49 protein-coding genes, 1 pseudogene and 1 riboswitch (1 of these 51 cut by a window edge) are annotated in these 57076 nt (G+C 64.4%); of the genes and pseudogenes, 27 read left to right on the top strand and 23 right to left on the bottom strand.

All coding sequences use genetic code 11. The features are described 5' to 3' along the window. The 4 genes from Q7V46_RS03505 to Q7V46_RS03490 all read left to right on the top strand — a co-directional run. Positions 1 to 1879: the 3' portion of a DUF802 domain-containing protein gene (locus Q7V46_RS03505; protein ID WP_304912122.1), read on the top strand. Its footprint begins 557 nt before the window's first position; 1879 of the gene's 2436 nt are visible here — the last part of the coding sequence; its start codon lies beyond the left edge, outside the window; its stop codon occupies positions 1877 to 1879. Further along, the gene (locus Q7V46_RS03500; protein ID WP_304912121.1) at positions 1876 to 2577 is read left to right on the top strand and encodes an OmpA family protein; all 702 of its coding nucleotides are present in this window, start codon (positions 1876 to 1878) and stop codon (positions 2575 to 2577) included. The genes Q7V46_RS03505 and Q7V46_RS03500 overlap by 4 nt, the downstream gene beginning before the upstream one ends. Before the next feature lie 212 nt (positions 2578 to 2789). After that, positions 2790 to 3236, top strand: coding sequence for a DUF2894 domain-containing protein (locus Q7V46_RS03495; protein WP_304912120.1), 447 nt, complete (start codon positions 2790 to 2792; stop codon positions 3234 to 3236). 246 nt (positions 3237 to 3482) lie between these two features. Then, positions 3483 to 5534 carry a cation:proton antiporter gene (locus Q7V46_RS03490; RefSeq protein WP_304912119.1) on the top strand — a complete coding sequence of 684 codons (2052 nt, stop codon included), beginning with the start codon at positions 3483 to 3485 and terminating at the stop codon, positions 5532 to 5534. Between the two features lie 84 nt (positions 5535 to 5618). Here the strand turns inward: Q7V46_RS03490 and Q7V46_RS03485 are convergent, their stop codons facing one another. Both Q7V46_RS03485 and Q7V46_RS03480 read right to left on the bottom strand, forming a co-directional pair. Next, complete coding sequence (locus Q7V46_RS03485) at positions 5619 to 6410, bottom strand: Crp/Fnr family transcriptional regulator (protein WP_304912118.1); 792 nt, start codon at positions 6408 to 6410, stop codon at positions 5619 to 5621. 661 nt (positions 6411 to 7071) lie between these two features. Then, positions 7072 to 7929, bottom strand: a complete 858-nt coding sequence (locus tag Q7V46_RS03480; RefSeq protein ID WP_304912117.1) for a Crp/Fnr family transcriptional regulator — start codon at positions 7927 to 7929, stop codon at positions 7072 to 7074. A gap of 337 nt (positions 7930 to 8266) precedes the next feature. On the opposite strand from Q7V46_RS03480, the gene Q7V46_RS03475 reads away from it, so the two are divergent. From Q7V46_RS03475 to Q7V46_RS03460, 4 genes are all read left to right on the top strand, one after another. Next, positions 8267 to 8914, top strand: a complete 648-nt coding sequence (locus tag Q7V46_RS03475) for a heme-binding protein (protein WP_304912116.1) — start codon at positions 8267 to 8269, stop codon at positions 8912 to 8914. A gap of 730 nt (positions 8915 to 9644) precedes the next feature. After that, positions 9645 to 11816: a hypothetical protein gene (locus Q7V46_RS03470; RefSeq protein WP_304912115.1), complete on the top strand. Its 2172-nt coding sequence runs from the start codon at positions 9645 to 9647 to the stop codon at positions 11814 to 11816. Between the two features lie 8 nt (positions 11817 to 11824). After that, positions 11825 to 12130: a hypothetical protein gene (locus Q7V46_RS03465; protein ID WP_304912114.1), complete on the top strand. Its 306-nt coding sequence runs from the start codon at positions 11825 to 11827 to the stop codon at positions 12128 to 12130. A gap of 77 nt (positions 12131 to 12207) precedes the next feature. Further along, on the top strand, positions 12208 to 12363 hold the full coding sequence (locus Q7V46_RS03460) for a hypothetical protein (RefSeq protein ID WP_304912113.1): 156 nt from the start codon (positions 12208 to 12210) through the stop codon (positions 12361 to 12363). Positions 12364 to 12494: 131 nt separating this feature from the next. Here Q7V46_RS03460 and Q7V46_RS03455 read toward each other — a convergent pair whose 3' ends face one another. Next, positions 12495 to 13331 carry a phosphodiesterase gene (locus tag Q7V46_RS03455; RefSeq protein ID WP_304912112.1) on the bottom strand — a complete coding sequence of 279 codons (837 nt, stop codon included), beginning with the start codon at positions 13329 to 13331 and terminating at the stop codon, positions 12495 to 12497. Positions 13332 to 13443: 112 nt separating this feature from the next. Here Q7V46_RS03455 and Q7V46_RS03450 point away from each other — a divergent pair, with 112 nt between their 5' ends. From Q7V46_RS03450 to Q7V46_RS03430, 5 genes are all read left to right on the top strand, one after another. Then, a complete protein-coding gene (locus tag Q7V46_RS03450; RefSeq protein WP_304912111.1) occupies positions 13444 to 14229 on the top strand; it encodes a DeoR/GlpR family DNA-binding transcription regulator in 786 nt (261 codons plus the stop codon). Between the two features lie 73 nt (positions 14230 to 14302). Further along, positions 14303 to 15385 carry an ABC transporter ATP-binding protein gene (locus tag Q7V46_RS03445; protein WP_304912110.1) on the top strand — a complete coding sequence of 361 codons (1083 nt, stop codon included), beginning with the start codon at positions 14303 to 14305 and terminating at the stop codon, positions 15383 to 15385. A gap of 141 nt (positions 15386 to 15526) precedes the next feature. Continuing rightward, positions 15527 to 16750 (top strand): ABC transporter substrate-binding protein, encoded by a 1224-nt coding sequence (locus tag Q7V46_RS03440; RefSeq protein WP_304912129.1) that lies wholly within the window; start codon positions 15527 to 15529, stop codon positions 16748 to 16750. Between the two features lie 29 nt (positions 16751 to 16779). Continuing rightward, complete coding sequence (locus Q7V46_RS03435; protein WP_304912109.1) at positions 16780 to 17655, top strand: carbohydrate ABC transporter permease; 876 nt, start codon at positions 16780 to 16782, stop codon at positions 17653 to 17655. A 19-nt stretch (positions 17656 to 17674) separates the two neighbouring features. Continuing rightward, a complete protein-coding gene (locus tag Q7V46_RS03430; protein WP_304912108.1) occupies positions 17675 to 18493 on the top strand; it encodes a carbohydrate ABC transporter permease in 819 nt (272 codons plus the stop codon). Between the two features lie 36 nt (positions 18494 to 18529). On the opposite strand, the gene Q7V46_RS03425 is transcribed toward Q7V46_RS03430, so the two are convergent. Beyond that, positions 18530 to 18907, bottom strand: a complete 378-nt coding sequence (locus tag Q7V46_RS03425) for a VOC family protein (protein ID WP_304912107.1) — start codon at positions 18905 to 18907, stop codon at positions 18530 to 18532. 371 nt (positions 18908 to 19278) lie between these two features. Between Q7V46_RS03425 and Q7V46_RS03420 the strand changes: the two genes are divergently transcribed. Then, the gene (locus tag Q7V46_RS03420; protein WP_304912106.1) at positions 19279 to 19650 is read left to right on the top strand and encodes an RNA-binding protein; all 372 of its coding nucleotides are present in this window, start codon (positions 19279 to 19281) and stop codon (positions 19648 to 19650) included. 86 nt (positions 19651 to 19736) lie between these two features. On the opposite strand, the gene Q7V46_RS03415 is transcribed toward Q7V46_RS03420, so the two are convergent. Both Q7V46_RS03415 and Q7V46_RS03410 read right to left on the bottom strand, forming a co-directional pair. Then, positions 19737 to 20510, bottom strand: a complete 774-nt coding sequence (locus tag Q7V46_RS03415) for an ABC transporter permease (protein WP_304912105.1) — start codon at positions 20508 to 20510, stop codon at positions 19737 to 19739. Continuing rightward, a complete protein-coding gene (locus Q7V46_RS03410) occupies positions 20507 to 21520 on the bottom strand; it encodes an ABC transporter ATP-binding protein (protein WP_304912104.1) in 1014 nt (337 codons plus the stop codon). Before Q7V46_RS03410 ends, Q7V46_RS03415 begins: the two co-directional genes overlap by 4 nt. 301 nt (positions 21521 to 21821) lie before the next feature. Here Q7V46_RS03410 and Q7V46_RS03405 point away from each other — a divergent pair, with 301 nt between their 5' ends. From Q7V46_RS03405 to Q7V46_RS03390, 4 genes are all read left to right on the top strand, one after another. Beyond that, on the top strand, positions 21822 to 23492 hold the full coding sequence (locus Q7V46_RS03405) for a ShlB/FhaC/HecB family hemolysin secretion/activation protein (protein ID WP_304912103.1): 1671 nt from the start codon (positions 21822 to 21824) through the stop codon (positions 23490 to 23492). A gap of 75 nt (positions 23493 to 23567) precedes the next feature. After that, positions 23568 to 26054, top strand: coding sequence for a filamentous hemagglutinin N-terminal domain-containing protein (locus tag Q7V46_RS03400; RefSeq protein ID WP_304912102.1), 2487 nt, complete (start codon positions 23568 to 23570; stop codon positions 26052 to 26054). Positions 26055 to 26106: 52 nt separating this feature from the next. Further along, the gene (locus tag Q7V46_RS03395) at positions 26107 to 26823 is read left to right on the top strand and encodes a hypothetical protein (protein ID WP_304912101.1); all 717 of its coding nucleotides are present in this window, start codon (positions 26107 to 26109) and stop codon (positions 26821 to 26823) included. A 197-nt stretch (positions 26824 to 27020) separates the two neighbouring features. Beyond that, positions 27021 to 28118, top strand: a complete 1098-nt coding sequence (locus Q7V46_RS03390; protein ID WP_304912100.1) for a PA0069 family radical SAM protein — start codon at positions 27021 to 27023, stop codon at positions 28116 to 28118. Here Q7V46_RS03390 and Q7V46_RS03385 read toward each other — a convergent pair. From Q7V46_RS03385 to Q7V46_RS03340, 10 genes and pseudogenes are all read right to left on the bottom strand, one after another. Next, on the bottom strand, positions 28039 to 28254 hold the full coding sequence (locus tag Q7V46_RS03385; RefSeq protein WP_304912128.1) for an oxidoreductase-like domain-containing protein: 216 nt from the start codon (positions 28252 to 28254) through the stop codon (positions 28039 to 28041). The genes Q7V46_RS03390 and Q7V46_RS03385 overlap by 80 nt on opposite strands. 87 nt (positions 28255 to 28341) lie before the next feature. Continuing rightward, a pseudogene (locus Q7V46_RS03380) lies at positions 28342 to 28602 on the bottom strand (DUF1653 domain-containing protein); the annotation flags it as partial. Positions 28603 to 28647: 45 nt separating this feature from the next. Next, complete coding sequence (locus tag Q7V46_RS03375) at positions 28648 to 29562, bottom strand: universal stress protein (RefSeq protein WP_304912099.1); 915 nt, start codon at positions 29560 to 29562, stop codon at positions 28648 to 28650. Further along, positions 29559 to 31304 carry a cation:proton antiporter gene (locus tag Q7V46_RS03370; RefSeq protein ID WP_304912098.1) on the bottom strand — a complete coding sequence of 582 codons (1746 nt, stop codon included), beginning with the start codon at positions 31302 to 31304 and terminating at the stop codon, positions 29559 to 29561. The genes Q7V46_RS03375 and Q7V46_RS03370 overlap by 4 nt, the downstream gene beginning before the upstream one ends. Positions 31305 to 31459: 155 nt before the next feature. Further along, the gene (thiD, locus tag Q7V46_RS03365; RefSeq protein ID WP_304912097.1) at positions 31460 to 33025 is read right to left on the bottom strand and encodes a bifunctional hydroxymethylpyrimidine kinase/phosphomethylpyrimidine kinase; all 1566 of its coding nucleotides are present in this window, start codon (positions 33023 to 33025) and stop codon (positions 31460 to 31462) included. Positions 33026 to 33086: 61 nt separating this feature from the next. Then, on the bottom strand, positions 33087 to 33893 hold the full coding sequence (locus Q7V46_RS03360) for a thiazole synthase (protein ID WP_304912096.1): 807 nt from the start codon (positions 33891 to 33893) through the stop codon (positions 33087 to 33089). Between the two features lie 139 nt (positions 33894 to 34032). Beyond that, positions 34033 to 34260, bottom strand: coding sequence for a sulfur carrier protein ThiS (gene thiS / locus Q7V46_RS03355; RefSeq protein ID WP_304912095.1), 228 nt, complete (start codon positions 34258 to 34260; stop codon positions 34033 to 34035). Between the two features lie 24 nt (positions 34261 to 34284). Further along, a complete protein-coding gene (locus Q7V46_RS03350; RefSeq protein WP_370690273.1) occupies positions 34285 to 35640 on the bottom strand; it encodes an FAD-dependent oxidoreductase in 1356 nt (451 codons plus the stop codon). Positions 35641 to 35673: 33 nt separating this feature from the next. Continuing rightward, a complete protein-coding gene (gene thiC, locus Q7V46_RS03345) occupies positions 35674 to 37584 on the bottom strand; it encodes a phosphomethylpyrimidine synthase ThiC (protein ID WP_304912094.1) in 1911 nt (636 codons plus the stop codon). A gap of 116 nt (positions 37585 to 37700) precedes the next feature. Then, positions 37701 to 37815: riboswitch (TPP riboswitch) on the bottom strand. Positions 37816 to 37922: 107 nt separating this feature from the next. Further along, positions 37923 to 40532: a cation-translocating P-type ATPase gene (locus Q7V46_RS03340; protein WP_304912126.1), complete on the bottom strand. Its 2610-nt coding sequence runs from the start codon at positions 40530 to 40532 to the stop codon at positions 37923 to 37925. A gap of 305 nt (positions 40533 to 40837) precedes the next feature. On the opposite strand from Q7V46_RS03340, the gene Q7V46_RS03335 reads away from it, so the two are divergent. Both Q7V46_RS03335 and Q7V46_RS03330 read left to right on the top strand, forming a co-directional pair. Next, positions 40838 to 41062: a hypothetical protein gene (locus tag Q7V46_RS03335; RefSeq protein ID WP_304912093.1), complete on the top strand. Its 225-nt coding sequence runs from the start codon at positions 40838 to 40840 to the stop codon at positions 41060 to 41062. Beyond that, entirely contained in the window at positions 41055 to 41438 is a 384-nt protein-coding gene (locus Q7V46_RS03330; RefSeq protein ID WP_304912092.1) for a hypothetical protein, read from the top strand. The genes Q7V46_RS03335 and Q7V46_RS03330 overlap by 8 nt, the downstream gene beginning before the upstream one ends. 614 nt (positions 41439 to 42052) lie before the next feature. Here Q7V46_RS03330 and Q7V46_RS03325 read toward each other — a convergent pair. Beyond that, on the bottom strand, positions 42053 to 42982 hold the full coding sequence (locus Q7V46_RS03325; protein WP_304912091.1) for a ketopantoate reductase family protein: 930 nt from the start codon (positions 42980 to 42982) through the stop codon (positions 42053 to 42055). 21 nt (positions 42983 to 43003) lie between these two features. Continuing rightward, positions 43004 to 43303: a hypothetical protein gene (locus tag Q7V46_RS03320; RefSeq protein WP_304912090.1), complete on the bottom strand. Its 300-nt coding sequence runs from the start codon at positions 43301 to 43303 to the stop codon at positions 43004 to 43006. Positions 43304 to 43478: 175 nt separating this feature from the next. On the opposite strand from Q7V46_RS03320, the gene Q7V46_RS03315 reads away from it, so the two are divergent. Further along, complete coding sequence (locus Q7V46_RS03315; RefSeq protein ID WP_304912089.1) at positions 43479 to 44201, top strand: AraC family transcriptional regulator; 723 nt, start codon at positions 43479 to 43481, stop codon at positions 44199 to 44201. 21 nt (positions 44202 to 44222) lie between these two features. On the opposite strand, the gene Q7V46_RS03310 is transcribed toward Q7V46_RS03315, so the two are convergent. Beyond that, a complete protein-coding gene (locus Q7V46_RS03310; protein WP_304912088.1) occupies positions 44223 to 44618 on the bottom strand; it encodes a VOC family protein in 396 nt (131 codons plus the stop codon). A 113-nt stretch (positions 44619 to 44731) separates the two neighbouring features. Here Q7V46_RS03310 and Q7V46_RS03305 point away from each other — a divergent pair, with 113 nt between their 5' ends. The 5 genes from Q7V46_RS03305 to Q7V46_RS03285 all read left to right on the top strand — a co-directional run bounded on the left by Q7V46_RS03305 (position 44732) and on the right by Q7V46_RS03285 (position 50632). Then, the gene (locus Q7V46_RS03305; RefSeq protein ID WP_304912087.1) at positions 44732 to 46003 is read left to right on the top strand and encodes an amidohydrolase family protein; all 1272 of its coding nucleotides are present in this window, start codon (positions 44732 to 44734) and stop codon (positions 46001 to 46003) included. Between the two features lie 245 nt (positions 46004 to 46248). Continuing rightward, on the top strand, positions 46249 to 47646 hold the full coding sequence (locus Q7V46_RS03300) for an APC family permease (protein ID WP_304912086.1): 1398 nt from the start codon (positions 46249 to 46251) through the stop codon (positions 47644 to 47646). Next, the gene (locus Q7V46_RS03295) at positions 47643 to 48488 is read left to right on the top strand and encodes a cyclopropane-fatty-acyl-phospholipid synthase family protein (RefSeq protein WP_304912085.1); all 846 of its coding nucleotides are present in this window, start codon (positions 47643 to 47645) and stop codon (positions 48486 to 48488) included. The genes Q7V46_RS03300 and Q7V46_RS03295 overlap by 4 nt, the downstream gene beginning before the upstream one ends. 319 nt (positions 48489 to 48807) lie before the next feature. Then, a complete protein-coding gene (locus Q7V46_RS03290; RefSeq protein WP_304912084.1) occupies positions 48808 to 49026 on the top strand; it encodes a YdcH family protein in 219 nt (72 codons plus the stop codon). Between the two features lie 460 nt (positions 49027 to 49486). Further along, positions 49487 to 50632 (top strand): alpha/beta fold hydrolase, encoded by a 1146-nt coding sequence (locus Q7V46_RS03285; protein WP_304912083.1) that lies wholly within the window; start codon positions 49487 to 49489, stop codon positions 50630 to 50632. On the opposite strand, the gene Q7V46_RS03280 is transcribed toward Q7V46_RS03285, so the two are convergent. Both Q7V46_RS03280 and Q7V46_RS03275 read right to left on the bottom strand, forming a co-directional pair. Further along, positions 50623 to 51330, bottom strand: coding sequence for a GntR family transcriptional regulator (locus Q7V46_RS03280; RefSeq protein ID WP_304912082.1), 708 nt, complete (start codon positions 51328 to 51330; stop codon positions 50623 to 50625). The genes Q7V46_RS03285 and Q7V46_RS03280 overlap by 10 nt on opposite strands. A 28-nt stretch (positions 51331 to 51358) precedes the next feature. Further along, positions 51359 to 53092: a thiamine pyrophosphate-binding protein gene (locus Q7V46_RS03275; protein ID WP_304912081.1), complete on the bottom strand. Its 1734-nt coding sequence runs from the start codon at positions 53090 to 53092 to the stop codon at positions 51359 to 51361. A 186-nt stretch (positions 53093 to 53278) separates the two neighbouring features. On the opposite strand from Q7V46_RS03275, the gene Q7V46_RS03270 reads away from it, so the two are divergent. Next, positions 53279 to 54838: a class I adenylate-forming enzyme family protein gene (locus Q7V46_RS03270; RefSeq protein ID WP_304912080.1), complete on the top strand. Its 1560-nt coding sequence runs from the start codon at positions 53279 to 53281 to the stop codon at positions 54836 to 54838. A 446-nt stretch (positions 54839 to 55284) separates the two neighbouring features. Here Q7V46_RS03270 and Q7V46_RS03265 read toward each other — a convergent pair whose 3' ends face one another. Both Q7V46_RS03265 and Q7V46_RS03260 read right to left on the bottom strand, forming a co-directional pair. After that, entirely contained in the window at positions 55285 to 55920 is a 636-nt protein-coding gene (locus Q7V46_RS03265; protein ID WP_304912079.1) for a L,D-transpeptidase, read from the bottom strand. A gap of 672 nt (positions 55921 to 56592) precedes the next feature. Beyond that, a partial coding sequence (locus Q7V46_RS03260; protein WP_304912078.1) for a DMT family transporter occupies positions 56593 to 57076 on the bottom strand: 484 nt, incomplete at its 5' end.

The following is a 57076-nucleotide window of genomic DNA, read 5'->3' as shown; positions in this document are numbered from 1 at the left end:
CGGCACCTCGGTGGCGGGTGTGGCCACATCGGCCATGCTGGGCCTCATGGCGGCGCTGGCACGGCGCGAGCGCGTGGCCGTGGTTCGTGCGCTGGACGCCAAGATCACAACCGACTTTCGCCCCTTCTCGCAGGCGCAACAGCGCCATGATTCTTTCCGCGCGCTGCAGCAGCAGGCAGAAGCGTTGCCCCAGGTGGCACATGGCCTGCAAGCCTTGATGGAACAGATGGAAAAGCGCGGCCAGCAGCTGGACGAACAACTGCTGGCCCGCCAGGCGCAGTTCCACAGCGAAGCCGCCGCAGCCTACACCGGGCTGGCGCGTTCGGTGGAACAGTCATTGCGCGAAAGCCTGGCCGCCAGCGCCAGTGCAGCCGGCGAAAGCCTGCGTCCCATCGTCACCACCGCCATGGCGGGCATGGCCGCAGAATCCACCCGCCTGCACGAACAGGTGATTGCTTCCGTGCAGGTCCAGCTGGATGGCCTGACCACCCGCTTCGCCGCCACCTCAGACCAGGTCGCCGGCCACTGGCACAGTGCGCTGCAGCAACAGGCAGAGACCAGCGAACGCCTGGTGGGCGGTCTGGAGCGTTCGCTCAATGGTTTCACCAGCAGCTTTGAAGCACGCGCTGCCGCGCTGCTTGCCGGCGTGCAGGAAACCGCTTCACAAGCCCAGGCCGCACAAGGCGAAGCAGCCACCGCGCAGCAAACCGCGTGGGCCGATTCGCTGCAAACCGTGGCGGCAGACCTGCAGGCCCACTGGCAGCGGGTGGGCGAACAAACCCTGGCGCAGCAACAAGCCGTGTGCCAAACCCTGGAACACACCGCGCAGGCCATCACCGAAGGCGCCAGCCAGCAGGCCAGTCGCAGCATGGAAGGCGTGGCCCGCTTGCTGGCGCAGAGTGAAGCGCTGGTGCAGGCACGCGCTGAATCGGAAGCGCAATGGGTGCAGCAACAAGGCCAGCGCATGGATGAAATCGCCGGCCTGTGGCGCAGCGAAATGGCCGCCCTGCGCGACGCCGAAGCCGCGCGCGCACAAGCCGTGGTGGACCGCCTGGCCACCCTGCAGGCCGACATGGCCCGGCACCTGCAAACCCTGCGCACAGACGAGAACGATCGGGGCCAAGCCGCCGCGGATCGCGCCACCGAATGGCAATCCGCCTTCGCAACCCAGCTGGAAGCCCTGCGCAGCAATGAAGCCACGCGCAGCCAGGCTGCAGTGGACCGCCTCAGCGAACTGCAGGCCGCGGTGAGCAACCAGGTCAGCACCCACCTGGCCACACTGGGTACGGCGCTGGAAGCGCCCATGGCCCACCTGATGGAAACCGCCTCTGAGGCGCCCAAGGCCGCGGCCGAAGTGATCGCCCAGCTGCGCCAGGAAATGAGCCGCCTCACCGAACGCGACAACCTGGCCTTGCAGGAACGCAGCGAACTGGTGGCGCACATCGGCAACCTGCTGCAGAACGTGCAACTGACCACCGGCGAACAGCGCGCCGCCATCGAAACGCTGGTGGCATCTGCCACCGACGTGCTCAACCGCACCGGCGAACAGTTCGCGCAGACCATGGGTGCACAAGCTGGCCGCGCGGAAGAACAGGCGGCCGACATGGCCCGCAGCGCCACGGAGCTGGCTGCCCTGGGCGAAGCATTCCAGCAAGGCGTGCAGCTGTTCAGCAGCACCAACGAGAAGCTCGTGGAAGGCCTGCAGCGCGTGGAAGGCGCCCTGGGCCAGTCCATGGCACGCAGTGACGAACAGCTGGCCTACTACGTGGCTCAGGCGCGCGAGGTGATCGACCTCAGCATCAGCGCGCAGCAAGGCATTGTGGAAGACCTGCGCCACCTGCGCAGTCACCCGGCCAAGCTGGTAGAGGGCACCGCATGATCGCCGAGCTGGACGATCGCAACCTGGGCCACTCCGGCGAGCAAGAAGACGACGGCGTGGAATCCACAGCGCCCGTGTGGGCCGTGTTCGGTGACCTGATGGCTGGCCTGGTGGGCGCGTTTGTGCTGGTGCTCATTGGCGTGTTGCTGGTGCAGATGGATCTGGTGAGCAGTTTGCAGAGCGAAGTGGCCAAACGCCAGCAGGAAGAGCAGCGCCGCATGGCCCTGGAAAAAGCCCTGGCCATTCCGCTGCAGAGCGGCCGTGTCACGCTCAACGACGGGCGTATCGGCATCAGCGGCAGCGTGCTGTTTGCACTCAACTCCGCCGAGCTTCGTCCCGAAGGCCGGCAACTGCTGCAAAGCCTGGTGCCACCGTTGCAGGTGTACCTGGGCGAACGCGACGAGATGCTGATGGTCAGCGGTTTTACTGACGACCGGCCCATTCAGCAGGGCAACCTGCGTTTTGCAGACAACCTCGAACTCTCGGCCCAACGCGCCCTAACCGTGACCCGCGCGCTCATCAGCGAAGGCATGCCCCAGCAGCGCGTGTTCAGTGCTGCCTTCGGCGCCGAGCAACCCGTGGCCTCCAACGCGGAAGAACAGGGCAGGGCGCTTAACCGTCGCGTGGAAATGGCGCCTGTGCCGCGTGCCGCGCCCACACCCAGCACGGCTGCGCTGGGGCCAAACGCCAGGCCATGAGCAAGAAGGTGCCCAGCACATCGGCGGTAGCAGAAGCCGCCGTGCGAAGTGCCCCCGGTTCACTCCCTCCTCCGCTGGGGGAGGGCGGGGGTGGGGGCGGCTGTTCGGTGTCTCTCTCTGGGCACAGCCCCCATCCCAACCTTCCCCCAAAGGGGGAAGGAGTCAATACCGTGCAGCGGATAACAACACGTCCGCCCGCACGCGGCGATGCCTTGGCTCCTTCCCCCGCTGGGGGAAGGTCGGGATGGGGGTCTCCGCCCGCCAAGCCATCCCCCCTGGCCACCCTCAATACCCACATCGCCCAAGCCACCCAACTCGCCAGGCAGCAAATCGCCAACACCACCACAGGCGAACCCCAAACCACCCCCTGGCCCACCCTGCGCAGCGCCCAGCGGTTCCAGGAAACCTGGTCGCGCATCAGCGCAGAAACCGAAGTGGTCAAAGCCGAACAACGCGCCCCAGACAACGCCGGCCCACTCAATTCCCACAAGCTGGTGCTGCACACCCTGAGCCTCATGCGAAGCCTCTCGCCGGACTACCTGCGCGGTTTCCTGGCACAGGCCGAAAGCCTGCTGTGGCTGGAAAAAGCCCATGCTTTGCCCCGGCAGCAAGTGTCAGGGAAGGGTGGGGCGGTGAAGGGGGCGCGGAAGAAGAAGTGAAGGCGCGCAATCCGCTCTTGATAGAGGCTGACCGAGTCACTTCGAATGATCTGACTGAAGCGTTCGCCGCCACCCTTCAGTCAGATCAGTACCCAATACCAATCGGGCTGAGCCGGTCGAAACCCAGCGTGTGCATGCACTTCGACAAGCTCGGTGCGAACAGACGTTCATTCCTGACCAAGTCCCATCTGGCGTGTCCATATTCAACCGCTACGATGCACCTTTTCTCCCGTGGTGCAATGCAACATGCCTGAAGTTCTACAAATATCAGATCCCGTCGCCGTCTTTGCGCTGGTCGCCTTCCTGATCCTGCTGGCGCCCATCGTCATGGGTCGCTGGCAGTTGCCAGGCACGATCGGCCTGCTGATGGCCGGGGCCATTCTTGGACCCAATGCGCTGGGCGTGCTGGCACGCGACCAGTCCTTCATCCTCTTTGGCACAGTCGGGTTGCTGTACATCATGTTCACCGCCGCGCTCGAGATCGACATGGTGGTGCTCAACCGCTCCAAGTTCCACAGCATGGTGTTTGGTTTGCTCACGTTTGCCATACCCATGAGCGTGGGCATGGTGGTGGGGCGCTACCTGCTGGGCTTTTCCTGGCCGGCGGCCATATTGCTGGCTTCCCTGTTTGCCTCGCACACCCTGCTGGCATACCCCATCGCCAGCCGTCTCGGCATTGCGCGCGACACCGCCGTGACCACGGCCGTGGGCGGCACCATCATCACGGACACCCTGGCCCTGCTGGTGCTGGCGGTGATCGCCGGTTCCGTTCGCGGCGATGTGGATGATTATTTCGGGTACCGTCTGGTCGCAAGTCTGGGGCTCTACATATTTGCCATCCTGTATGGCCTGCCCAAGCTGGCGCGCTGGTTTTTCCGCAACGTGGGGCGTGACGGCGTCACCGAATTCGTCTTTGTGCTGGCCGTGGTGTTTGGCTGCGCCAGCCTGTCTCACGCTGCGGGTTCGGAACCCATCGTGGGCGCGTTCCTGGCAGGTCTTGCACTGAACCGGCTGATCCCGCACAACAGCCCGCTGATGAACCGCATCCAGTTCACGGGAGAGGCGATCTTCGTGCCTTTCTTCCTGCTCTCGGTGGGCATGCTGCTGGACGTACGGGTGTTCCTTTCGGACTGGCGCGCCCTGATGATCACCGCCGCCATGGTGATCACCGTGATCGTCACGAAATGGCTGGCCGCCCAGATCAGCAGCCTTTTTCTGGGCTACAACAAGGCGCAATCGCGGGTGGTGTTCGGGCTCAGCGTGGCCCAGGCCGCCGCCACCCTGGCCGCCACGGTGGTGGGCTATGAGATTGGGCTTTTCGACGATGCGGTGGTCAACGGCGCCATCGTGATGATCCTGATCACCTGCGTCATTGCCCCATGGCACGTGGAGCGCTATGGCCGCAAGATGGCCCAGCACCTGGCCAGTGCCCCGGAACCAGCGGGTGCAGAGCAACAACGCATCCTCACCGCACTGGCCGAGCGCGCCCCCAACCACCACCTGCTGGACCTTGCCATGCTGCTGCGAAAACCAGAGCATGGTCAGGCGATCTACCCGATCACCGTGGTGCAGGACAACGGCGACACCACCGCTCATGTGTCCGGTGCCGAGCGGGTGCTGGGCGATGCGGTGGGCTATCTGTCTCAGGCCGAGGTGCCGTCCACGCCGCTCACGCGCATCGATCTCAACCTCGCTTCCGGCATCCTGAAGGCGCGGCGCGAACTCAATGCGACCGAGGTGCTGATGGGCTGGAGCGAAGAGAGTCGCGCTCCCGAGTTTTTCTTCGGCTCGTTGATGGAAAACCTGCTGCGCGACCGGGATTTTTCGCTGATGGTGCTCCGGCCCCGTGAGCCACTCAACACCACCCGCCGCCTGCTGCTCGCCGTGCCACCGGAGGCGGACCTGGAACCCGGTTTCAACAACGGCATCAGGTTGGTCAAGCAACTTTCCCGTCAGCTCAGCGCCACCGCGCTGGTGATGACACCCGACAAGGGCTCGGATCGCATGTTCAAGCGCATGCGGTCGCTGAGCCCTGACTGCGAAATGAGTCTGGGCAAGACCAGCACATGGCCCGCATTGACAGGCGCTCTCAAGGAGCAGTACCGAGACGGTGACCTCATCGTGTTGATGGGCGCCAGGCAAGGTGGCCTGACCTGGAAATCCAGCACGGCCCGCCTGTCAGAAGAACTTGCAGCGATGTTCCCCAAGGCCAACCTGGTGGTGCTCTACGCAGGCGAACCCCGCACGGACAGCCCGACGGCGGTGGTGAACCCGGAGGCTGGAACGCGGATGGTCTGAATGGGGTATTGCGCAGCGGCGTGATTCGAAAACGGGCAAGCCAGTACGCTCACCCGTGTGCCCGGGGCCTGTTCCAGGGCGCTCTCAAACGAGTGGCCGAGATGGAGGATGTCCGTCTCCATACAGATCAGCCAGCCTGGCCAGCGCCTTGACATTCCGAAGGTACAGGCGACCATCCTTGATCTCGTGAAAGCCGCGCTTCTCCAGCTTGCGCATCGTCTTGTTGGTGTGGGTGAGAGACAGGCCCAGCGCGTCTGCCAGATGCTGCTGCGTGAGCGGCCAGACCACACCGCTCTTGCCGAGATCGCTCTGCAGCGCGGCGGCGCGCTTGAACAGCAGTACCAGGGCGCTGGCAAGCCGCTCCTCTGCGGTCCGCTGCCCCACCGAAAGAAGTGAGTCATCCACCAGCGATTCTTCATGGGCGGTGAGCCAGGTCACGTTGAAGCCCATCGTGGGCGAGCGGCGGTGGATCTCCCACAGCGCGTCTCTCGGGAAAACACAAAGGCTGACCGAGGTGAGCGTGGTCACGCCATGTGCGGCTGCATCCCCCATCTTCTGCTGCACGCCGATGAAATCCCCGGAGAGAAGAAAGCTCAGGATCTGACGTCGCCCGTCGCTCAGTGTTTTGAAGCGAAAGGCCCAGCCTTGCAAAAGGGTGTACAGCGGTGCGTCGTCCTGACCCTCATGAATCAGGGTCTCGTTGGCTTCCATGCGCAGGGAACGTCGTTTGAGTGATTGAACCAGCTCAAGCTCTTCCGGGGTGTGCTTCACAAACAGCGGCAATGGGCGCAATGGGCACTCGGTGCACGGCATGGCACTGGGCGGTGCCTTGTCTGGCCATTCAAGTTCGCTCAGGGCTGGAATGTTGGTGGTCATTTCTCTTGTTGATGTGAGCAGGCCCTGTGTTGTGGAAGCCGTTTGCAGCGCGCTCACGCCGGGGCCACCCCCAGGGCAAGTGCAACAACCCTCCTCGGCCCCAACTGGCCTGCTGAATATATGGCGATTCTATGCACCCAGCGCGAGAGGGGTTTATGGCCAACAGGGAGCCCCGTACCGCTTTTTCCCGAAGGGATGGCAGACAAGCGGTCGTGGCCTGCCATTTGGCCTCATCGGATCACAATGTCCAGTGACCAGCCGCGCCGAAAGACTGGCGGCGCCCGTTGCCTTGCCTTCCTCTGTGTTGCTGATCAGATCGAACCACGGGCCTTGATCACCGGCAGGCGTGCTGAGTCGGCTTTCTGTTTGTCCGCCGACGAAGTCGATGGAGACCACATCGCGACCCATGCGCTCCATGGTGGGCTCGAATCAACCGGTATCTGCCGCTTCTGGGTTCGACATGCAGTCGTGTTTGCCAGCACAACCACCGCTTGGGATGCAGCGCGCCCCGCCTTTCAGGTGGGCACTTCGATGAACAGAGCGTGGTGGCCGTCAACGCTGTCCAGTCCGTCAAGCCCCCTGCCGGGCATCTGCGGTGAAGTGACGCCACAGCATGCCAGCCGCAGATCGCCCGTATGGGATCGTTCGACCCCGGTTGCCTTCAATGCATGCTCGAGTCTGCGCCAGACGGTGTACCGGCGCGACCAGGGACCCGGGTTTGTATCGCCTGATCGAATTCAATGCCCTGCATCAGCGGAGCCTGCAGCACGGCGTCGTTCTTCAGCCTTTCGTATGCGCTGCGAATCACGTCGTGACACTCGCAGGTACGGGCCTCCAGGCCTGCGCGGTCCAGCACCGAAATCTGTCCCCGGCCGTTTCGGATGACACCGGCCTTCTGGAGTCGCAGTGTTCCGGTGGTCACGCCTTCCCGTCGCACGCCCAGCATGCTGGCAATTCGCTCCTGGGTGATGTGCAACTGGTTGTCCGGTTGGCGCTCCAGGTGTGCAAGCATCCAGCGGGCCAGTTGCTGGTCAATCGAATGGTGGCGGTTGCAGGCCGAGGTTTGCGACATGTGGAAGAACAACGTGCGGGTGTAGTTCAGCAACTGGTGCATGACCTGTTCCGACCGCTTGGCTTGGTGGGCAATGGCTTGTGCCCTCATTCGGTAGCCGTACCCACCCCGCACCACCATGGCCGAGTTTTGCGCCATCACCGTGCCGGTTGCAGGCGTGCCATTGTTGGCGCTGCTGCTGCCCATGAAGGCATCCACGCCCACCATGCCTTCACTGCCCACCACCGCCACTTCCACCGTGGCGCCGTCCAGCATGGTGGAAACCAGTGAAACCACTGCAGTGACAGGAAAGTACACGTGGCGAAGGCTGTAACCGGCCTCCTGCAAGGTGCTGCCCGCCGGCATTTCGACCCATTCGAGATGGGATTCGATGTGCCCCCAGTCGTCGATGGATATGGCCGCCAGCAACTGGTTTTTCTCGCGGTGTGAGAGGAATGACGATGACATTCAATGCGCCTGATGTTTGTTTTCTTGCTCGACCCGGTTGCCGTGAGGCGTCCGGGGGAGTGCAATGCGCGCCTCCCTAGGGAGGGGGTAAATTGCACACCGTGGCGCAATGTAGGTGGGCGGGATTGGCCGTCATATGTCAAATGACACAAGGCGATGTATCTCTTTCGTAAAGCCGAACCGGCGCTTGCGTCGGCTCTCTCGTCTACACACTTTCGGGCTATATGACGCGTCCGCTGCAAACGTTTTGGCCTATTCAGCCCATGTGGTGCGGCGGCGTTCAGGGGCATTCGCATGGCGGCCCAATGCCCAGGGTCAAAGGCACTAACCTGCGGGCATGACGCACTTGCAGCCCAGCCAGAACCTCTTTGCCATCCTCCTTCGGCCCATGCTGTGGCTTTCACTCGCAGCGGTGCCCCTTTCCAGCCAGGCCGTTGAAGAGCCCTCTTATGAAGTGCTTCGTGCGTTCGGCCACGTGGAGCTTCGCCAGTACGCCCCCTATGTGGTGGCGGAGGTGGTGATCGACGACACAGAGGGTGATGCGGGACGTGCTGCGTTCCCCCTTCTGGCGGGCTACATCTTCGGAAAAAACAAGGGCGAGAAGAAGTTCGAGATGACCGCGCCCGTGACACAGACGGCAGCGCCCGTGAAGATGGCCATGACCGCGCCGGTGACGCAGGCCGATGCGCCCGGTGGTGGCAAGCTGATCCAGTTTGTGTTGCCCAAGGGCGTGACGCTCGAATCAGCCCCGGAGCCACTGGACCCTCGAGTGCAGTTGCGCCTGGTTCCCGCAACCCAGTGGGCGGCCATCAAGTATTCCGGCACCTGGTCGCAAGCCAATTACGACGAGCATCTGGCGCTGTTGAGGGCGGCGCTGGAGAAGGAAGGTGTGGCCACGCAGGGTGAACCTGTGCTGGCGCGCTACAACGCGCCGTTCACACCCTGGTTCCTGCGGCGCAACGAGATCTGGCTGGCTTTGCGCTGACAGCAGGCGCCGAGGCCTTGCCGGTACAGGAGGTCGCGCGGCTTGCATTCAGCGCCTCCCTGGCGTTGGCGCTGGTATTCGGCCAGTTCGCATGAGCCTGCGGTGCGCGGTTTGTGTCACCCGCTTTGTGAGCAACCCACAGCTTGGCGGGTTCGCGGTGTTGCTTCCGCTCAGTGCCTTGCTTGTGCCGTACCGACGCGCCGCACCCATGGGCGCACTGCAGTCCAGGGTGAACGGCAGTTTTGCGCTGTATCTGGTGCAGGTGATGCGGGCCGAAGCGTTCAACGGTGGTGGCCTGAACGGCTTGCGTGCTGTGCACGCCCCAACGCTGCACCGGTGCTGTGCCTCTCGGAACATGAGGGGCAGTGGAAGTGGATGTGTGCGAGACAGAAGCGGGACGGTTGGCGCCCGATTGTCTAAGGCACCGTCCACTGCGGTCGCCATCGGCTGAAGGTCGGTCGGCAGGCGTCCATGCTCACTGCGTGGGAGGAAAAAACCGGTGAACCAGAAACAAATGGGTGCAGGCCCACAGACTTGTCACCGAGGGCTCTGTATCTGCTTGTAAAACCTGTAGGGATGGGCCGTCCGGTCATCCGTTCAGGGGATGGCGTTCTCCCATGCGGGGGATGTCGCAACGGCTGGTGAATCGCACACTGAGGACGGTTGTTTCCCATGGGGCATGTGGCCACATGCGGAGCGATCCGCCCACCCAGATCACCAAGGAGTCGCCATGGCAAAGACACCAAAACCCAGCGCGGGCAGTGATGCCCGCGTCACCACGTCGCACACCCGCCCCACTGCTTCGGCTGGGGGCGTGGATGCTGCTTTTGACGCCGCCGAATCAGCGGTCATCGGCAAGCTCGGCGCTGCGCGCCTGGCGGCACTCAGCGGAGTTCCGGAGCCTCGCCTGGCGGGTCAGCCAATCGCCAGCCTGAAGGCCAAACTGGGTCATGTGCTGGACCCTCGCATGTTCTTCATGCAGCGGGTGTGCGGCAAGGTGGTGCGCACCGATGCGAGCACGGGCCGCCAGATGCCTGTGCCGCTGGCCACCGTTCAGGTGGAAGACACCGACTGTTCGCTGTTCGCCTACCATCCGGTGGGTTCGCAGTGGAGCTGGCTTTTTCCGTTCAATTGCCGGCGCGAGGTGATCGCCACCGTGAAGACGGACGCGTGTGGTCGTTTCTGTGTCTGGATTCCGCGTTTTGATATCGACTGGGTGCTGCGCTGGCGCACCCAGCGGCTGTGCTTTCCGGTGATCTTCGAACGCCCGAACTGGCGCGAACTGCTGGACGATTTGCGGGAGCGCATTCCGGAACTGATCGAGCGCGGTCCGCGCGGTCCTGTACCCGGGCCAGACCCGCTTCCGGACTTCGCCGTGTTGCAGCGCACGGCCTCAATGAGCGATTCACGCATCGGCGAAGCGCTGACCCGCTTCGAGGCACTGCCCGGCAGGGCCTTCGGAGAGGACACTTCCGCACTCGAGCAGGCGCTGGACGCGCCAGCAGCGCTGCGCATGGCTCCGCCGCTGCCTGCGGATTTCCTGACCGACGTCGGTGGCAAGAAGGGCGTGCCCTCGCGCCTCGCATTGGATACCGTGGCCGCACAGCTGAGGCTCGACCCCAAGGTACTCGAAGGATTTGACCCGCGCCACTGGATCGGTCCGATGCGGCGCTGCGTGAACATTCGTGTGCCGGAGTGGGCCCCCATCATTGACGTGCCCGACATCACGTTTCGCGTGCTGCAGGATGTGGATGGTGACGGTGTGGAGGAAGTGATCTACGGCGAGCGTCACTTTGAAGTTCGCTGGAACGCAGGGAATCTGCCTTTCGTGACCCTGGAAGCGGACCCCAGCGCCCGCGTCGCACCCGACTGCGTGCCCGATGTGCAGATCCCTTGTGGCAATGTGCCCGCCATCGTCACCGCAGGGCGCCTTCCGCTCACAGGCGATACGACCACCTTCGACAGTGCCACCGGATACAACTTGCGCACCAACCGTCCGCATCCGTCGGGCACCAGCGTCGATGCATTGCCCAACCCGGCTGCGCGGTCCCCGACCTACGGAAAGCTGTCCCTGTTTGGCTGCCATCGCACGCACCCGCAGGCCACGCACTACCGCGTGCTGTACCGCCACCGCGCACCTGGCAGCATGGCCTTCGGCCCTCAGACGCCGTTTGTGGGTGTGAGCTGGTGGCTCTATCGGCTGAACGCCGCTGGTGTGGGTGAGTGGCATGCCCCCACCAGCAATGCCACCGGCTGGTACCCGATCAACCTCCCCGGCGGCCCCAACCCCTGGCTGCCCAGTGAACAGCTGCTGCTCGACTGGCCCACCGGGGGCAACTACCCCGACGGCACCTACGAGCTGGCGCTGCAGGTCGGCACGCTGCCCGGCGCTGTGTTGTCGAGTTCTGCCCCGGTGGCGGTGGTGGTGGACAACCGCGCACCAGGATTCGCTTTCGACATTGCGTGGCGCAAGGCGGGCGACACCAACTGGCTCCCCATTGGTGGTAACTGCCCGGTGGTGCGCCGCGGCGCTCTGCCGGTGGCGGTGGAGTTCCGGGTCACGCTGGATGTACACAGCGAGCACTTCCGCAATGCCTACTTCCACCCCACCGCCTGCGGCAATGTGGGCATGGTTCGCACGAGCGGCAGCGGTGGCACGGACGGCCCGCTTGGATTCGAGCACTGGCACACTTCGGTGGGTGATCAGGGTGGGCTGATGCAGGCGGTGTACACGCTGCCTGCGAACGCGGCCCAGGGAACCTACGGTTTCTTTACCCGCAGTGTTTCGCGTGCCTTCGACACCACGCAGGTGATGGCGCCACCGACACCGGCATTTGAATACGAAGCCATGCGTGTGTACCAGGATGCAAGCCGCGTGTTTGCGGTGTTCAACGCCGATTGAGGCTGTTCATGGTCGCTGGCTTTGGACCGGAGCCACCGTGGTTTGAAGCGGTGCTCTCGGTGCTGGCCGTGTGGCGACTGGCCCGGTTGGTGGCGCGTGAACGGGGTCCGTTCGACCTGGTATCTCGCCTGCATGTGGCCGCAGCCGAAACGCCTCTCTCTTTGGGCCTGGCTTGCGTGCACTGCCTTGCGATCTGGCTGGCGGCAGTGCCCGCTGCCTTGCTGGCGCCTGGATGGGCAGCCGGGCTGCTGCTTTGGCTGGCCGTGGCAGGTGGTGCCAGCGTGATCGAACTGGCTTTGGGAGAAGCATCATGAGCTGTTGCCAACGACCAAGTGTGCCTGTGCCTGATCGCTGGGCTACTGTCGAACCGGGACAACCACAGACTACTGTCGTGCCCGGGCGCCTGCGCTTCATCGGCGCCCGGGCTCTGAGTCTTTCGGTGGGCCATCATCGGGTGCTGGTTCAGCCCGGAGAGGAACTGCGGGCATTGAGTGAAGCAGAGCGCAATGTGCTGTGGCGTACCGGTCTGTTTGAGTCGGTGCTCTGACAGGAAGGGGGGCTTTCTTGCGGGTCGGTCACATGGGCACTCAAATGGGCCAGATGCGGCGCAGGCGCTGATCCCAAAGAGCCCAGCCGGAATCCGCAGCCAGAGCCGTTGTCCCGATCACCGCTTGTCGTTCAGCGAAACAGTTGCGGCTCACCAAAATTTCCCACCGGTTGCAGGTGTGTCACCAGGTGCCCGGCTTGTACCGTATGGACATAGAAGCCGGGCGGTTCGTATATGAACGAGGGCGGGCTGTCAGATAGCAGGCCGAGCGTGATCTGGTGTGCGGCTGACGGTGCCGTCATGGCCACTGTGCCGCCGAAGCGGCGGGTGATGGGTCGGTGCAGGTGTCCGCAGAGGATGCGTTCGACCTGCGGGTGCTGCCGAATGAGGGCTTCCAGCTCGTCGGCTCCTTCGCGCAGGCCCATGTCGTCCATGTGGCGGATGCCGGTGGTGAACGGAGGGTGGTGCATGGCCACGATGGTGGGTGTGTCGGGCGCGGCATCCAGTTGGGCGCGCAGCCAGCTCAGGCGGGCGCCGCAGAGGCTGCCATGGGGTTTGCCTGGCACCACGGTGTCGAGGGCCAGCAGGCGACGGCTGCCCACGCTCGCTTCATACAGGGCGAAACCTGCGAGGGCCGGGTCGTGCGCGGTGCAGCCCAGATAACGGTGATCTGCAAACGCCTCGCGCAACCGGGGCACCGCGTCGTGGTTGCCCGGCATCAGCAGCACGGGGCAGGGCAGGGGGGCCAGCAGTTCGCGCAGGTGGGCGTATTCGTCCAGCCCGCCGCGCTCCACCAGGTCGCCGGTGATGAGCACGTGGCTGGGCGTGTGGTGCATCGCCACGATCTGTGCGACTGCGCGCATCAGGAAGCTGGCCGTGTCCACCTCGTCCATCAGCAACCGCCCTTTGTCCACGATGTGCGGATCCGAGAGCTGAACAAAACAATCGTGTGGGGCACTGGATGTCATGACGTGTTCTTACATGAGTGGCTTTGACATGTTCATCTGAACACAGCGGTTTGACACGTGTGTGTCACAAGCGGCTTTCAAAATTTCAGGTATGGAATCGCTTGACGTTCGTATGAACACCCGAGAGGGGGAAATTTTTTCACGTGATCAGTCCATCGTGGACCTGGTGAGCGCGAAAGGGCTGGTCGACATTCACGACCTGGCCGAACAATTCGGCGTGACACCACAGACCATACGCCGCACGGTGAACCGCTTGTGCGAGCAGGGTCACCTGCGCCGCGTGCACGGCGGTGTGACGCTGCCTGCATCGGTATCCAACCTGCCGTGGGAAACGCGCCAGGTTCAGCAACTGGACGCCAAGCGCGCCATTGCCACCAGGGTGGCGGCGTTGATTCCGGACGGCAGTTCGGTGTCGATTGGCCTGGGCACCACGCCGCACCAGGTGGCGCTGGCACTGCGCGGGCATCAGGATTTGCGAGTGATGACCAACAGCCTGCGCGTGGTGCTGGCCCTGGCAGCTGCACCGGGTGTGGAAGTGCGTGTGGCTGGTGGTGCGCTGCGCCTGCCCGACATGGATGTGGTGGGTGAAGCCGCTGCGCAATTCTTTGGCAACTTCAAGACCGACTTCGCCGTGTTTGGTGTAGGCGGCATTGATGAAGACGGCGCCTTGCTGGATTTTGACCCCGCCGAGGTGACGGCTCGCGAGGCCATGCGCATGAATTGCCGCAACGCCGTGCTGGTGGCCGATCTCACCAAGTTCGGCCGCGCCGCCGTGGCGCGGGGCGGCTCGCTGCGCATGATGGACCACCTGGTCATCAACGCTCGTCCGGCCGAGCCGTTCGATCAGTTGGTGGAGCAGGCCCCGCGTCAGCTGCACCTGGCGGAGACACGTGCATGAGCGCAGCGCCGGGCCGTTCCCAAGCAAGCTTGCACCGCAGCTCGAACCGCAGCTCGCAGAGCGGAGGTTTCCAGTGAGCCGCGTGGAGCTGAAGAGCGTGTGTCGCCGATTCGGTGCGCATGCCGCTGTGGACGGTGTGACCCTGGTCGCTGAACCCGGCCAGTTCGTGGCGCTGCTGGGGCCTTCCGGCTGCGGCAAGAGCACCACGCTGCGCCTGCTCGCCGGGCTGGAGCCATGCGATGGCGGCAGCATCCTCATTGATGGTGTGGACCGCACGCATGCGCCACCCGCCGATCGTGGCGTGGCCATGGTGTTCCAGAACTACGCGCTGTTTCCGCATTTGTCGGTGGCAGACAACATCGTGTTCGGTTTGACCGTGCGCCGCGTGCCGGCTGCCGAACGCCAGCGCCGGCTGGCCCGTGCGGCCGAGCTGCTGGGCCTGGGGCCGTACCTGGACCGCAAGCCTTCGCAGCTCTCGGGCGGGCAGCGCCAGCGCGTGGCGCTGGGTCGCGCCATCGTGGCCGAAGCGCCGGTGTGTCTGATGGACGAGCCGCTGTCGAACCTGGACGCGCAACTGCGCCAGCAGATGCGCGCCGAAATTCGCGAGCTGCAACAGCGCCTGGGCATCACCATGCTCTATGTGACCCACGACCAGACCGAAGCCATGACCATGGCCGACAAGGTGGTACTCATGCGCGCTGGCAAGGTGGAGCAGCAAGGCAGCCCGCAAGACCTGTATGGCCGCCCGCAGTCCAGCTTTGTGGCCGGCTTCATTGGTTCGCCGGCCATGAACCTGTTTTCTGCGGCCCTGCTGCAGCAGGGCGACCCGGACATGCTGGTGGGCGTGCGTCCGGAAGACTTGGGACTGGACACCAACGCGCCGAAGCTGCAGGCGCGCGTGGTGACGGTGGAGTACCTGGGTGCCGAGAGTCTGGTGATCTGCGAGGTGGGAGAAACCACGACAGCGGGTCAGACGGCTGACCTGTCTGGTGCGCGCGGCCCGCAGCGCCTGGTGCTGCGCACCGGCGCCCTGCACAACCCACCAAAGCGCGGCGAAGCCATCGGTCTCACCTGGCATGCCGATGCCGTTCATTTGTTCAATCCGCTGGATGGCCAGCGCATCAACAGCCCGCCGTTGCCCATGCCTGGGCCGTAGTCATTCCTTCGCCCGTTCGTTTTCCCCCTGTGGCCACCCGGCCGATTTCCCCCAACCGCACTCAGGAGAGTCACCGTGAAACCCTGGAAACATGCCCTTTGCCGCCTCAGCGGTGCATTGATCGCTGCGACCGCCATTTCAATGCCGGCGGCAGCGCAAGAACTCAGCTTCTATTACCCCGTGGCCGTGGGTGGCCCGGTCACCAAGATCATCGACGAGATGGCCGCCGACTTCGAGAAAGAGAACCCCGGCATCAAGATCAAGCCGGTGTATTCCGGCAGCTACCAGGACACTGTGACCAAGGTGCTCACAGCCGCCAAGGGTGGTGACGCGCCGCACATCGCGGTGATGCTCTCCACCGACATGTACACCCTGATCGACGAAGGCGTGGTGGTGGCCATTGACGATCTGCTGAAGGCGCCCGAAGACAAGGCCTGGTTGAACAGCTTCTACCCCGGCTTCATGCAGAACAGCCAGACCGGTGGCAAGACCTGGGGCGTTCCGTTCCAGCGCTCAACCATCGTCATGTACTGGAACAAGGATCTGTTCAAGGAAGCGGGGCTGGACCCGAACCGCCCACCGCAGAACTGGAACGAACTGGTGGAGATGGGCCAGAAGCTCACCAAGCGTGACGCGGCCGGCAACGTGAGCACCTATGGCGTGCAGGTGCCGTCATCCGGCTTTCCGTACTGGCTGTTCCAGGCATTCACCACGCAGAACGGTGTGGAGCTGATGAACCCGGCCGGCACCGAAACTTACTTCGATAAACCCGAAGTGGTGCAGGCGCTGCAGTACTGGGTGGACCTTTCCCGCAAGCACCAGATTCACCCGCCCGGCGTGGTGGAGTGGGGCACCACGCCGAAGGACTTCTTCGAGCGCAAGGCCGCCATGATCTGGACCACCACTGGCAACCTCACCAACATCCGCACCAACGCCAAGTTCGACTTCGGCGTGGCCATGCTGCCCGCAGGCAAGCAGCGCGGCACACCCACCGGCGGCGGTAACTTCTACGTGCTGAACAAGGCCACCCCGGCCGAACGCGACGCCGCCGTGAAGTTCATGAAGTGGGCCACCACGCCCGAGCGCGCAGCCAAGTGGGCCATCGCCACGGGTTATGTGTCGGTCACGCCCGCCTCGTGGGAAACCGACACCATGAAGAAATACCTGGCCGAGTTCCCAGCACCCACCGTGGCACGTGACCAGCTCAAGCACGCCGTGGCCGAGCTTTCCACCCACGAAAACCAGCGCGTGACCAAGGCGCTGAACGACGGCCTGCAAGCCGCGCTCACCGGCAGCAAGACGCCCGAAGTGGCGATGCGCGACGCACAACGCGAAGCCGATCGCATCCTGCGCCGCTACCGCTGATCCGCCCGGTTGTTTCAAGCTCGGCGTCCATGAACACCCGTCGGCAATCCGTCACCGGCTGGCTGCTGTTGCTGCCTGCGGCGGTGCTGCTGGCGGCCTTCACGCACTATCCCGCCGTCGCCACGCTCTGGCACAGCTTCTTCACCACGCCCCGACCGAACCGGCCGGCGACTTTCGTGGGGCTGGAGAACTACGAACTGCTGCTGGAAGACCCGGTGTTCTGGACGGCGCTGACCAACAACGCCTGGTACGCGCTGGGCACCATTCTGCCGTCCATCGCACTGGCCATTCTGATGGCCCTGTGGGTGAACCGGCAGATGGTGGGCCGGGGCTGGGTGCGGCTTGCCTACTTCACACCCACGGTGCTGCCCATGATCGCCGTGGCCAACATCTGGCTGTTCTTCTACACGCCCGACTACGGCCTGCTCGACCAGATCCGCAGCCTGTGGGGCGGGGCGCCACACAACTGGCTGGGCTCCAAGGAAACCGCGCTGGGCGCCGTGATTGCGGTGGCCGTGTGGAAGGAGGCCGGCTTCTTCATGATTTTCTACCTGGCGGCCTTGCAGCAGCAGTCGCCCGAACTGCGCGAGGCGGCGGCACTGGAGGGTTGCAACCGCTGGCAGTTTTTCTGGCGCGTGACCTTTCCTTTGCTCATGCCCACCACCCTGTTCGTGCTGGTGAATGCGGTGATCAACGCGTTCCGGCTGATCGACCACATCTTCATCCTCACCCGTGGCGGGCCAGACAACGCGACCTCGTTGCTGCTGTTCCACATTTACGAGGTGGGCTTCAAATTCTGGGACGTGTCATACGCTGCCGCGTTGACCGTGGTGTTGCTGCTGGTGCTGGCGGTGACTGCGCTGCTGCAGTTTGGCTTGCTGGAACGCAAGACGCACTACCAATGAACACCCACAGGCCTCCCGCATGTTGAACCCCACCCGCTTCGACAACGCCCTGAACACACTGGGCGCCTCGCTGCTGGCACTGCTCTGGCTGCTACCGCTGCTGTACGCGGTGTGGTCCGCCATTCACCCCACCGAGTATTCGGCGCGCTTTGACCTGCTGGCGCCGCTGACCACCGACAACTTCACCAGGGCCTGGAACGCCGCGCCGTTTCCGCGCTACTTTTTCAACACTTCGGTTCTGGTGCTGGGCATCCTGGCAGGGCAGATCGTGCTGTGCACGCTGGCGGCCTACGCTTTTGCGCGGTTTGAGTTTCCGGGCAAGAACATCGCTTTTGCGCTGGTGCTGGTGCAGCTGATGGTGATGCCCGACGTGGTGCTGGTCGAGAACTACCGCACCATGCACCGGCTGGGCCTGGTGGACACGCTCAGCGCCATGGCCTTGCCGTACATGGCGTCCGCCTTTGGCATCTTCCTGCTGCGCCAGACCTTCAAGACCGTGCCCAAGGAGCTGGAAGAAGCCGCGCGCATCGAAGGCTGCAGTACCTTCGGTGTGCTCTGGCGCGTGTATGTGCCGCTGGCCCGGCCGGTGTACCTGGCCTATGCGCTGGTGTCCATCAGCCATCACTGGAACAACTTCCTGTGGCCACTGGTGATGTCCAACTCGGTGGAAACACGGCCGCTCACAGTGGGCCTGTCGGTGTTCGCCGGCACCGACCAGGGCATCGACTGGGGCATCATCAACGCGGCCACGCTGATCTCCAGCGCACCGCTGCTGCTGGCGTTCCTGCTGTTTCAGCGGCAGTTCGTACAGAGCTTTCTGCGCGCGGGCATCCGGTAGCGCGGCCACCGGCATTCACAGGCGGCCGGCACCGTTTCAGCCCATGGAATGCAGACCCACCTTGTTGCCTTCGGTGTCGATGAAGTGCGCGAAGAAGCCGAAGTCGTTGCCGATCTCGGTCTTGGGCACAGCAATGGTGCCGCCGGCATCCACCACCCGGGCCAGCACGGGCGCCAGGTCGTCGCCGCCGTTCAGGTACACCATGGTGCCTTGTTGTGAGGGCGTTGCACCTTCTCCCTGAACAAGTGCGCCACCGACGGCCGCAGGGTCGTCAGACAGAAAGCCCATGATGGTCCCCCCCATGGGTATGGGTGGGATGGCCTTGCCCAGCACCTTTTCGTAAAAGGCCTGGGCGCGCGCAAAGTCGCTCACGGGAATTTCGAACCAGTTCAGAGCGTTGTGGCTGGAAGACATTGAGTTCTCCTCGGCAAGACAGGTGGAGTTCGAGAGGGCGTGGTTCCAGGCGGCAGGGCGTCTTCCCGCAGCGCAATGGCTGCGGAAAATGCCGTTGGGTGGCCAGGTCTTTCGGCAGTGAATGCGATCTTCCGTCAGATCGTCTGCCGACGGAAGGGGCTGAATCTGGCCCCGTTTTGGGGGTTTACCGCAACAAAAGGTAAAGGCAAGAGCGTTTTGGGGCGCCCAGGGATGCACAATAGCGTCGCGCGGGCTTGAAGCCGGCGCATCTTCCAGGTGATCGGTCAGTTTCGCGCTACGGCGGTACCTTCCAGGTTTGTTGTGCTTTCGGGACCCCATCGCTTTGTTTTATGTGTATCTGAGGAGTCCCCATGGGCAATAAACTTTACGTCGGCAACCTGCCGTACACGGTGCGTGACGAAGACCTGCAACAGTCTTTCAGCGAATTCGGCTCTGTCACCAGCGCCAAGGTCATGATGGAACGCGACACCGGTCGCTCCAAAGGCTTTGGTTTCGTCGAAATGGGCAGCGATGCCGAAGCGCAAGCCGCCATCCAGGGCATGAATGGCCAGTCTCTCGGTGGCCGCAGCGTCACGGTGAACGAAGCCCGTCCGATGGAGGCTCGTCCTCCCCGTAGCGGTGGCGGCGGCTACGGTGGTGGTGGCGGTGGTGGCTACGGCGGCGGCGACCGCTCAGGTGGTGGCGGCTACGGTGGTGGCGGTGGTGGTCGCGGCGGCTACTGAGCCCTGCCCCCCTTCCTTGGCCTCAGCCCCACGCTGAGGTCAGCCCAAAAGGCCTCGAAGCTCTGCTTTCGAGGCCTTTTTCATGCTCACTTCCGGATCCGGTACCCTGTCTTGAACACCCACCACACCACGGCCAGGCAGGTCAGCATGAAGGCCAGCGTCATGCTGGTGCTCACGGCGATGTGCACGTCGGCCGCACCGTAGAAAGCCCAGCGCAGGCCGCTGATGAGGTAGACCACCGGGTTGAACAGCGACACCGTTTGCCAGAAGGGTGGCAGCATGTTGATGCTGTAGAACGCACCACCCAGGAAGGTCAGCGGCGTGATGATGAGCAGCGGGATCACCTGCAGCTTCTGGAAATTGTCGGCCCACAGGCCGATGATGAAGCCGAACAGGCAGAAAGTGATGGCGGTGAGCACCAGGAAGCCCACCATCCACACGGGGTGGGCGATTTCGTAGGGTACGAACAGGCGTGCGGTCAGCAGGATCAACGAGCCCAGCAGCAGGCTTTTGGTGGCGGCAGCGCCCACGTAGCCCATCAGCACTTCCACCCAGCTCACCGGGGCGCTGAGCAGTTCATAAATGGTGCCTGACCACTTGGGCATGTAGATGCCGAAGGCGGCGTTGGAGATGCTTTCGCTGAGCAGCGAGAGCATGAGCAGACCGGGAATGATGTAGGCGCCGTAGCTCACGCCGTCGATGTCGCCCATGCGCGACCCGATGGCCGAGCCGAAGACGATGAAATACAGCGAGGTCGAGAGCACTGGCGCAAGAATGCTCTGCAGCCAGGTGCGCAGGGCGCGGTTCATTTCGAAACGGTAGATGGCGCGCACGCCGTGCAGGTTGAGTCCTGTGTTCATGCGGCCACCCCCTTCCTGGCATTGGTGTTTTGTTGCTTGACTTCCGCCTCGGCGGACGTTTCTTCGTGAACCAGGCTCACGAAGATGTCTTCAAGCGAGCTTTCACTGGACTGCAGATCCTTGAAGTGAATCCCTTCTGCACTCAATGCCGCCAGCAGATGGGCAATGCCGGTGTCGTCTTTCTGGGCGTCGAAGGTGTAGGTCAGGGTGAGGCCGTCGCTGGAGAGCGCGAGCGACCAGGGCGCCAGCGCTTCCGGCAAGGCTGGCAGGGGCTGCTGCAGTGTGAGCAGCAGTTGCTTCTGGCCCAGCTGGCGCATGAGGGTGTTCTTGTCCTCCACCACGATCAGCTCGCCCCTGCGGATCACGCCGATGCGGTCGGCCATGTCTTCGGCTTCTTCGATGTAGTGCGTGGTGAGGATGATGGTGGTGCCGGCCTCGCGCAGCTTGCGCACCATGCGCCACATGTCGTGGCGCAGTTCCACATCCACGCCTGCGCTGGGCTCGTCCAGGAACAGCACCTTGGGTTCGTGCGACAGCGCCTTGGCGATGAGCACGCGGCGCTTCATGCCGCCGGAGAGCGACAGGATCTTGTTGTCCTTCTTGTCCCACAGGGAAAGGTCTTTCAGAACCTTCTCGATGTAGGCCGGATCGGCGGCTTTGCCGAACAGACCGCGGCTGAAGCTCACCGTGGCCCACACGGTCTCGAACGAGTCGGTGTGCAGTTCCTGTGGCACGAGGCCGATGAGCGACCGCGCGGCGCGGTAGTCGCGCACGGTGTCAAAGCCATCGGCCACCACCGTGCCTTCGCTCGCGCCGGACATGCCGCAGATGATGCTGATGAGGGTGGTCTTGCCCGCGCCGTTGGGGCCCAGCAGGGCAAAGATTTCACCCCGGTGGATATCGAGGTTGATGTTCTTGAGGGCCTGGAAGCCGTCGGCGTAGGTTTTGCTTAGATTGCGCACGCTCACGACGGCGTCAGCAGCCTGGACTGCGTGGTTGTGGGGGGGCATGGTTTCTCCGCGTGCAAGAGGTCGCGCCGCATACGGGCGAAGCCGCCATTGTGACCGTTTGACCCGAGCTTGCAGCGCCGACCAGGCTCGAGGCCGTTGGTTCCACCTGTGCACAGCCTTGTGGCACACCGATTCCGCGATATGGCGAAAGGCACGACCGCTCATCGCCCAAAACGCCCGCCCGGCACCTGCCTTCCGAACACATGCCTGTACACGGGTGGACCGTACGCTGTCACACAGACGGAAGCAGCAGCATCGCACACCCTTGGTGCACATACCCCCAAAAAACTCAAGGCCTTCCGTGTTCAAAATCCCTCTACTGCCCTTCGCGGTCCTGATCCTCAGTCAGGCCGCGTTTGCCCAACAGCTCCCCAGCGCTGGTAGCCAGCTTCAGCAGATTCCGCCGGCGCCTTCACCACAGCAAGTGGCGCCGGCGATCCGCATTGATTCTGGCCCCACCCCAGCCACGGCGGCCTCTGACGCAGTCAAGATCATGGTCAACCGCTTGCAGGTGACCGGTGCCAGCGTCTACCGTGAAGATGAACTGCTTGCACTGACCGGTTTTCAGCCTGGCAGTGAACTCAATCTGGCCAATCTGCGTGCCATGGCACAGAAGATCACCGATCGTTACCGCAGCCAGGGGTATTTCGTGGCTCAGGCTTACCTGCCTGCCCAGGAAATCAAGGACGGCTCGGTCACCATCGCCGTCATCGAAGGTCAGTACGGCAAGATCGACGTGCGCAACCAGAGCACACTCTCGGATGGCCACATCCAGCGCCAGCTGGCGGGCCTCAACAGTGGCGACACCATCGCCATCGGGCCGGTTGAGAACCGCCTGCTGCTGCTGTCGGACACGCCCGGCGTGAAGGTCAGATCAACCCTGACCCCCGGCGCGTCGCTGGGTACCTCCGATCTGATCGTGGACGTGGTGCCTGGAGATCTCGTCACCGGCAGCATTGATGCCGACAACGCCGGCAACCGCTACACCGGCGAATACCGCCTGGGCGCCACCGTCAACCTGAACAACCCGGCCGGACTGGGTGACGTGGCGTCGCTGCGGGCGCTGACGTCGGGCCAGGGCCTGAACTACGCCCGGGCGTCGTACCAGGTTCCGCTGGGCATGGCGACAGTGGGCGTGGCCTACAGCTGGCTGAGCTACGAATTGGGTAAGGAATTCGCGTTCGCGCAAGCCAGTGGAACAGCCAGGATTGCCAGCGTGTACGGCAGCTACCCATTGATCCGCACGCGCAACACCCGCCTGTACGCCGGGCTGGCCTTTGATGCGAAAACATTTCAGGACAAGCGCCCGCTGAGCCTGGACATGCCGGTGGAAGACAAGAAAGCCCAGGTGCTGATGGCGAGTCTGCGTGGCGAGCACCGCGACCAGCTGGGCGCAGGCGGTGTGACCGGCTATTCGCTGACATGGTCGACCGGCAACATCGATCTGCAAACGCCTGGCCTGAAGCTGGCCGACGCACCGGTGCAAAGCAACGGCCGTTTCAACAAGCTGAGCTTCAGCGCCTCGCGCCTGCAAGCGGTCAGCCCGGCCTGGTCGCTGTACGCCGGCGTGAACAGCCAGTTGGCCTCAAAGAACCTCGATGCCTCCGAGAAAATGGCGCTGGGTGGCATGTACGGCGTGCGGGCCTACCCCGAAGGCGAAGCCTACGCGGACCAGGGCTATGTGGCGACGCTGGAAGCCCGCATGCTGCTGCCCAAACCCGATCAGATGCCCGGACAACTCCACCTGATCGGCTTTGTCGACAGCGGCCGCGTGACGATCAACAAGAACCCCTGGTCAGACGCCGTGCCGAACAGCCGAACCCTGCACGGCGCCGGTGTGGGCCTGAACTGGGCAGACCCCAACAACTTCGCGGTGCGTGCTTACTACGCCCGCAAGCTGGGCAGCGGCGAGGCCACCTCGGCACCCGACAAGTCGGGCCGGTTCTGGATCCAGGCCATCAAGTATTTCTGAACGTTCCCAGCGCGGGCCTCGCCTGTGCTGCTTTCGGTCCTTCCTCGAATCGCCTAGAAAACACGAAAGAACCTCATGAACCGCATTCACCGCTCCATCTGGAACGACCAGACCGGCACCTTTGTGGCCGCTGCGGAAATCACGTCCAGCGCAGGAAAGAAAGTCTCATCGAGCACCACGTCTGCGTCTTCGGCAGTCGCTGGCGGACGCTTCGGGCTGAAGGCCCTGGCTGTATCGCTGATGGTGGCGTGCGGGGGGACGGCGGTGGCGCAACCCACGGGTGGTGTGGTGTCGGCAGGCAGCGCCACCATCGGTGGCACCACAAGCGCCATGGTCATCACGCAGACCACGGCCAATGTGGCCATCAACTGGCAAAGCTTTGGCATCCTGACCGGCGAGTCCGTGCAATTCGTGCAGCCCACCACCAGTTCGGTGGCATTGAACCGCGTCGTCGGCCCGGATCCTTCCACCATTCTGGGCAGCCTGACTTCCAATGGCAAGGTGTTCCTGGTCAACCCCAACGGCATTCTCTTTGGCACCGGCGCGACGGTCAACGTCGGCGGCCTGGTGGCATCCACACTGGGCATTTCGGACGCGGATTTCTTGGCCAACAACTACCGATTCTCCGGTACGAGCACAGCCACCGTGGTGAACGCAGGCGTGATCAATGCAGCCGCTGGGGGCTACGTGGCACTTCTGGGTACGGATGTCAGCAACCAGGGCTTCATCTACGCCGACCTGGGCACCGTCGCGCTCGCGGCAGGCAGTGCGATGACGCTCGACATCACGGGAGACCGTTTGCTCAGCGTCACCATCGACCAAGGTGCACTGGATGCGGCCGTGGGCAACAGCGGAAGGATCGAGGCAGATGGTGGCCGGGTGTTGTTGACCACGCGGGCCGCCGGCAGCGCGCTGGCCAATGCGGTCAACAACACCGGTGTGATCCAGGCGCAGACCCTCTTGAACGAGGAGGGATCGATCCGGTTGCTCGGTGGCATGGATACGGGCACGGTGAATGTGGCGGGTACGCTGGACGTATCCGCGCCAAGTGGCGATGGTGGCTCCATCGAAACGTCGGCTGCCCGCGTCGAAATCGACACCACGGCGACGATCACCTCCGTCGCGCCGACAGGTGAAACCGGCCAGTGGCTGATTGGCTCGAACGGCTTCATCGTTGCAAACACGCCTTCGGCCAACATCCAGGCCACAAGCCTGTCTGCGCTGATGGTGACGAACAGCGTGACCATCAGCACAGCAATCGGCGCGGATGGCGAGGTCGTTCGCAGCCTGCCTGTTGCCAATCTTTTCGCCCCCACAGCCGGCAGCGGCAACATCGAGATCAACGGTGCTGTCTCATGGGAAGCGAGCGGCACCCCGACCACGCTGACCTTGCTGGCCGGTGGCGATACGAACATCAATGCCGCAGTCACGGCCAAGACTGGCAACCTGGTGGTGTGCTGCGGGCGAGATGTCAATGTCAATGCGGCGATCACAACGACCGATGGCAGCGTTCTGCTGGGTGCTGGCAGGGACGTCAATATCGTCAGGAACATCACTGCGCCCACCGCAGGCATCACGACGACGGACGGCAATATCCAGATATGCGCTGCACGCGACGTGAATCTGAATAACGCCTTCAACGGCGCGGCCCTGATCACGTTGACCACGGGCAGCGTCACCGCCGGGCAGGACCTTGCGAACCTCGGCGTTTCAAGGGGCCTGACGCTGAGTGCCGGAACAGCCGGTACGGGACCGGGGCCTGCAGGCGGTACCGTGAGATTCGTCAATGGCGGTCTCGCAGGCACCTACATCACCACCACGGGACCGGATCCACTCACACCGACCAATATCTTCTACAACCCGACTTCGTACGCAACGCCGACCGATTTTTCGCTCTTTTTCACCGGAACCGGCAGTCCTCTGAATCAGTACATGCTGGTGTTCCCCGACGGCGGCAACAAGACCTTCGACGGCACCACCAGTGCCACACTCTCTGGTCTGAAGGGCGCTCCGGCTGGCGTGTCGCTGCTGGCGGGCTCGGGCAGCAGCGCCAGTTTTGACAGCGCATCGGTGGGAGTGGACAAGACCATTTCCTTCACCGGCTACACCCTGACCGGTGTGGACGCGGGCCGGTACGCATTCGCAGTGCCTTGCTGCGGGACCACTTCGGCACGGACCACTGCCAACATCACCGCTGCGCCTGGGGTGTCACCGCCAGTGGCTCCTCCACCTTCGGCCCGGCCACCTGCACCCGCCCCTCAGCCTTCCGCGCCACCCCCACCTGTCGCCGCTGCCCCGGTCGCCAACCCTGTACTGGGCACTGGGCCCTTGCCACCTGTGCTGACCCCCTACACACCACCTGCCTTCGCGTCACAAGGCTTCGTTTTTACGGTAGCCCCCCCAACGCCATTGCCTAGCTCCACTCTCGTGGTTCAGGCCCCAGCGGCGCTGGAGGCGTTGCCCGCTGCTGCTCCAGCCGTGGTGCCACGGGCAGTGCCCATCGAAACCCCACCCGCAACCTACCGGCCGCCGGTGCGCGCACCCAGACCGGAGCGCAACTGAAGCATTTCGTGTGAGCGCTTCGAATAAAAAGCTGGCGCTCAGGACCCGGAGCTTGCTCTGGGTTCTGCTCTGCAGCGGCTTGCTCGCCACCCAGGCAGGTGCGTCGCCGCTTGTCACACAACCCGCCACGCCGACAACGGCGCCCACAACGCCCCCGGTCGCACCCCGGGGTGCGAAAGGCGCCGACTTTGGTCAGACCCCCGCTTCCAAGGAAGCCCGGCATGTGGCCCACTGGGTGGTGGATTCGGGCGACAACCGCAAGATGCCGTTCGTGATCGTGGACAAGCGCCAAGCCACAGTGTTCGTGTTCGATGCCCACGGGGCCTTGCAGGGCGCATCTTCGGCCCTGCTCGGGCTGGCCATTGGCGATCATTCGGTGCCCGGTATCGGCGAAAAAAAGCTGTCCGACATTCGCCCAGAAGAACGTACCACGCCGGCAGGGCGCTTTGTCGCGAATCTGGACAGGAACCTCAAGGGCCAGGAGATGCTCTGGGTGGACTACGACACCGCGGTCTCCATGCACCCGGTGGTGCCTGGCCATCCCCTCGAGCGCCGAGCCGAAAGGCTGGCCAGTGCGCTGCCGTCCGAGCGACGAATTTCCTATGGTTGCATCAACCTTCCCGCCCGGTTTTACAAGCAGGTGGTGAGCCCGGCCTTTGCCGGCACGGACGGCATTGTGTACGTGCTGCCTGAAGTTCTGTTGGTGAAAGACGTCTTTGGGACCTACGACGTCGGGCCAGAGCCTGGCCCGCAGAACACGGGCAGGTGATCCGCCCAGGGTGGCAGGCCTTGCGGCCTGGCCACTCTGCATGCGTGCGGAAAAGGCCTGTTCTGACACGTTCGCAGGAGCGCCTGTGTGTGGGTGGTCCTGCAAGAACATCTGCGGTAGAGTCTGGATGTTTATCCAGTATCTTGATCTGACCTACCCCCGCCATCCCCTCCAGCGAACCAGACTGTGTCCTCACCATGACCGGTGTTTCCATTCCCATACACGCCATCAAGGGCCGGGGTATCGCCCATCATCAGCCGCACCGGTTCGAACGCGATACGCGGGGTGCCTTCGATGACGGCTGGGGCTCGCTGGATGAGACTGTGAACGCCGGCGAAGAAGCGGCCGCCCCAGCGACCGAGGTCGCGTTCGAAAACGCCCGCAGCGCCATCACCCGCAACGATTCACCCGATCTCGGCTTCACGCTGGGCCTGAATCCGTACCGGGGCTGCGAGCACGGCTGCGTGTACTGCTACGCGCGGCCCAGCCACAGCTACCTGAACCTCTCACCCGGGCTGGACTTTGAAACCCGGCTGGTGGCCAAGCGCAACATCGCGGCGGTGCTGCGCGATGAATTGCTGCGTCCCGGCTTTGTGCCGGAGCGGCTGGCGGTGGGTACCGTGACCGACGCCTACCAACCCATCGAGCGTGAGCTGCGCCTCACCCGCGAGGTGCTGGAAGTTTTGAGCGCTGCACATTTTCCGCTGGCCATGGTGACCAAGGGCAGCGGCGTGGAGCGCGATCTGGACCTGCTTGCGCCCATGGGTGCACAGCGGCTGGCGGCGGTGTACGTGACCCTCACGACCCTGGACGCCAAACTGGCGCGCATCCTGGAACCGCGCGCCGCCGCACCGCACCGGCGGCTGCGCACGATTCGTACCCTGGCCGAAGCTTGGGTGCCGGTGGGTGTGAGCGTGTCGCCGCAGATTCCGTTCATCAACACCGACATGGAGCAGGTGCTGGAGGCTGCATTTGAGGTAGGGGCGCGCCGGGCGTTCTACCAGGTGCTGCGCCTGCCCTGGGAACTCAAGCCCATGTTCCGCCAGTGGCTGCAACTGCACCATCCCGACCGTGCCGAACGCGTGATGGCCCGCGTGCAGGACCTGCACGGCGGCAAGGATTACGACGCCGACTTCACCACCCGCATGAAAGGTCAGGGCATCTGGGCCGACCTGCTGCGTCAACGCTTCACGAAAACCTGCGACCGCCTGGGCTTCAACCGCGACCGTGAACCGCTGGACCTGAGCCGCTTCCGGCCGGCGGCGCTGCGGGGGCAGGGGGATCTGTTCGGTTGATGATCAGCTCGATCGCATCGTCCCGCCAGAAACCCATCGCGTTGTAGAACCCTTCCCACACACAGCCGTTGCAGCCGCGTTCGCAACAGGTGGTGGGCTCGGTCGGGGGCGGGCGCAGGGCGGTATCCAGGTTCATGCCGCGGTGCTGGGCCTGATCGCGCAGATACGCCGCCAGGGCCTGCGCGGTGGGCAGGTCGGCCAGCGGCACCTCCGCAGGATTCCAGCGCACAAACCTGCGGTGCATCCGGCCTTCAAACGCTGCGCTTTCGTTGAACATGGCGGCCGGACGCACCCAGAGACCGAAGCCGCCGTACAGGGCACGGTAGACCGTCATGGCATGAAGGGTCTCGCTGCAGCGAACGGTGTCGATCACCGCATACCAGCCGCCTTTGTAGTGGCGGTACAGACCGGGCGGCGTGGCGTCCAGTGGGGGCAGGTCGGCGTCGACGGGGGCGGTTGTGGCTGCTGAAATTGAAAGACTCATGGCGGCAGGATTGTCTCCTATCGCTTGGTCAAACCGCGTGGTTGGTCAATCGGTGCGGTGCGTGGACACCAGCACGTCGATTTCGGCTTCGGCCAGCACGTGCTTGGTCACGCTGCCCAGCAGCAGTTCTTCGGCCGCCTGGCGCCCGTGTTTGCCGATCACGATCAGGTCGCAGGCCCGTTCGCTGGCCTGCATGAGGATGTGCATGGGCGCGTCGCCTTCGGTCAGGCTCAGGGTGAACTGGTCGGGCAGCAGGCTGTGCCGATCCACCAGCGCCTGCAGGTGATCGCGCGCGTCCTGGCGGGCGCGCTCGCGGTAGTGGCTCAGGGTGGCGTCGTCCACACCGGCAAAGCGCAGCTTTTCTTCGAAAGGAATCGAGAAGCTGTGCATGAGCACCAGGTGCGCATCGGGCGCCACGGCCCGCGCCACTTCCAGCGCCTGCTCCGACCACCTTGAAAAATCCATGGGCACCAGCACCCGCCGGTAGGGCTCGCTGGCTTCGGTACGCACCGCCAGCAGCGGCACATTGGTCTTGCCCATCAGCCGTTCGGCTGTGGTGCCGATCAACAGGTGGTGCATCGGATTGGTGCCGCGCACCCCCACCACCACCAGGCCGGCATCGACCGCTTCAACCTGGTCGCAGATCTCGCTCACGGGCTGTCCATCGACCATGTGGGTGAGCAGAATGAGGTCGCCACCCAGTTCGGCCAGCAGCCGCACCACCTCGTCGTCCAGGCGCTTGCGCGTCTGCTGCGACATGCGGACCTGCCACAGGTTGCTGTTGTCCAGCCAGGCCTTCAGGTCGTTCAGCAGATTGCCATGGACCACATGCAGCAGGTGAAGGGGCAAGGACTGGTCGCGGGCGATGAGTGCGGCACGGTCGGTCGCACGTCTCGCTGCGGTGGAAAAATCCGTGGCAACCACGAGGGCGTTCAGATCGATCTTGAGACGGTTGGTCATGGCGAGTCTTTGGCAGGTGCTGGAGCCGCAGGCCCGGGCGGGACGCGGTGTGTGGGCTCGGACCGGGCCGGGGAGGAGTCATTGTGCTCCTGCATCAGGGCTTCACACACCTTGTGGGTGGCCTGCTCCGCCGCATCGTCGAACAGATTGAACACGCGGTCAATGCCGGCAGCCGACATGGCTGCCGACTGAACCTCATCCCGCACGGCCACCGCCACTTTCCCTGTGTAGCCACTGGTCCGCAGTGCATGCAGCAAGGCGCGGTTGGATTCGCCCTGTGGCAGCGTGCTGACCACCCATCGCGTGCGCGGCAGCGGCAGCGATTCGAGAAAGTCCGGGTCTTCGGCATCACCGAATCGCACCGGCAAGCCCTTCCGGTGCCAGTCGCGCACGGCTTCGGGGTCGAAGTCCACGCCCACCGCCTTCACGCCCTGCGCACGCAAGCGCTGAAGCAGACGGCTGCCATAGCGCCCCATGCCGAACACCAGAATGTCGGCCTCGGCCTTTGCATCGTTCCGGTCCTCCACCTCCATTTCCCGAAACGGTGTGGTGCGTTCGAAAACTCGCAGCCATGGTGCGAGCCATTCAAACAGTCGGTGTGAATAAAGAATCATGTAGGTGGACAACGTGATGGTGATCAGGCCCACCAGCGTGGTCAGGCCCAGCGCGGTCACGCCCACATGACCCAGCGTGATGCCCATGGCCACGAACACGATGGAAAACTCGCTGATCTGCGCCACCGTGAGACCGGCGAGGAAACCGGTGCGCCGTCGGTACCCCATGAAGCCCATGATGGCCATCACGATCAGCGGGTTGCCGATCAGCACAAATACCGACAGCACCATCGCCGGACCCAGCTCGGCGCCCAGCGTGGACATTTCCAGCTTCGCCCCCAGGTCGATGAAAAAGAACAACAGCAGGAAGTCGCGAATGCCTGTGAGCCGCGCGTTCACCGCTTCACGGTAGGGCGTGGACGCCAGCGAAAAACCGGCAAGGAAGGCACCGGCTTCCTTGCTGAAGCCCGCCCATTCACCCAGCGCGGCCAGCGCCAGGCCCCAGGCCAGCGCGAAAATAAGCAGCAGTTCCTGCGACTTCGCCATGGCCGCCACCACCCGGGGCAGCACATAGCGCATCAGCACCGCCATCACCACCACCGCCGCCAGCACGCGCCCCACCAGTGAGGCGGCCACCGTCACCCAACCCAGCTCATCGGCCGCACCCACCTCGGTCGTCTTGAGCGCGCTCATGGCCATCATGGCCAGCACCACGGCCAGGTCCTGCACGATCAGAAAACCCACCGCAATGCGGCCGTGCAGGCTGTCGAGCTCGCGCTTGTCCGACAGCAGCTTGACGATGATGATGGTGCTGGAGAACGTGAGCGCCACCGCCACGTACAGCGCTTCCACCGGCGACTTGCCCAGCAGCAGGATGAGCACGAAGCCGAAGACGATGGTGAAGGCCAGTTGCCCCAGGCCTGTGGCCAGCGCCACCGGGCCGATGTGCCTGACATGCTGCAGGTCCAGCTTGAGACCCACCACGAACAGCAACACGGTCACACCGATCTGGGCGAGCAGGTCGATCTGGTCGTGTGCCTGCACCAGCGAAAACCCGGCCGGGCCGAGTGCAATGCCGATGACGATGTAGGCGATCAGCACCGGCTGCTTGAGCCGTACGAAGAGTGCGCCGGCCAGGGCGGCCGCCATCAGCAGCAGGGCGAATTCGGAAAAGGGCGCGGGGTGCATCGGGACATTCTAGGAATGAACGTCGGTCAATGAGTTGATCTTGGGGCTTGACAGTACCTTCAGAGGTGGACCGGCCCGCATCAGCAGTGTGTTTCGGTCATCTTTCTGTGTTTCTCGGCTTGCGGAGGCATCGCAGAGCCGATCGGTCAAGGTCTTCAGAGGGTGGGGTTCGGCAGCGCCGGCACGTCGCGCTTCTTGCTGCCCAGCCCCGCATCCCAGGCTTGCTGCCAGACTGGCCATGTCGTGGCCGGATCGTCGCCCAGGCCCCGTACCACGCAGCCTCCACCCGCCCCGCACGCGGCCGCCTGGCTCAGTTGGGCGGGTGTGAGGATGCCGCCAATGGCCACTACCGGTGCGGGTGCCATGTGTGCCCACCAGGCCAGGTTGTCCAGGCCTTGCGGGAGCCAGGGCATGTCCTTGGTGGTGGTGGGCCACACGGGGCCGCAGGCCACGTAGTCGGGCAGCAGGGCGTGCGCACGGCACAGTTCCCACAAGCTGTGCGAACTCAGGCCCAGTGCCACGCCACTTGCCCGGGCGGCGGCCAGTTGCGCGTGGTCGCCTGGCGAAAGGGCGAGCAGGTCTTCCTGGCCCAGGTGCAGGGCGCGGGCACCGTGGGCCAGTGCGGGCTGCCAGTGGTCGTTGATGAAGAGCGTGGCGCCAGCGGCGTTGGCCACGGATTGGGCCAGCTGGATTTCTGCAGCCAGTTGCGCTTGCCAGACGGGGTCTTCCGGCGGCGTGATCGATGGGCGCTTGATGCGCAGTTGCACCGTGCGTGCGCCCGCGTCGACACACTGGCGCACGCGCTCCGCGCTGTCGACGATGGCGTAGACACCTGGGACCGGGCTGGGCGGGCGTGTGGACCAGGCTGCAGGCGCTTCGCTGCCGAGTGACAGGCGCGGTAGCAAGGACGGGTCCACTCCGAAACCCTCGCGAGCGATGACCGGGCCAACCCCTCGGCCGACCGCGCGCGCATGGCGCAGCGCGTGCGTGGCCGCCATCTTGGCCAGCACGGCCGCGTCGGCCAACACCCAGCCCAGCGCAAGGGCGGCCGCCATGGCAGAGGCAAAGGTGCAGCCTGTGCCGTGGTTGTGCGGTGTGTTCTCGCGCGGCAGGCTGAGCCAGCCTTTCGCGTGCGGGGTGTCCAGCCAGTCCAGCGAGAGGCTGGCGTGGCGGCTGATCGCGGCAGCGTCGCCACCCGTGATGACCACCGCATCGCAGCCCAGAGCGCGCAGCGCCTGGGACTGCGCGGGAATGTCGCCGGGAAAGTCGCCACCCAGCAAAGCCAGCGCTTCGGCCTGGTTGGGGGTGATGACGGTGGCTCGCGGCAGCAGCAGCTCGCAGTAGGCGGCGCGCAGCTCGGCGTCGGCCAGAGCGGCCCCCGTGCTGGCGCGCAGCACCGGGTCCACCACCAGCGCAAGGGGTCGTTCTTCGCGCAGCCTGTCCACGAAGGCGGCAAGCACACGCACATTGTCGGCACTGCCCAGTAGACCGGTCTTGATCACGCGCGGGGGCATGTCTGCCGCCAGTGTGGCGAGCTGCGCTTCCAGCACCGCCGGGGGCGTGGCTTCGATGTGAGTGACTTCGGTGGTGCTCTGCGCTGTGATACCGGCGACCACGGTGCAGCAGTGCACGCCGAAGGCATCGGCCGCGCGCTGGTCGGCGGCCAGACCGGCACCGCCGCCGCTGTCGGTGCCGGCGATGCTCCAGATGATGGCGGTCATGTTCGTTTTCCTCTTGCGCCGGAGCGCGAACTGTAGCCCGTGAAGCAAGGCGGGAGGTGCTTCATTGGATGAGAAAGGGGTGGCCGCCGACAGGTGTCGAGGCCACCGCCATGTCCTGCGGCGCCATCACACCGGCCTCGAATGCGGACCTGCCGGATTCAACGGCCAGGCCAAATGCCCGTGCCATGCCCACCGGATCCACCGCCTGGCTCACGGCCGAATTCAGCAGCACGGCATCAAAACCCAGCTCCATGGCAGCGGCGGCATGCGAAGGCGCGCCAATGCCGGCGTCTACTACCAGCGGCACACCGGGCAGGCGCGCGCGCAGCGTACGCAGAGCAAAGGGGTTGATGAGACCTTGCCCGGAGCCGATGGGCGCTCCCCAAGGCATGAGCACCTCACAACCCGCGTCCAGCAGGCGCTGGCAGGTGACCAGGTCGTCGGTGCAGTAGGGGAACACGGCAAAGCCGTCTCTGGTGAGTTGCGCCGCTGCTTCCACCGTGCCCCAGGGGTCGGGCTGCAGCGTGTGTTCGTCGCCCACCACTTCCAGCTTGATCCAGTGCGTGCCGTACAGCTCCCGCGCCATGTGGGCCAGAGTGACGGCTTCGCGCGCGGTGCGGCAGCCGGCGGTGTTGGGCAGCAGGTGAGCGCCCCGTTCTTTCATGGCGGTGCGGATGATTTCGATGAAGCCGTTGTCGCCGCCTGCTGCGAGCGTACGCTTCAGGCCCACCGTGACCACTTGTGTGCCGCTGGCCGCGATGCTGTCTGCGAGCACCCGTGGAGAGGGGTAGCCGGCCGTGCCGAGCAGGAAGCGGCTCTGCAGGTCGACGCCGTAAGGCGCCCAGGTGGAGGGGGATGCTTGTTTCATCAATGACTCCTTGGATTCAGAGCACAGCGCTTCCGGCGCGAAGTGCCCCATCCAGAGATACCGTCGGGCCGGCTTCGCCGGACGACTGGTATCGCCCCCTTGGGGGTGACGCTGAAAGCGGCGCGGGGGTGTTCCATGTTCAGCCTCCGACGATGGCTTGAAAGGTCAGCACCGTGTCGCCGGGCTTGAGCAGGGTTGAAGCGCGCAGGGTGGCAGGCACGAACTCGCCATTGACTGCCGTGGCCACCTTGTTGGCGGCCATTCCTTGCACTTCCAGCACGGCGGCCAGCGTCAGGCCTTGCGGGCAGGGCAGGGTGTGGTCGTTGAAGCGCAGATAGGCCTCTGGCTTGGAGAGGGTTTCTGGCATAGGCATTCCTTTTGCGAACCAGGGTCAGTGGTTCTGGTGTGTTTCGGGCGTTGGCTCAGGCGAGCCCCTCACCCCAGCCCTCTCCCCATAGGGGCGAGGGAGTGAAGACCTTTCTGTCGGGGCGTTGGTTCGATCGCGTGAAACTCCCTCTCCCGCTTGCGGGAGAGGCTTGGCCTGTCCTGAGCTTGTCGAAGGAGGGTGAGGGCCTTCGGGTCCGCGCGACATGGTCTCCAGTTGAGCAATCGCATCTTCCACCAGCGCCGGCGCCAGCAACCAGCCATGGCGGAACAGGCCATTGATCCGAAGCAAGCCGGGCTCAAAGTGGGTATGGGGTTCGTTGTCTGGCAGGGCGGGGCGCAGGTTGGTTTCCATGTGCACGATGCGCGCTTCGGCCAGTTCGGGAATGGCACTGTGGGCAGCGGCCATCAGTTCCACCGCGCTGCGCAGGCTCACCGGCGAGCGGTCTTCGCTTTCGATTTCGCTGGCGCCGATGACAAAGAGGTCGCCCGGACGGGGAACGATGTAGACACGGTGGCGCGGGTGCAGCAGGCGCACCGGGCGCTGCAGCCTCACGCCGGGAGCGTGCAGCCAGATGACTTCGCCGCGCACCCCCCGCAGGCCATGCATCGCGTCTGAATCAATCCGTTCGCCCTTGGTGTGTTGAAGGGCTTGCATCGGGATAGTGGGCTTGACTTCGACAGGCTGAGTCCGAACGGAGGTGTGTGCCATCGACCGGGCAGGGGATTGGGCACCCACACCCCGCACGTCCACCACCAGATCAAACCGCATCGCTCCGTCGCCCAATACATGCAGCACGCGAGGCTCTACCCGTTCCACCCGTTCGCCCCAGCACCAGTGCACGTTCGGCGTGTGCACGGCCAGCGCCTGCAGCATGTCGCGCGACATCACTTGTGCCTCATCGGGCAACAACCAGGCATGTAAACCAGGCGCCAACGCAGGCTCCAGCTCGGCCAACGCAGCACGGTCCAGCGGTTGCGGTGAGGGAAGCTCTGCGGCCAGCGCGGGCGCGGACTCCAGCCGGGCCAGAACGCGCCGCGCTGCGCCCAGGTCCGCACCGTGGGCCACCATCAGACTGCCATGCTGGGCAAACAGCACTGCGCCGCAGCCGGCGGCTTGCAGTTCTTCCGCGACACCGCGCCACAGCGATAGCGACCGCCAGCCCAGACGGGCGATGGCCGGCCCGGCGTTGTCCAGCTCGGCGACAGGGCTGAGCATGCCGGCCGCTGTGAAGCCTGCAGCGCAGGTGGAGGGACGGCTCAGCGAACCTGTGTCTGGCGCGCCTGGCCCTGCCGCCGGGTCAAACACCGTCACCGCATGCCCGGCGCGCGACAGCCGCCAGGCCAGCAGGCGCCCCAGCACACCCGCACCGGCAATGCCAATGCGCATCACGGCTCAGCCCTTCTTGCCAATGGTGTCGACGGGTACGTAGAACTCGCCGCCCACGGCCTTGAATTCCGCGCTCTTCTGGGCCATGCCTTCTGTCAATGCCTGCTCTTCGCTCACGCCCTTGGCGGCCGCGTAGTCGCGCACGTCCTGCGTGATCTTCATGGAGCAGAACTTGGGCCCGCACATGGAGCAGAAGTGCGCTTCCTTGCTCGAATCCTTGGGTAGGGTTTCGTCGTGGTAATCCTCGGCGGTCTGCGGGTCAAGGCCCAGGGCGAACTGGTCGCGCCAGCGGAATTCGAAGCGCGCCTTGCTCATGGCATCGTCGCGGGCGCGGGCGCCGGGGTGGCCTTTGGCGATGTCGGCCGCATGGGCAGCAATCTTGTAAGCAATGATCCCCTGCTTCACGTCGTCCCTGTCGGGCAGGCCCAGGTGTTCCTTGGGCGTCACGTAGCAGAGCATGGAGGTGCCCATCCAGCCGATCATGGCCGCGCCCACGGCCGAGGCGATGTGGTCGTAGCCGGGTGCGATGTCGATGGTCAGCGGGCCGAGCGTGTAGAACGGCGCCTCGTGGCAGTGCTTGAGCTGCTCGTCCATGTTGGCCTGGATCAGGTGCATGGGCACGTGGCCGGGGCCTTCGATCATGGTCTGCACGTCGTGCTTCCAGGCCACCTGGGTCAACTCGCCCAGTGTCTTGAGTTCAGCGAATTGCGCTTCGTCGTTCGCATCTGACGCGCTACCGGGGCGCAGTCCGTCGCCGAGCGAGAAGCTCACGTCGTAGGCCTTCATGATCTCGCAGATCTCGTCGAAGTGCGTATAGAGGAAGTTTTCCTTGTGATGGGTGATGCACCACTTGGCAAGGATGCTGCCACCACGGCTGACGATGCCGGTGCGGCGCTGGGCGGTGAGGTGGATGTAGGCCAGGCGCACGCCGGCGTGGATGGTGAAGTAGTCGACACCCTGTTCGGCCTGCTCGATCAGCGTGTCGCGGTAGATGGCCCACGTGAGGTCCTCGGCAACGCCACCCACTTTCTCCAGCGCCTGGTAGATCGGCACCGTGCCGATGGGCACCGGGCTGTTGCGCACGATCCAGTCGCGCGTGGTGTGGATGTTCTTGCCGGTGGACAGGTCCATCACGTTGTCGGCGCCCCAGCGGATCGCCCACACCAGCTTGTCCACTTCTTCCTCGATGCTGGAGGTCACGGCCGAGTTGCCGATGTTGGCGTTGATCTTCACGCCGAAGTTGCGCCCGATGGCCATGGGCTCGACCTCGGGGTGGTTGATGTTGGCCGGGATGATGGCGCGGCCGCGTGCCACTTCGTCGCGCACGAACTCGGGCGTGAACACCTCGGGGATGCGTGCACCCATGGGGTTGCCGCGCAGGCGCGCTTCACGCGCCGGGTCGCCCAGGTATTCGCGCATCCATTCGCGCTTGCCGTTTTCGCGCAGCGCCACGTATTCCATCTCGGGGGTGACGATGCCTTTTCGCGCGTAGTGCATCTGGGATACGTTCATGCCGCTTTTGGCACGGCGCGGCGTGCGTTGCAGGCCAGCTGCTTCTGCACGCAGGGCTTCGATGCGATCGATGGTGGTGCCGTTCTGCGCCGCCTCGTTCTTGATGCCGTCGTCCAGCGCGGCGCGCTCCCGGCCAGCGTAAGTTTCGGTGTCGCCGCGCGCTTCGATCCACGCACCGCGCACATCGGCCAGGCCGGTGCGCACGTCGATGGCAGCGGCCGGGTCGCTGTAGGGGCCGGAGGTGTCGTAGACCGTGATGCGTTCGCCATTGGTCAGCAGAATTTCCCGCATGGGCACCTGGATGCGGGCCTGCGAGCCGGGCACGTAGACCTTGCGCGAGGCAGGGAAGGGCTCTCTGCTGAGTGCGAACTGGTCAGCGAAGGGAATCTTGTCGGGGGCGTTCATGGCGGCGGTCTCCTGTGTGGGGCTGTGAATGCTCCGGAGACCGCCCTTCAGACCCTGCACCCTTGGCCCCTTGAAGGGGGCTCACCCGTCGAAAGTGGACGGGTGGCGGGTGCAGGCCCTGGGGGCTGCGCTCTTCTTTCGCTGGTACTAGCCAGATCAAGTTCACGGGTTCGGTTTTTCAACCATCTCAGCGCCGGGCCTTGGCAGGCCCGTGCACCCCGGAGCAGGTCGCAGTGTATCCCGTTTCCGTTTGTCAGACGGGGCAACCCTCGGCATCCCGTGGCCTTCGCGGGCACCTGCTTCCAGCCCGTTGCCGGTCAAGTGGTGGCACCTCCAAGTCACCGTGCGGGACGGTTTCGTGCTCGTCGGGCCCACTTGATGGCTTCGAACCAGAACACACTCAGCAGGCCGAGCGCGCACGCTGCCGCCAGTTCGTGCGCGGGCAGCGGGGCGAAACGCAGCACGCCGACTGCCCAGGGCAGGTACAGCGCACCCAGCAACACCATCAGCGCCAGGCCCATCACCACCCACAGCGTGGTGTTCGGCGCGCGCAGTGTGGTCCAGACCGGTCGTGTCGCCGAGCGGTTGGACAGAATCAGGGCCAGGTTGCCCACCACCAGCGTGGCAAAGGCAAAGGCGCGAGCCTCCTCCTCGGGCAACCGGGGCTGCGCCCAGGCGAACGCGCCCAGCACCGCCGCCAGCACGCCCAGACCCTGCAGCAGGGCCAGCCAGAGAGTGATGCCGCCAAAGAGGGGCGCGCTGGCATCGCGGGGTGGGCGCTGCATCACGTCGCTTTCGGCCGGTTCGTTCTCGAAAGCCAAGGAGCACGACGGATCGATGATCAGTTCCAGCAGCGCAATGTGCATCGGGAACAGCAGCGCTGGCCATCCGAGCAGCACCGGCAGCAGCGCCATGCCGGCAATCGGCACATGCACCGCAAGGATGTATGACATGGCCTTGCGCAGGTTGTCAAAGATGCGGCGACCCAATCGCACCGCCCGCACGATGGCGGCGAAATCGTCATCCACCAGCACCAGTGCGGACGACTCACGTGCCACGTCGGTGCCGCGTTGCCCCATGGCCACCCCCACGTGGGCGGCACGCAGGGCTGGTGCGTCGTTCACGCCATCGCCGGTCATGGCGACGATGTCGCCACCCGCCTTCAGTGCCTGCACGATGCGCAATTTCTGCTCGGGCGCAATGCGGGCGCACACGCTGACCTGGGCCATGCGTTCGCGCAGTTGCGCGTCGCTCAAGGTGGCCATTTCGTCCCCTGAGAGCACATCGCCGGTCGCTCCCGTCAGCCCGGCCTGCTGTGCAATGGTCCGCGCCGTGGCGGGATAGTCGCCGGTGATCATCACCACACGGATGCCGGCCGCCCGACACTCCGCAATGGCCGCAGGCACCTGCGGTCGAACCGGGTCGGCGAGACCCAGTAGCCCGACGAAACCGAAGTCGAAATCGTGCTCGGTTGCTGGCCATTCCTGTCCTTCAAAGGTACCGCTGGCCACCGCGAGCACGCGCAACCCCTGGCCAGCCAGTTCGTCCACCACCCGGGCAATGCCGGTCTTCCGTTCGGCGCTGAGGTGGCACAGGTCCATCACCGCCTCGGGAGCGCCCTTGGCGGCCACCGTCTGGTTACCTCCCACTGAGGTCATCCACACATGAGACATCGCCCGCAGCGCCGGGCTGAGCGCGTATGTCTGAACCAGGCGCCAGTCCCGGTGCAGGTGCTCGGTGTCGGAGAGAAACCGCTCACCGAGGTGGTGAAACGCCTTTTCCATCGGGTCGAACGGGTCCGCCACACTGGCAAGAATTGAGAACTCCACCAGCGCATGAAAGGCCTCGGGCAAGGGCGACTCGCCCAGCGTGTCGAGCGCCAGCCGCTCGCCTAGCGCCACACCTCCGGCGGCCAGGTGGGTCACCGTCATGCGGTTGCCGGTGAGGGTGCCGGTCTTGTCGCTGCACAGCACGGTGGTGGCGCCGAGCGTTTCGATCGCGTTGATGCGACGCGTGAGCACACCCTCCCTGGAGAGGCGACGCGCGCCCAGAGCCGGGAACACGGTCATCACCACCGGGTACTCCTCTGGCAGCATCGCCATCGCCAGGGCAATGCCAGCCAGCACCGCCTGCAGCCAGTCGTTTCGCACGAGTCCATGCACCAGCACGAGCGCCAGGCTGAGCATCAGGGCGAGCAGGGCCAGGTTGCGCACCAGGACGGCGGTCTGCTTCTGCAGAGGGGATCGCTCGCGCTCCACCGTGCCCAGCGCCTTGCCAATGCGTCCGATCTCGCTGCGTGTGCCGGTGGCTGTGACCCGGGCCAGTCCATGCCCCCTCACGATCAGGGTGCCGGCGTACACCATGGGCAGATCATCCCCGCCGGGTCTCACGCTGTGTGTATCGGTGGGGGGGGTGCCAGGTCCCTGCCCGGTTGATTGTTCGGCGGGTAGCGCGGCGCGCTTGCCCACTGGCACCGCCTCACCGGTCAGCAGCGATTCGTCGGCCTGCATGCCGTCGGCCGACAGCAGCAAGGCATCGGCAGAAACCCGGTCGCCTTCGCTCAGTTGCAGCAGGTCGCCGCGCACCACGTCGCTGCCTGCGATGCGCAGGGATGCGTTGTCGCGGATCACCAGTGCACGCGGGCTGGTCAGGTCGCGCAATGCGTCGATGGCGCGCTCGGTCTTGCCCTCCTGGTACAGCGTCAGTCCCAGGGTAACCACCACAAAGCCAAACAGGGTCAGGCCCTCTTGCAGGTCACCGAACGCCAGGTAGAGCGAGCCTGCCGCCAGCAGCAGAAGGAGCATCGGCTCGCGCAGGGTCTCGATGGCGATGGTCGGCAGGCTGCGGCGCTGGCCACCTGGCAGGGAGTTGGGACCTTCCTCGCTCAGCCGCCGGGCGGCTTCGGTCGCCGAAAGACCGGCGTCTGCGCCGGTTTCGGCATTCACCATGTCGACATCTTTGGCCAGACGGGTGTGAGCTGGGATCAATGAAGGTTTTGAGAGGTTCAAAGGACTTCCAGGTGCGCCGGGCATATGTATGCGTTCTTTTGCCAGTGTGCGCCAAGGTCTGTGGGCTGTCGAATTCAGATGACCCCATGCGTTGCTTCCCCCGTCTGTGAGATGCATCGGTTGCAAAGCCGTTCTAGAGTGACCAGAAGCTCCGGTCTGCACTGGCTACAGGACGCGGTGGATCGGGGCCTCTGTGCCGGGCGGCTCAGGCCTTCCGGATCGCCAACGTGAAGCAAGGAGTCACCATGGAACGACCACTGCGGCCCAAGGCCGACATGCTGGGGCGGCTGGCCTCGTCCCGGGGCATGGCCTGGGAAGCCGAAGCCCGCCCACTGCCCCCCGATGACGATGTGGCCCGCATCGGGCTGCTGGCCGACCTGCTGGGGATATCGCTGGGCAATGCCCTGGACCCGCAACTGACCGAGGCGGACTATCTGGCCCTGCTGGCCAAGGGAGAAGACCATGGCTGAGGTATCGGACTTCGATGTCGCCACCGCGCAGCGCTTTCTCTCAGGTGCCGCGCCGCTGACCACCACCTTCTTTTCAGGCGGGCGCAATGCCAACAAGGTGGGGATTCTTCAGGTGTCGGCCCTTGGCGGATTCCGTGCTGGCGTGCCGGGCCTGAACATCCGGGTCACGCTCAATGGACAGTCGCTGGGCCAGTTCACCGTGCCACGCTGGACGAACCACGCTTTCATCATCATGCACACGGTGCAGATCGACTTTCCCTCCAACCGGTTGCTGACGAGCGGACCGAACCTGCTGCGTTTCGATCCGGTGTACGCCGACGGGTCTGACTATTGCTGGATCGGGCCCGCCATCGTGCACTTTCGGCAGAACACCTGAAGTCGTTCCGGGTTCCAGGTTCTGAGCGATCTGCCTGGGGTCTGCTGCATGCGGAGAAGCCGGGGCAGGCGTTGCACCTGCCCCGGCTCACCAGGCTTTCACTCATGCGCCTTCTCAAACGCTGTCAAGTGCACAGTGCACAGTGCTGCGTTGAGGGCGTCATGTTTTCCCTTCCCCCTTCCTTGTTACTTGTGACAGCAAGTACTCAATTCTGGCATTGATTCTCACAAATGCGTACCTTTAACCTATTATTTCGACCGGCGGACGGGTTCGGCTGACAGACGCAACGCAGTACCTGGCAAGGCGGCGGGAGGGGATCCTGTTCGGTCATGGCGCGGTCCTGCAGTGCTTGTGCCCTGTCTTGCGCGGTGTCGCATGGGCTTGGTCGGCGTGCACCCCGAGACACACCCGATCATGACGGTTACACGCACCGCCCGCTGTCTTCTGACCTGGGAGCCTGCGCGGCAGAACGACATCGGCTGCAACGCGTGGAGAAAAGTCCCACTTCGCCCCCGTCTTTCCGGCTGTGGCTACGGCCACAGTCCTCAAAAGCGGCGCCAAACTGGGCTCTTTTCCCACGCGTTTCGCTTCAATGCCTTCTGCCGCGCAGGCTCCTAGGCGTTGGCGAGGGCGCGTTCGGCCATCTTCACCATCGTCCACAGCACGCGATTGGCTGGCGTGGGCACGCCCAGCGCTTCGCCTCGTCGCATCACATGGCCATTCAGGTGATCGATTTCGGTGGATTTGCCGCGCATCAGGTCTTGTGCGGTGGACGAATACTGCGTGGGCATGGTCTCGGCGATGCGACGCACGATGGTGTCCACATCGGGTGGCAGCCTGACGCCTTCGGCACTCGCCACGGCCTTGCATTCGCTCACCACATCGCGCATCACGTCGGTCACGCCAGGGCGCTGCACCAGTTGACCATACGGTAGGCGCGCCAGGGCCGACAGGGCGTTGTAGGCGCAATTGAGGATCAGCTTGGCCCACAAGGCGCCGCGCACGTCGTCGGAAACCTCGGTCGGCACGCCGGCCGCCACCAGGCGCTGTGCCAAAGGGGCACTCTTCGGCGAAGGTTCAATCAGCAGTTCACCGCGGCCGTGGTGCCGCAAGTGGCCCGGCCCGGCCATTTCGGAGGCCACGTAGACCACAGCGGCGTCCACGTCGTGATCGGGCAATGCGATGCGCAGCCGCTCGGCGTTGTCCACACCGTTCTGCAGGCACAGCACCAGTGCGCCGGGGGCCAGGTGAGGGCGCATGGCGGCGCCCGTGGCTTCGGTGTCGGGTGACTTGACAGCGAACAGCACCACGTCCGCATTCGCCACGGCGCTGACTTCGGTGCTGGCCTGCAAGTCAACGGTCTCATCGAACCACAGGGTCTGCATGCGCAGGCCGTGGGCCTGGATGGCGCTCACGTGTGACGGACGGCCGATCAGTGTCACCGAGTGTCCGGTGCGGGCCAGCATGCCGCCGTAGTAGCAGCCCACCGCACCGGCGCCCATCACGGCGATCCTGAGCTCGGCCGGATTGATCATGGCGGTCATGTGTTCAGTCTGTCACGTCGATCAGATCGGGTCACCCAGCAGTTTCGACATCGCCGCGATGTTGGCCGCGCTGGGCACTTGCGGCTTCATTTCGTCTTCTTCAGCGGTGGCGTTTTCGTGCGCCTGAACGGCGTTTACCATGGCGTACTGGTTCTCCCAGGAGAGTGTCTTGCCCGGTGGGCACAGATCGCGCAGGGTGCCGAACCAGTAGTAGCCATCCTTGCCACCAAAGAGCTTGTCGATGCCACCCGCATCGCCGGGCTTGAGACCCTGTGCAGCGAGGATCAGGTTGAGCTTGTGGTGGGAGAGCGAGTAGCGCATGGGGAGTCCTGTTCGGGTGGCAGCGAGGGTGCGGATTCTACTGAAGGCGGGGGTTATCGCGCTGAAGCCGACCGCTTTTCGCTGTGCAGCGGATGAAGGCCGGCCGGAACGGAAACCGATTCGCCCAACGGCTTATCCTCTGACACTGATGCAGCCTTGCCGCAGAAGGGGAATCATGAGTCTCGCGAAAAGTGCCTCCACCAGATTCCCGCCCGCCGTGCTGGCACGCTGGAAGTTCACCGGCTTCGACGCCAGCGTCACCACCGTGCTGCCCGATGGCTGCAGCGATCTCATCCTTCATGTGGATGCGCGCGGTCGGCAGGGCTGGCACGTTTCGCCGCTGACCGATGTCGTCATGGAGGTTGCCGGCGGTGCGGGCGAGTGGTGGCTGGGCTACCGAATGCAGCCTGGCACCACCATCGACGCGGCCTCGCTGCTGAATTCGGCGCAGGCCGTCTGGCGCCAGTCAGGGGGCTTGATCCTGGCCTGCACAGACCCGTTTGACGAGCATGCCGACCTGGAAGCCGCGTTGCTGGCAGTCATCGATGCCCATGCCCGTCTGGACCCGCGATCACAGGAGGCGCTGCACGCGCTGGCGCACGCACCCACGGTGGGCAAAGCCGCACAAAGCCTCGGCGTTTCGGAACGCAGCCTGGAGCGCCTGACCAGCCGTGCCACGGGGAAACCTCCCCGCTTTTGGCGGGCCTTGGCCCGGGTGCGCCGGGCGGCCCGGATGTTGGGCGCCGAGCAGCCGCTGGCCGACATCGCTGCCGAGCACGGCTATGCCGACCAGGCCCATTTCAGCCGGGACTGCCTGCGCTGGCTGGGACAGTCGCCCGCCTCACTGCGTCGCTCCCCGCATCGGCTGGCCAGCCTCGCCGAGGTGGGCTATGGCTGAGCACCAGGGCCTCAACCAGGGTCACGCGGCGGGGGGTGGCCCCACAGGCGTGCACAACTCGACCAGCGCACCGTTGATGTCCGCCACATAGGCGACCGTCTGCCCCCAGGGCATCAGCTCAGACGCCTGGACCAGCCGCGCACCTGCATCCACCGCGCGCTGCACGGCGGCGGCAACATCGGTCGTGGTGAACGCGATTTCGAAACTAGGCGCATCGGCTGACGCCCGCTGGGGGTTTTTGCCCAGTTCGCGCATCAGGCGCAGCGACGAAAACGCGAGCGCCGTGGCGCCTGTATCGAGCTCGCCGAAATCGCCCGCTTCGTGCACGAAGCGTCGGGTGAAGCCAAAAGCGGCTTCGTAGAAATCGATGGTTTTTGGAACGTCTTCCACGTAGAGAATGGTGTAGCCGAATTGCATGAAGAATGCCTTTGCTTGTTGTCAATGGAAATGCGCTGAAATCGATGCGTCACGCGAGAACCGAAGCTTAGGCAACGATGCCTTCCCTGTCTTGAACGAACCCGACACCCCCCATGCTTGACTTGCTCATCACCCACGCCATCTTGCCCGACGGCCGCACCGACATGAGCGTGGCCGTGCAGGCGGGCCGTATCGTGGGTGTGGAAGCCGGCCTGGAAGCGCCCGCGCACGAAAAGCTGGACGCCGAAGGCCAACTGCTTTCGCCCCCGTTCTGCGACCCGCACTTCCACATGGACGCCACCCTCAGCTACGGCCTGCCTCGCGTCAACCAGAGTGGCACGCTGCTCGAAGGTATCGCGCTGTGGGGCGAACTCAAACCGCAGTTGACCGAAGAAGCCCTGGTGCAGCGCGCGCTGGCCTATGGCGACTGGGCCGTGGCCAAGGGCCTGCTGGCCATTCGCAGCCACGTGGACACCAGCGACCCCAGCCTGCTGCCGGTGCGCGCCATGCTCGAAGCAAAAAAGCGCATGGCACCGTACCTGGATCTGCAGCTCGTGGCCTTCCCGCAAGACGGCGTGCTGCGCAGCCCGGGCGGGCTCGCCAACCTCCAGCGCGCGCTCGATATGGGTGTGGACGTGGTGGGCGGCATCCCGCACTTCGAGCGCACCATGAGCGAAGGCGCAGCCAGCGTGAAGCTGTTGTGCGAACTGGCGGCCGAGCGTGGCCTGCCGGTGGACATGCATTGCGACGAAAGCGACGACCCACTCTCACGCCACATCGAGACGCTCGCCTATGAGACCCAGCGCCTTGGCCTGCAGGGCCGGGTGAACGGCTCGCACCTCACATCCATGCACAGCATGGACAACTACTACGTGTCCAAACTCATCCCGTTGATCGCCGACGCCGGTGTGAGCGCCGTGGCCAACCCGCTGATCAACATCACGCTGCAGGGCAGGCACGACACCTACCCCAGGCGCCGCGGCATGACCCGTGTACCCGAACTCATGGCCGCCGGCGTGACCGTGGCCTTTGGCCACGATTGTGTGATGGACCCCTGGTACGCGCTGGGCAGCGGTGACATGCTGGAGGTGGCCCACATGGGCCTGCACGTGGCGCAGATGACCGGTCAGGCTGGCATGCGCCAGTGCTTCGAGGCTGTCACAACGAATGCCGCCAGGGTAATGGGGCTGAGTGGCTACGGCATTGAAGAGGGCTTTGATGCCAGCTTCGTGCTGTTGCAGGCAAGTGACCCCGTGGAGGCGATTCGGCTGCGCGCCACCCGCCTGAAGGTGTGGCGCAGGGGGCAGCTGTTGTCGGAAACAGCGCCAGCCATGGCACGCCTGACCTTGCCGGGACGACCCGGCGCCACGGGCTTCACCCGATAGGGCACCATGTCTGTACCGGGTTACCCGGGCGGCTTGAGCATCGGGTTGAAGCGCCAACGCCCATCCGGTTGTCTGGCGACAGGAACACTTTGACCTGTCACACTCTGCGGTCTGAGCAGTGGAAACCAATTCCGCCCAACCGGGAACTCTTGGCGTGATGTGCGTTCCATTGTCGATAGTTATTGATAACAACGACCCCCAGGAGATGCAATTGGTAGGGCACAGCCACACAAGAAGGAAGCCGGATGGCCGATACCCATCGGCCTGAACCCAAAGCCCAGCTCTCGGTTTTTGATGCGGTCGTCATCATGGTGGGGCTGGTGGTGGGCATCGGAATCTTCCGCACGCCCTCGATCGTCGCCAGCGGAGTCAGCTCCGAGTGGATGTTCGTCCTCGTCTGGGTCCTGGGCGGACTGATCACCTTGATTGGCGCGCTCTGCTACGCGGAGCTGGCTGCTGCGAATCCCCATTCGGGTGGCGAGTACCACTTCTTGTTCAGGGCTTACGGCAGGTCCGTTGCCACGATGTTCGGGTGGGCGCGATGCACCATCATCCAGACCGGTTCGATCGCGCTGGTGGCCTTTCTGCTGGGCGACTACATGTCCAAGCTGGTGCCCATCGGTCCGCATGGGCCGGCGCTGTATGCCGCGCTGGCGGTGATCGTGCTGACTGTGGTCAACGTCATCGGAACCTCGGAAGGCAAGACACTACAGATTGTGGTGACCTGCATCCAGGTGGGGGCCATGCTGGCGATCATTCTGTTCGGTTTCCTGGGCTCGCCCCCGACAGTGCAGATGGCACCTCCCACGGTGCCGCCTCAGACGGCCGCATTGGGCATGGCGATGATTTTTGTGCTGCTGACCTACGGCGGGTGGAACGATGCGTCCTATCTCACCGGTGAGCTGCACGACGCACCACGCAACATCGCCAAAGTGCTGACTGTGGGCACGGCGCTTCTGGTGGGCCTTTATCTGCTGGCCAATCTGGCGCTGCTTTCGGTACTGGGGCTCGATGGACTGCGGGCATCGGATGCCGTGGCCGCCGACATGATGCGGGTGGCCGCAGGCCCGTCCGGGGAACTGTTGGTGACGCTGGCGATTGTGGTGGCTGCCATTTCCACTTTGAACGCCACCATCTTCACGGGCGCCCGCCTGTTCTACGTCATGGGGCGGGACATGCCTGCGCTGTGCTGGGTGGGCGTGTGGAACGGGCGAGGCAGCACACCGGCCAATGCCCAGATCGTGCAAGGCGCCATGGCGCTGGCGTTGATTGCGCTGGGATCGGTCACGCCAGACGGCTTCAAGGCCATGGTGGACTACACAGCGCCCGTGTTCTGGATGTTCCTTCTGATGGTGGCCGGCTCGCTGTTTGTGCTGCGTTGGCGCTATCCGCACCGCGCTTTGCCGTTCAAGGTGCCGCTCTATCCGTTCACACCAATCCTCTTCTGCCTCACCTGCCTGTACATGCTCTATGCCAGCATCATGCACACGGGTGCCGCAGCACTGGTGGGCCTGGGTGTGCTGATCGCGGGTGCGCCCATCCTGATCTTCAAGGGCGTCCCTGCCGATGTTGCCCCGGGCCGTCTCGTGCCCATCAAATCCCCGATTCTCAAGAATCCTCATCCACCAGGAGATCCACCATGAACACGACCCGGAAATCTTTCATTGCTACCGCGATCTGTGTGGCTGCGACCGTGGCAGGCCACACATGGGCGCAAACCCCGGCGCCCGCCGCCGCGCCCGTCACCGCGCCCGATTACGCGCCGTCCGAAGGGCAGGCGGGCAAAGACGTGATCTGGTTGCCCACGGCACTGTCGCTGGCGAATCTCATGCTGGAAATGGCCAAGGTCACACCGAAAGATCATGTGATCGACCTGGGCTCTGGCGATGGCAGGCTGGTCATCACCGCAGCGAAGCGTGGGGCCACAGCACACGGCATCGAATACAACCCGGACCTTGTGGAGCTGTCAAAGCGCAATGCGCAGGCAGAAGGCGTCAGCAGCCGTGCCACGTTCGAGAAGGCCGACATCTTTGAGTCCGACTTCTCGAAAGCGACCGTGATCACGCTCTTCCTGCTTCCCGATCTGAACATGCGACTGCGCCCCACGCTGCTCGACATGAAACCCGGAACGCGCATCGTTTCCAACTCGTTTGGCATGGGCGACTGGCAGCCAGACGAAACCCAGCGTGTGGTCGAAGGCTGCCAGACCTACTGCGAGGCCTACAAATGGACAGTTCCCGCCAAGGTGGCCGGTACCTGGCGCCTGGGCGGGGGACAGGAACTGGTGCTGGAGCAGACATTTCAGATGCTCGACGGTACATTGCGCCGTGGCGGACAGTCGACGCCTGTCACCGATGCGCGAATGGACGGCGCACGCATCAGCTTCACAGCAGGCGGCGCACGTTACACAGGCGAAGTGAAGGGCAGCGGCATCCGGGGCAAGGTCGATGGCGCGATCGACTGGAAGGCCACTCGCGCCAGGTAATACACCAAGGAAGGCGCCCAATCCATGGCCTGCGGATGGCGCCGAGCCAAGCCCGTGTGTGGTGGTGAGCGCATGGGCGGTTGCGCACAGCTGACCGGGATGCCTGCGGTCCGACCTCGTGTGCTCATGGGCTCGACCTTGCGCCGTTTCACCCTGGCTTTTTCTATCGCCGCTGGCTTGACCTGAGTCAACATGCCAAGGCCCATCAGGGTTCAAACTGGAAGCTCGGCGGTACCGAGCTTGTTGGCCGTGTCCTGCACTGGCCAAATCCGAACCCACCGGCGCGCATTTCAGGCAGCCTTCAACGAAAGACGATTCCATGTTTCCAGAATACCGAGACCTCATCACGAGCCTCAAGCACAACGACCACCATTTCACGCGGTTGTTCGACAAACACAACGACCTGGATCAGAAGATCAAGAACATGGAAGACGGTATCGAGCAGGGGGGACAAGCCGAGATCGAAACCCTCAAGCGGGAAAAATTGCAGCTCAAGGACGAGCTGTATCTGATACTCAAGAAGGCCAGCAGCGCCTGACACCCCCCAGCCGGGTTTTCAACCGCACGTGAGCCATGTCGGGGAATGGCTTGTGCTGCGCTTGAAGGGCGCAGGTTCTGTTATCGAAGACCGAAGAACGACAAGGCTGCGATGACGATGACGACCAAACCGACGATGTAAACGATGCTGTTCATAAAGAGCCTCTGTTGTTGAAGATGAATAGATGGATACAGAATCGAATTTCGTTTCTGCATCCACGCGTTTTCCTTCAGTGATTGAACCGTTGAAGGTCGTTACTGTCTGTGTGCTAGCGAACATATGCCGAGCTTCCCAGCTCATCGACACGGCTTCTGGCTCTTTTGGGAGCGACCTCTCACCTGCAGATTCGATTGCCGACATCCGTTGAGCGGTGCCTCGGGTTTGTGCGAAACCGAACAGACAGGCGCACACGCATAGCGCTTCATGCCTACTCCACCTTCAAACGCACCAGGAGAGGCACATGAGCCCATTGACGACCCCCTCGTCCACCCCAACCGCTGTCGACACAGACCTGACCGAACAAGCCAAACCCGGCCACGGTATTCCGTCGCAGGACCCGGATCCTTCCGCGCAGACGGCTTTGCCAGCACATGAAGTCGAGCGCGAGGCCAACTCGGCGCTGGTGGGCGGTGGCTTGGTGGCGGGTGCCGTCACAGGTGCCGCCATTGGTGTCGCAGTGGGCGGTCCGGTCGGGATTCTGGCCGGCGCCACACTGGGTGCCGTGGCCGGCGTCATGGGAGGAAGCGCCGCGGGAGCTGCAGCGAGCACGGAAGTGCCCAGCAGCAGCGACACAGTGTCCGCGCACGCCGTGCGCCTGCACATCGAAGACAGCGGCGGCAGCGGCAGACCGGTGGTGCTGATCCATGGCTGGCCGTTGTCAGCGCAGGCATGGGAGGCACAGGTGCCGGTGCTTGAAGCGGCGGGCTACCGCGTGGTGGTGTACGACCGACGGGGCTTCGGACGCTCAGACAAGCCAGAATCGGGTTACAGCTACGACACACTGGCAGACGACCTGCAACGCGTGCTGGAAGATTGCAAGCTGCAGGACGTGACGCTGGTGGGCTTTTCGATGGGTGGGGGCGAGGTGGCGCGCTACATTGCCCGGCATGGCGAATCGCGTCTGCGCAGCGTGGTGTTTGCTGCGGCTGTACCACCGTTTCTGATGCAATCCGCCGACAACCCGGAAGGGCCGCTCACATCCGAGAAGGCGCAGCAGAAAAAGGATGCGCTCGAGGTGGGCCGCGCTGCGTACTTCGATGAGTTCACCAGAAACTTCTTCTCAGCCAACGGCAGGCTGCTGGTGAGCGAGGCGCAGCGAAGCGAGGCGATTGCAATTTGCCTGGAGTCGGCCCAGCACGCGGCGCTGGCTTGCATGGATTCGTTTGCCACGACCGATTTTCGCGATGACCTGAAAAAATTGACGGTGCCCACACTGGTGATCCATGGTGACGCCGATGCCATCGTGCCCATCGAAGGATCAGGCCATCGCACCCACCGTGCCGTGCCTCACAGTCAGCTGGTGACGGTATCCGGTGCACCCCACGGGCTGAATATCTCGCATGCGCAGGCTTTCAATGAAGCGCTGCTGTCGTTCCTTCAGAGGTGAACCCCAGGAGCCACTGCCTTTGCATGCAGTGAGCCGGCCGTGCTTTCCGTCTGCAGGCTGCGAATCATGAAATCGGCCGCATCGAGGATGTGCTGGCGCGCCAGGCGCTCGGCCGATTCGCCATCGCCCGCCACGACCGCAGCCAGCAGGGCTTCGTGCTGGTCCCAGATGTCGCGCGGCTTGTCGTCCCGCATCAACACCTCGCCCATCACACGCTGGGTCTGGGTCCAGTGGGTCTGCATGGAAGGCGCCACCAGCGGGTTGCCTGACAGTGCATAGATGACGTCGTGAAAGGCCTTGTCGGCCGTGATCATGTCGCGAAAGGAGCGATCGGCCACAGCCTTTCGACCGGCGCGGATCAGGGCGGGTCCCATCACTGCGGCCTTGGCGGCATTGGTTTCAGCGGCCTTTCGGAAAGCCAGCCCTTCGACGACGGCACGCACGTCGTACATCTGACGCACGTGGTCCAGATCGAGCGGCGCCACTTGCAGACCACGTCCCGGCGCGTCGATGAGCACGCCTTCCTTGCGCAACAGGGTCAGCGCCTGCTGCACGGGTTGTCGCGAAATGCCCAGCTGCTGCGCCAGTTGCTCCTGGATAATGCGGGCGCCGGGCCGCAGATGTCCGCCGGCGATGTCCGCCAGGATGGACTGGTGCACCTGTTCCACCAGGCTGGGAGCGGCTTGCAGAGCTTTCATGGGGGGCAATGGTAGTGCGCGGATGCGTTCAGCCGGCACGCCACTTTCGTTCTGCCTCATCCCACGCTCCCAGTGCTTGCAGGTCGGGCACCCAGGCCAGCCCGCTCTTGGCGTCGGAAGACGCTGCCTCCGGCGTCACGATCACGTCCAGCAGTGCCGGCCGGCCCGCGCGCAATTCGGCCAGCGCGCGGCCAATGGCGGCGGGCAGGTCTTCGGCGCGTTCCACGCGTTCGGCGTGCATGTTGAAGGCGCGCGCCATGGCGGCGTGGTCGGCGAACTGCAGGTGCGTGCCGACCACCTTGCCGTGGGTTTCCTGCTGGTCGCGCACTTCAATGGCCCAGGAACCGTTGTTGGCCACCACGATCAGCACCGGCGCCTGCTGCCGCACGGCGGTGTCGATTTCCATGGCGTTGAAGCCAAAGGCGCCATCGCCGGTGGCCACCACCACGGTGCGGCCTGGGCAGGCCAGGCTGGCCGCAATACCGAATGGCGTGCCCACGCCGATGCAGCCCAGCGAACCCGGATCCAGGTAGGTGCTGGCGGGGAGCCCCACGCGGGCAAAGCTCAGGAAGTCGCCGCCGTCGGCCACCACGATTGCGTCGGCCGGCAGTGCCTCGCGCAGCGCGGCCAGGGCGCGGTTGGGGTGCATGCGCCCGTCGCTGCCGTTGGGCGCGTTGCTCATGGACTGTGCCAGCTTCGCTGAGCGTTGCTGGTGCTGTTCGCGCAGGCCCGCCAGCCACGAAGCGTCGGTGGCGGGCGGTGTGACGGGGGCGGCGTCCAGAATGGCCTGCAGCGCCAGCGCCGGGCTGGCCAGCAACTCCACCGCGCCGCGCCGGTTGTCGCGCAGCTCGGCCGCGCAGTCGGCGAGGCGCAGGAACTCGGCTTCGCCAAACACGGCTGGCGACCCGTAGGCCAGCTGGAAGTCCAGCCGGCGCCCAACAGTCACCACCAGATCGGCCTGGCCCATCACGCCGCCGCGCATGGCGGCCACCACGCTGGGGTGATCGTCGGGCACCAGGCCCTTGCTTTCTCCGGTGTCCAGGTAGGCCGCGCCCAGGCGTTCCAGCAGGGCGCACAGGGCCGGGCCGGTACCGCGCGCCCCCCGGCCGGAAATGAACAGCGGGCGCTTCGCGGCCCACAGCTTTTGCACCGCCGCCTGCACCGCCTGCGGGTGCGGTGGCTGGTGCAGGGCTGGGGGCGGCGTGAAGACCTCGGGCAATTGAACGGCGCGGGCCACGTCGGCACGCAAGGTGTCAACCGGAAAGTCCAGGTACACCGGGCCGGGTTCGCCGGCTTCGCCCAGTGCACGGGCGGTGGCCTCGGCCAGTTCCTGCGGCACCAGATCCGGGTGGCGCACCGTGCGGGCATATCGGGTGAGGCTACGCACCAGCTCGGTGTGCACGATGTCCTGCAGCGCGCCCCGGTTTTCCTGTGCGGTGGGGGGCAGGCCAGAAAGCACCAGTACCGGCACCTTGGCCACGTGCGCATTCGCGATACCGGTCATGGCGTTTGTCACACCCGGCCCGGCTGTGACTAGGGCCACGCCCAGGCCGCCGGTGAGCTGCGCTTCAGCGTGCGCCATGTAGACCGCAGCGCGCTCGTCTCGCACATCCACGATGCGGATGCCTTCGGCGTCCAGACGCATCCAGATCGGCATGATGTGGCCGCCACAAAGGCCATAGACGCGCTGCACGCCCCGGGCCTTGAGGAAGCTGGCGATGACGGCAGCGGCGGACTGCTCGCCGATGGGGGGTGGGGCCATGGTGTCTCCAGAAAGGGTGAGGTCTGTCGCCAACCCAACAGCTGCAAAACCGACAAAGCTTGACGACAACTACATTCTGAATTCAGAATTCAAATAAATCAAGTCCCGCGTTGCCTACCCCCAACTTGTCCCCAGCGCGTCCCCCAGCCGACCATGCCCAGCGCACCCCAATACCGGAGACCCACCATGAGCCACCTCCTCACCATCGCCGACGCCGTCGCCACCCACGCCCGGCTCACCCCGCACAAGCTCGCCGTGCGCGACTCGCGCCGCCAGCTGAGCTACGCCGAATGGGACCGCCGCGCATCGCAACTGGGTGCGGCCTTGCTGGGCCTGGGGCTAAAAAAAGGCGACCGCGTGGGCGTGGTGGCCTACAACTGCCTGGAATGGATGGAGATCTACGCCGGCATGGCCCGCGCCGGGCTGGTGGTGGTGCCGGTGAACTTCCGACTAACCGGCGCTGAAGTGGGCTACATCCTTGGCCACGCCGAAGTGGCCGCCGTGATTGCCGGGCCGGAGTTCTGCGCCACGCTCGATGGCGTGCGGGGTGAACTGGCACTGCGCGCCGACCGTCTCCTGGTGCTGTCTGAGGAAGCGCCAGAGGGCTGGACGGCCTATGAAACGCTGATGGCCAGCGCGCCTGCCAGCCTGATGTTCGAACGCGTACCACCGGACGACATGTGTGCCCTCATGTACACCTCCGGCACCACCGGCCGGCCCAAGGGCGCCATCCGCAACCACGGCGGCAGCACGCTCATCGCCCTGGCCACCGCGCTGGAAATGGGCTTCACCCGGGAAGACACTGCCCTGCTGGTGATGCCGCTGTGCCACGCCAACTCGCTCTACTTCGGCTCCACCTTCATCCATCTGGGCGCCACCATCGTCATCGACGACCGCCGCAGCTTCGACCCCGAGGCCTTGCTGCGCACCCTGGCCGAAGACCGCGTCACCTTCACCTCGCTGGTGCCCACGCACTACATCATGCTGCTGGCCCTGCCTGCCGAAGTAAAGGCCCGGTACGACGTGAGCGCCGTGGGCAAGCTCATGATCTCGTCCGCCCCCGCCCGGCAGGAAACCAAGCGCGGCATCATGGAACTGTTTTCCAACGGCCAGTTGTACGAACTGTACGGCTCCACCGAAGCCGGCTGGGTCACGCTGCTGCGCCCGCAGGAACAGCTGCGCAAGCTGGGTTCCGTGGGCCGCGAATGGGCCGGCAGCGGCGCTATTCGCCTGCTAGATGAAGACCGACAGGAATTGGCGGACGGCGAAGTGGGCGAACTGTTTTCCCGCACCGCCTACGTGTTCGACGGCTACTGGAAAAACCCCGAAAAAACCGCCGAAGCGCTGGACGGCGAGTGGTGCTCGGTGGGCGACATGGCCCGCAGGGACGAAGAAGGCTTCATCTGGTTGGTGGACCGCAAGAGCAACATGATCATCAGCGGCGGTGAAAACGTGTACCCCAGCGAAGTGGAAGCCGTGCTGGCCCAGCACCCGGCCGTGCGCGACGTGGCCGTGATCGGCGTGCCCCACGACAAATGGGGCGAGACTGCCAAGGCCGTGGCAGTGCTCCATGAAGGGCAGAAGGATTTGCCGACCGAAGCAGACTTGCGTGACTGGTGCCGCCAGCGCCTGGCGGGCTTCAAGTGCCCTTCAGCGGTGGTGTTTGTTGAGGAGCGAGAGATGCCGCGGACGGCGACTGGGAAGGTGCTGCACCGGGTGTTGCGGCAGCGATTTGGGAAGGGGTGAGGTGGGAGGCCGTTTGTTTGGCGCGAATTGTCGAGTTCAGCAAATGCCTCTGGCGGCCAGGAGCGACTGTTTTAACCACTGCGGCCATGCGCCAGCGGCAGACCGGGTTTCTAACTTTGGCAAGCACGCAGCCCAGGATGGCCCCCTGGATTCGCAGCTTTTTCGCATGAAAGCGCAACTCGAAATACTTTCGGTCATCGCTAAGTGACGGCTGCCCCATTGCTCCAAAGAAAATCCCCGCGCACTACTTCGAAAGACAATTGACGACATAGTTGTGCAAGCTTGGTAGCTCGAGTCCACACTCACATCGCGCACTGAAGGATTGGTGACAAACCGCAAGACACTATGGAGCACGCCATGAAAGCCGTAGCCATGCATGACCTTGCGGGTTCGCCTGAAGAACTGGATTCCTTGTTGTCTGACTTACAACAGCACCGGCGACACGCTCAGGCGTTGCTGGGGGCCAATGGTTCGTCGGCCGCCCCGCCGGCTTGAGGCATCACGTAAACGACAGCGCGGCTGCGACCAAGCAAAGGCGATACGACAGCTTCATAGAAGGCCACAGGCACCACCACGCAGCCGGCCGATACGCGGCGCGCTTGCGGGTCAGCCGAGGCCAGGACCGTCGCGCGGTGCTGCAGCGACGGTCCTGGGCGCAATCGGTGGATAGCCAGTGCGCTGTCGTAGTCGATCCAGACCACGGATTCGCCCTCGAGGTTGCGGCCAGGCTGGGAGACGAATCGGCCTGCTGTGGTCACCCGGTCGCCCTTTCGCAGTTGTCCGCTCTGAGTGCGTGCCCCTACGCCCGGCACGGCCCGGTCTCCATAGTCCGCCCCTAGCAGCACCGGCGTGGAGCCGACGAGTTGGCCGTTGCCCAGGAAAACCGCGAGCACGGCCGCCTTTTTGTCGACGACAGCGAAAGGCAGGCCTCCGTGGTCTGCCGAGGCAATCACCTCTCGGGCCAGCGCCAACGCAGCGACAGCCGGCATGTTGGGTGATGGCGTGGCCCCTGCCGGCAGGGCAGGCCCGCCGAGCAGGGCGACGAATAGCGCGACTGTGAGCCCAGGGATCGAGAACCGCATGTTGCAAAGCCACCGGATTTGAACGCGGAAAGGCTTGCACCTCCCGCGACTGCCACGAGTGACGACCCCGAAAGACCGCCATGTGGGCAGATGCTATTGGACCTGCGGGATGGCAAAGCGCGCAAAAGCAGGCGAAAGGCAGCGCAAATGCTCCTTCATTCCAGGGGCGCATTCATGGTAGAGCGCCACAGAAACTGCTCTGGGACATTCAAAAAATCAAGGGTTTCCAAAACCTCGTGCCATAGGGTCGGCCCGGCTTGGGTCAAAGTTGATGCGACTGAGCCGGCTGGTCAAAGTCAGGCAGCGATTTCGGCCTGACTGTCGAGATGAACGGAAGAGGATTCACGCCGGAGGTCCAGTCGTAAGAACTTTGTCCGCGAAGTAAGCTTCTACGATTCTTTGGAGGCCCAAATGCTTGAGCAGATCAACACACCAACCGCTCAAAAATGCTGTCGGACATAGGGTACGCTCGGCTGACTTTCCGCTTTCGGCCAAGGGCAGCCGCTCAGCGCTGACCGCGTGCTGACCGCTTCTGGTCGAACTGCATCACTCTGGCCAGACCAGCGGACAGCTACAAAGTCCGCAGCGGGTCAATCGGCAGTCAGCCTCTGGCGTGACGGCATCACCCTGCCAGGGGCTGGTGCAAGACCAAGTCCATGCTCGCATATTGCTTCAAGCCTTGCGCCGGGCCCGCCAACCGACTTTGGGCAAACGAAGCAGGTTCAACAGGTTGCCAGCCAGAATCAGGCCCACGCCCAAGCCGGTGAACAGGTCCAGCCGTTCCGAATACACCAGCCAGCCCAGCAGCGCGGTGAGTGGGACTCGCAAAAAGTCCATGGGCACCACCACCGTGGTGTCTGCATGCTGCATGGCCCTGGCGAAGCAGTAGTGCGAGTAGGTGCCGCAGAATGCCACCACCACAACCCTGGCCCAGACATGTGCCGAAGTGCCTTGCCACAACAGAAGCGCCGGAACCATCCCCATGGCGCTGTGTAGAACCCGCATCCAGTAGATGATGCTGAACGATGATTCGGTGCCGGTGAGTGACTTGACCAGCACCACCGAAACCGCGAATCCCACCGCCGAGGCCAGCGCAATCAGCTGACCGACATCGATATCGCCCGCGCTCGGGCGCACGATGACCGCCACGCCTACC

This window comes from Hydrogenophaga sp. (genome assembly GCF_030651625.1).
Taxonomy (GTDB): domain Bacteria; phylum Pseudomonadota; class Gammaproteobacteria; order Burkholderiales; family Burkholderiaceae_C; genus Hydrogenophaga.
The sequence above is the reverse complement of the archived record's forward strand: the minus strand, read 5'-3'. Positions and strand labels throughout refer to the sequence as shown.

Excerpts from the sequence above, each read along its gene's own strand:
- Q7V46_RS03500 (WP_304912121.1), top strand. The coding sequence starts at position 1,876 with ATGATCGCCGAGCTGGACGATCGCAACCTGGGCCACTCCGGCGAGCAA.
- Q7V46_RS03490 (WP_304912119.1), top strand. The coding sequence starts at position 3,483 with ATGCCTGAAGTTCTACAAATATCAGATCCCGTCGCCGTCTTTGCGCTG.
- Q7V46_RS03485 (WP_304912118.1), bottom strand. The coding sequence starts at position 6,410 with ATGACCACCAACATTCCAGCCCTGAGCGAACTTGAATGGCCAGACAAG.
- Q7V46_RS03480 (WP_304912117.1), bottom strand. The coding sequence starts at position 7,929 with ATGTCATCGTCATTCCTCTCACACCGCGAGAAAAACCAGTTGCTGGCG.
- Q7V46_RS03475 (WP_304912116.1), top strand. The coding sequence starts at position 8,267 with ATGACGCACTTGCAGCCCAGCCAGAACCTCTTTGCCATCCTCCTTCGG.
- Q7V46_RS03470 (WP_304912115.1), top strand. The coding sequence starts at position 9,645 with ATGGCAAAGACACCAAAACCCAGCGCGGGCAGTGATGCCCGCGTCACC.
- Q7V46_RS03465 (WP_304912114.1), top strand. The coding sequence starts at position 11,825 with ATGGTCGCTGGCTTTGGACCGGAGCCACCGTGGTTTGAAGCGGTGCTC.
- Q7V46_RS03455 (WP_304912112.1), bottom strand. The coding sequence starts at position 13,331 with ATGACATCCAGTGCCCCACACGATTGTTTTGTTCAGCTCTCGGATCCG.
- Q7V46_RS03450 (WP_304912111.1), top strand. The coding sequence starts at position 13,444 with ATGAACACCCGAGAGGGGGAAATTTTTTCACGTGATCAGTCCATCGTG.
- Q7V46_RS03440 (WP_304912129.1), top strand. The coding sequence starts at position 15,527 with ATGCCGGCGGCAGCGCAAGAACTCAGCTTCTATTACCCCGTGGCCGTG.
- Q7V46_RS03435 (WP_304912109.1), top strand. The coding sequence starts at position 16,780 with ATGAACACCCGTCGGCAATCCGTCACCGGCTGGCTGCTGTTGCTGCCT.
- Q7V46_RS03430 (WP_304912108.1), top strand. The coding sequence starts at position 17,675 with ATGTTGAACCCCACCCGCTTCGACAACGCCCTGAACACACTGGGCGCC.
- Q7V46_RS03425 (WP_304912107.1), bottom strand. The coding sequence starts at position 18,907 with ATGTCTTCCAGCCACAACGCTCTGAACTGGTTCGAAATTCCCGTGAGC.
- Q7V46_RS03420 (WP_304912106.1), top strand. The coding sequence starts at position 19,279 with ATGGGCAATAAACTTTACGTCGGCAACCTGCCGTACACGGTGCGTGAC.
- Q7V46_RS03415 (WP_304912105.1), bottom strand. The coding sequence starts at position 20,510 with ATGAACACAGGACTCAACCTGCACGGCGTGCGCGCCATCTACCGTTTC.
- Q7V46_RS03410 (WP_304912104.1), bottom strand. The coding sequence starts at position 21,520 with ATGCCCCCCCACAACCACGCAGTCCAGGCTGCTGACGCCGTCGTGAGC.
- Q7V46_RS03400 (WP_304912102.1), top strand. The coding sequence starts at position 23,568 with ATGAACCGCATTCACCGCTCCATCTGGAACGACCAGACCGGCACCTTT.
- Q7V46_RS03390 (WP_304912100.1), top strand. The coding sequence starts at position 27,021 with ATGACCGGTGTTTCCATTCCCATACACGCCATCAAGGGCCGGGGTATC.
- Q7V46_RS03385 (WP_304912128.1), bottom strand. The coding sequence starts at position 28,254 with ATGAACCTGGATACCGCCCTGCGCCCGCCCCCGACCGAGCCCACCACC.
- Q7V46_RS03375 (WP_304912099.1), bottom strand. The coding sequence starts at position 29,562 with ATGACCAACCGTCTCAAGATCGATCTGAACGCCCTCGTGGTTGCCACG.
- Q7V46_RS03370 (WP_304912098.1), bottom strand. The coding sequence starts at position 31,304 with ATGCACCCCGCGCCCTTTTCCGAATTCGCCCTGCTGCTGATGGCGGCC.
- thiD (WP_304912097.1), bottom strand. The coding sequence starts at position 33,025 with ATGACCGCCATCATCTGGAGCATCGCCGGCACCGACAGCGGCGGCGGT.
- Q7V46_RS03360 (WP_304912096.1), bottom strand. The coding sequence starts at position 33,893 with ATGAAACAAGCATCCCCCTCCACCTGGGCGCCTTACGGCGTCGACCTG.
- thiS (WP_304912095.1), bottom strand. The coding sequence starts at position 34,260 with ATGCCAGAAACCCTCTCCAAGCCAGAGGCCTATCTGCGCTTCAACGAC.
- thiC (WP_304912094.1), bottom strand. The coding sequence starts at position 37,584 with ATGAACGCCCCCGACAAGATTCCCTTCGCTGACCAGTTCGCACTCAGC.
- Q7V46_RS03340 (WP_304912126.1), bottom strand. The coding sequence starts at position 40,532 with ATGGTGAATGCCGAAACCGGCGCAGACGCCGGTCTTTCGGCGACCGAA.
- Q7V46_RS03335 (WP_304912093.1), top strand. The coding sequence starts at position 40,838 with ATGGAACGACCACTGCGGCCCAAGGCCGACATGCTGGGGCGGCTGGCC.
- Q7V46_RS03330 (WP_304912092.1), top strand. The coding sequence starts at position 41,055 with ATGGCTGAGGTATCGGACTTCGATGTCGCCACCGCGCAGCGCTTTCTC.
- Q7V46_RS03325 (WP_304912091.1), bottom strand. The coding sequence starts at position 42,982 with ATGACCGCCATGATCAATCCGGCCGAGCTCAGGATCGCCGTGATGGGC.
- Q7V46_RS03320 (WP_304912090.1), bottom strand. The coding sequence starts at position 43,303 with ATGCGCTACTCGCTCTCCCACCACAAGCTCAACCTGATCCTCGCTGCA.
- Q7V46_RS03315 (WP_304912089.1), top strand. The coding sequence starts at position 43,479 with ATGAGTCTCGCGAAAAGTGCCTCCACCAGATTCCCGCCCGCCGTGCTG.
- Q7V46_RS03310 (WP_304912088.1), bottom strand. The coding sequence starts at position 44,618 with ATGCAATTCGGCTACACCATTCTCTACGTGGAAGACGTTCCAAAAACC.
- Q7V46_RS03305 (WP_304912087.1), top strand. The coding sequence starts at position 44,732 with ATGCTTGACTTGCTCATCACCCACGCCATCTTGCCCGACGGCCGCACC.
- Q7V46_RS03300 (WP_304912086.1), top strand. The coding sequence starts at position 46,249 with ATGGCCGATACCCATCGGCCTGAACCCAAAGCCCAGCTCTCGGTTTTT.
- Q7V46_RS03295 (WP_304912085.1), top strand. The coding sequence starts at position 47,643 with ATGAACACGACCCGGAAATCTTTCATTGCTACCGCGATCTGTGTGGCT.
- Q7V46_RS03290 (WP_304912084.1), top strand. The coding sequence starts at position 48,808 with ATGTTTCCAGAATACCGAGACCTCATCACGAGCCTCAAGCACAACGAC.
- Q7V46_RS03285 (WP_304912083.1), top strand. The coding sequence starts at position 49,487 with ATGAGCCCATTGACGACCCCCTCGTCCACCCCAACCGCTGTCGACACA.
- Q7V46_RS03280 (WP_304912082.1), bottom strand. The coding sequence starts at position 51,330 with ATGAAAGCTCTGCAAGCCGCTCCCAGCCTGGTGGAACAGGTGCACCAG.
- Q7V46_RS03275 (WP_304912081.1), bottom strand. The coding sequence starts at position 53,092 with ATGGCCCCACCCCCCATCGGCGAGCAGTCCGCCGCTGCCGTCATCGCC.
- Q7V46_RS03270 (WP_304912080.1), top strand. The coding sequence starts at position 53,279 with ATGAGCCACCTCCTCACCATCGCCGACGCCGTCGCCACCCACGCCCGG.
- Q7V46_RS03265 (WP_304912079.1), bottom strand. The coding sequence starts at position 55,920 with ATGCGGTTCTCGATCCCTGGGCTCACAGTCGCGCTATTCGTCGCCCTG.